The sequence below is a fragment of the Streptomyces prunicolor genome (assembly GCF_045162825.1).
Taxonomy (GTDB): Bacteria; Actinomycetota; Actinomycetes; order Streptomycetales; family Streptomycetaceae; genus Streptomyces; species Streptomyces prunicolor.
Map to the genome: position 1 here is coordinate 3304942 of NZ_CP108676.1, position 56144 is coordinate 3361085.

54 protein-coding genes, 1 tRNA gene and 1 pseudogene (2 of these 56 only partly in view) are annotated in these 56144 nt (G+C 69.0%); 28 read left to right on the forward strand and 28 right to left on the reverse strand.

The window, feature by feature from the left end; translation table 11 throughout:
• Positions 1-369, reverse strand: the 5' portion of a protein-coding gene (locus OG588_RS14745; RefSeq protein WP_405947678.1) for an HAD family hydrolase. It extends 291 nt beyond the left edge of the window; 369 of the gene's 660 nt are visible here — the first part of the coding sequence; the start codon lies at positions 367-369; its stop codon lies off the left edge, out of view.
• 221 nt (positions 370-590) lie between these two features.
• Positions 591-1172 (reverse strand): TMEM165/GDT1 family protein, encoded by a 582-nt coding sequence (locus tag OG588_RS14750; RefSeq protein ID WP_317771168.1) that lies wholly within the window; start codon positions 1170-1172, stop codon positions 591-593.
• A gap of 397 nt (positions 1173-1569) precedes the next feature.
• Between OG588_RS14750 and OG588_RS14755 the strand changes: the two genes are divergently transcribed.
• The 4 genes from OG588_RS14755 (at position 1570) to OG588_RS14770 (ending at position 6526) form a co-directional block, all read left to right on the forward strand.
• Positions 1570-2214, forward strand: a complete 645-nt coding sequence (locus tag OG588_RS14755) for an HNH endonuclease family protein (protein WP_366092351.1) — start codon at positions 1570-1572, stop codon at positions 2212-2214.
• Between the two features lie 94 nt (positions 2215-2308).
• The gene (locus OG588_RS14760; RefSeq protein WP_405947679.1) at positions 2309-3937 is read left to right on the forward strand and encodes an alkaline phosphatase D family protein; all 1629 of its coding nucleotides are present in this window, start codon (positions 2309-2311) and stop codon (positions 3935-3937) included.
• A 98-nt stretch (positions 3938-4035) separates the two neighbouring features.
• On the forward strand, positions 4036-5967 hold the full coding sequence (locus tag OG588_RS14765; RefSeq protein ID WP_405953121.1) for an FAD/NAD(P)-binding protein: 1932 nt from the start codon (positions 4036-4038) through the stop codon (positions 5965-5967).
• 97 nt (positions 5968-6064) lie between these two features.
• On the forward strand, positions 6065-6526 hold the full coding sequence (locus tag OG588_RS14770; protein WP_405953122.1) for a DoxX family protein: 462 nt from the start codon (positions 6065-6067) through the stop codon (positions 6524-6526).
• Between the two features lie 50 nt (positions 6527-6576).
• Here OG588_RS14770 and OG588_RS14775 read toward each other — a convergent pair whose 3' ends face one another.
• A complete protein-coding gene (locus OG588_RS14775) occupies positions 6577-7131 on the reverse strand; it encodes a superoxide dismutase family protein (RefSeq protein ID WP_405947680.1) in 555 nt (184 codons plus the stop codon).
• A gap of 229 nt (positions 7132-7360) precedes the next feature.
• Between OG588_RS14775 and OG588_RS14780 the strand changes: the two genes are divergently transcribed.
• Positions 7361-8002 carry a DedA family protein gene (locus OG588_RS14780; RefSeq protein ID WP_405947681.1) on the forward strand — a complete coding sequence of 214 codons (642 nt, stop codon included), beginning with the start codon at positions 7361-7363 and terminating at the stop codon, positions 8000-8002.
• A 373-nt stretch (positions 8003-8375) separates the two neighbouring features.
• On the opposite strand, the gene OG588_RS14785 is transcribed toward OG588_RS14780, so the two are convergent.
• A complete protein-coding gene (locus OG588_RS14785; protein ID WP_405947682.1) occupies positions 8376-8603 on the reverse strand; it encodes a DUF2277 domain-containing protein in 228 nt (75 codons plus the stop codon).
• A 122-nt stretch (positions 8604-8725) separates the two neighbouring features.
• On the opposite strand from OG588_RS14785, the gene OG588_RS14790 reads away from it, so the two are divergent.
• The gene (locus tag OG588_RS14790; protein WP_405947683.1) at positions 8726-9619 is read left to right on the forward strand and encodes a ketopantoate reductase family protein; all 894 of its coding nucleotides are present in this window, start codon (positions 8726-8728) and stop codon (positions 9617-9619) included.
• 3 nt (positions 9620-9622) lie between these two features.
• Here the strand turns inward: OG588_RS14790 and OG588_RS14795 are convergent, their stop codons facing one another.
• Both OG588_RS14795 and OG588_RS14800 read right to left on the reverse strand, forming a co-directional pair.
• Positions 9623-10342 carry a LuxR C-terminal-related transcriptional regulator gene (locus tag OG588_RS14795; protein WP_405953123.1) on the reverse strand — a complete coding sequence of 240 codons (720 nt, stop codon included), beginning with the start codon at positions 10340-10342 and terminating at the stop codon, positions 9623-9625.
• Entirely contained in the window at positions 10276-10878 is a 603-nt protein-coding gene (locus OG588_RS14800; RefSeq protein WP_405953124.1) for an alcohol dehydrogenase catalytic domain-containing protein, read from the reverse strand. The genes OG588_RS14795 and OG588_RS14800 overlap by 67 nt, the downstream gene beginning before the upstream one ends.
• On the opposite strand from OG588_RS14800, the gene OG588_RS14805 reads away from it, so the two are divergent.
• Together OG588_RS14805 and OG588_RS14810 are read left to right on the forward strand one after the other, a co-directional pair.
• Positions 10823-11002, forward strand: coding sequence for a hypothetical protein (locus OG588_RS14805; protein ID WP_405953414.1), 180 nt, complete (start codon positions 10823-10825; stop codon positions 11000-11002). The two genes, OG588_RS14800 and OG588_RS14805, sit on opposite strands and share 56 nt — an antisense overlap.
• A gap of 217 nt (positions 11003-11219) precedes the next feature.
• Entirely contained in the window at positions 11220-11570 is a 351-nt protein-coding gene (locus tag OG588_RS14810) for a hypothetical protein (protein WP_405947684.1), read from the forward strand.
• Between the two features lie 141 nt (positions 11571-11711).
• Here OG588_RS14810 and OG588_RS14815 read toward each other — a convergent pair whose 3' ends face one another.
• Entirely contained in the window at positions 11712-12056 is a 345-nt protein-coding gene (locus tag OG588_RS14815; RefSeq protein WP_405947685.1) for a hypothetical protein, read from the reverse strand.
• 262 nt (positions 12057-12318) lie between these two features.
• Positions 12319-12393: transfer RNA gene (locus tag OG588_RS14820), tRNA-Val, on the reverse strand.
• A gap of 305 nt (positions 12394-12698) precedes the next feature.
• On the opposite strand from OG588_RS14820, the gene OG588_RS14825 reads away from it, so the two are divergent.
• Positions 12699-13430: a DUF4097 family beta strand repeat-containing protein gene (locus OG588_RS14825; protein ID WP_405953125.1), complete on the forward strand. Its 732-nt coding sequence runs from the start codon at positions 12699-12701 to the stop codon at positions 13428-13430.
• Positions 13431-13501: 71 nt separating this feature from the next.
• Entirely contained in the window at positions 13502-14938 is a 1437-nt protein-coding gene (locus OG588_RS14830) for a hypothetical protein (protein ID WP_405947686.1), read from the forward strand.
• Between the two features lie 73 nt (positions 14939-15011).
• Here OG588_RS14830 and OG588_RS14835 read toward each other — a convergent pair whose 3' ends face one another.
• The 3 genes from OG588_RS14835 to OG588_RS14845 all read right to left on the reverse strand — a co-directional run bounded on the left by OG588_RS14835 (position 15012) and on the right by OG588_RS14845 (position 19808).
• Positions 15012-16181 carry an amidase domain-containing protein gene (locus OG588_RS14835; protein WP_405947687.1) on the reverse strand — a complete coding sequence of 390 codons (1170 nt, stop codon included), beginning with the start codon at positions 16179-16181 and terminating at the stop codon, positions 15012-15014.
• Between the two features lie 109 nt (positions 16182-16290).
• Positions 16291-17571: a hypothetical protein gene (locus tag OG588_RS14840; protein WP_405947688.1), complete on the reverse strand. Its 1281-nt coding sequence runs from the start codon at positions 17569-17571 to the stop codon at positions 16291-16293.
• 53 nt (positions 17572-17624) lie between these two features.
• On the reverse strand, positions 17625-19808 hold the full coding sequence (locus tag OG588_RS14845) for a transglycosylase domain-containing protein (protein WP_405953126.1): 2184 nt from the start codon (positions 19806-19808) through the stop codon (positions 17625-17627).
• 300 nt (positions 19809-20108) lie between these two features.
• On the opposite strand from OG588_RS14845, the gene OG588_RS14850 reads away from it, so the two are divergent.
• Positions 20109-20321 (forward strand): zinc ribbon domain-containing protein, encoded by a 213-nt coding sequence (locus OG588_RS14850; protein ID WP_405947689.1) that lies wholly within the window; start codon positions 20109-20111, stop codon positions 20319-20321.
• A 62-nt stretch (positions 20322-20383) separates the two neighbouring features.
• On the opposite strand, the gene OG588_RS14855 is transcribed toward OG588_RS14850, so the two are convergent.
• From OG588_RS14855 to OG588_RS14865, 3 genes are read right to left on the reverse strand one after another with little or no spacing between them, the layout of a single operon-like run.
• Entirely contained in the window at positions 20384-21208 is an 825-nt protein-coding gene (locus OG588_RS14855) for an HAD family hydrolase (RefSeq protein ID WP_405947690.1), read from the reverse strand.
• A complete protein-coding gene (locus OG588_RS14860; protein ID WP_405947691.1) occupies positions 21208-23829 on the reverse strand; it encodes a phosphoribosyltransferase in 2622 nt (873 codons plus the stop codon). Before OG588_RS14860 ends, OG588_RS14855 begins: the two co-directional genes overlap by 1 nt.
• A 14-nt stretch (positions 23830-23843) precedes the next feature.
• Positions 23844-25010, reverse strand: a complete 1167-nt coding sequence (locus tag OG588_RS14865; protein WP_019060365.1) for an HpcH/HpaI aldolase/citrate lyase family protein — start codon at positions 25008-25010, stop codon at positions 23844-23846.
• A gap of 176 nt (positions 25011-25186) precedes the next feature.
• Here OG588_RS14865 and OG588_RS14870 point away from each other — a divergent pair, with 176 nt between their 5' ends.
• Positions 25187-25981, forward strand: coding sequence for a TerD family protein (locus OG588_RS14870; RefSeq protein WP_405947692.1), 795 nt, complete (start codon positions 25187-25189; stop codon positions 25979-25981).
• A 70-nt stretch (positions 25982-26051) separates the two neighbouring features.
• On the opposite strand, the gene OG588_RS14875 is transcribed toward OG588_RS14870, so the two are convergent.
• The 6 genes from OG588_RS14875 to OG588_RS14900 all read right to left on the reverse strand — a co-directional run bounded on the left by OG588_RS14875 (position 26052) and on the right by OG588_RS14900 (position 30632).
• A complete protein-coding gene (locus OG588_RS14875) occupies positions 26052-26786 on the reverse strand; it encodes a Tellurium resistance (RefSeq protein WP_033286889.1) in 735 nt (244 codons plus the stop codon).
• 116 nt (positions 26787-26902) lie between these two features.
• Entirely contained in the window at positions 26903-28048 is a 1146-nt protein-coding gene (locus tag OG588_RS14880) for a DUF475 domain-containing protein (protein ID WP_019060362.1), read from the reverse strand.
• Positions 28049-28202: 154 nt separating this feature from the next.
• Positions 28203-28778, reverse strand: coding sequence for a TerD family protein (locus OG588_RS14885; RefSeq protein WP_405947693.1), 576 nt, complete (start codon positions 28776-28778; stop codon positions 28203-28205).
• 130 nt (positions 28779-28908) lie between these two features.
• Positions 28909-29484: a TerD family protein gene (locus OG588_RS14890; RefSeq protein WP_019060360.1), complete on the reverse strand. Its 576-nt coding sequence runs from the start codon at positions 29482-29484 to the stop codon at positions 28909-28911.
• A gap of 113 nt (positions 29485-29597) precedes the next feature.
• Entirely contained in the window at positions 29598-30056 is a 459-nt protein-coding gene (locus OG588_RS14895) for a peroxiredoxin (protein ID WP_405947694.1), read from the reverse strand.
• A 138-nt stretch (positions 30057-30194) separates the two neighbouring features.
• Positions 30195-30632, reverse strand: coding sequence for a DUF3052 domain-containing protein (locus OG588_RS14900; RefSeq protein WP_019060358.1), 438 nt, complete (start codon positions 30630-30632; stop codon positions 30195-30197).
• Between the two features lie 418 nt (positions 30633-31050).
• Between OG588_RS14900 and aceE the strand changes: the two genes are divergently transcribed.
• Positions 31051-33798, forward strand: coding sequence for a pyruvate dehydrogenase (acetyl-transferring), homodimeric type (gene aceE / locus OG588_RS14905; protein ID WP_405947695.1), 2748 nt, complete (start codon positions 31051-31053; stop codon positions 33796-33798).
• 112 nt (positions 33799-33910) lie between these two features.
• Positions 33911-34714: a potassium channel family protein gene (locus OG588_RS14910; protein WP_405947696.1), complete on the forward strand. Its 804-nt coding sequence runs from the start codon at positions 33911-33913 to the stop codon at positions 34712-34714.
• Between the two features lie 49 nt (positions 34715-34763).
• Here OG588_RS14910 and OG588_RS14915 read toward each other — a convergent pair whose 3' ends face one another.
• Both OG588_RS14915 and OG588_RS14920 read right to left on the reverse strand, forming a co-directional pair.
• Positions 34764-35036, reverse strand: a complete 273-nt coding sequence (locus tag OG588_RS14915; protein WP_405947697.1) for a hypothetical protein — start codon at positions 35034-35036, stop codon at positions 34764-34766.
• 234 nt (positions 35037-35270) lie between these two features.
• Positions 35271-36890 carry an MFS transporter gene (locus tag OG588_RS14920; RefSeq protein WP_405947698.1) on the reverse strand — a complete coding sequence of 540 codons (1620 nt, stop codon included), beginning with the start codon at positions 36888-36890 and terminating at the stop codon, positions 35271-35273.
• A 47-nt stretch (positions 36891-36937) separates the two neighbouring features.
• On the opposite strand from OG588_RS14920, the gene OG588_RS14925 reads away from it, so the two are divergent.
• The 3 genes from OG588_RS14925 to OG588_RS14935 all read left to right on the forward strand — a co-directional run bounded on the left by OG588_RS14925 (position 36938) and on the right by OG588_RS14935 (position 39838).
• A complete protein-coding gene (locus OG588_RS14925) occupies positions 36938-37609 on the forward strand; it encodes a TetR family transcriptional regulator (protein WP_405947699.1) in 672 nt (223 codons plus the stop codon).
• A 93-nt stretch (positions 37610-37702) separates the two neighbouring features.
• A complete protein-coding gene (locus OG588_RS14930) occupies positions 37703-38917 on the forward strand; it encodes an alpha/beta hydrolase (protein WP_405947700.1) in 1215 nt (404 codons plus the stop codon).
• Between the two features lie 75 nt (positions 38918-38992).
• Complete coding sequence (locus tag OG588_RS14935; protein WP_405947701.1) at positions 38993-39838, forward strand: DUF4429 domain-containing protein; 846 nt, start codon at positions 38993-38995, stop codon at positions 39836-39838.
• Positions 39839-39937: 99 nt separating this feature from the next.
• On the opposite strand, the gene OG588_RS14940 is transcribed toward OG588_RS14935, so the two are convergent.
• Positions 39938-40954 (reverse strand): aldo/keto reductase, encoded by a 1017-nt coding sequence (locus OG588_RS14940; RefSeq protein WP_405947702.1) that lies wholly within the window; start codon positions 40952-40954, stop codon positions 39938-39940.
• Positions 40951-41415: a MerR family transcriptional regulator gene (locus tag OG588_RS14945; RefSeq protein WP_317771187.1), complete on the reverse strand. Its 465-nt coding sequence runs from the start codon at positions 41413-41415 to the stop codon at positions 40951-40953. The genes OG588_RS14940 and OG588_RS14945 overlap by 4 nt, the downstream gene beginning before the upstream one ends.
• A gap of 97 nt (positions 41416-41512) precedes the next feature.
• Between OG588_RS14945 and OG588_RS14950 the strand changes: the two genes are divergently transcribed.
• A complete protein-coding gene (locus tag OG588_RS14950) occupies positions 41513-41980 on the forward strand; it encodes a GNAT family N-acetyltransferase (RefSeq protein ID WP_405947703.1) in 468 nt (155 codons plus the stop codon).
• Positions 41981-41998: 18 nt separating this feature from the next.
• The gene (locus OG588_RS14955) at positions 41999-42820 is read left to right on the forward strand and encodes a serine hydrolase domain-containing protein (protein ID WP_405947704.1); all 822 of its coding nucleotides are present in this window, start codon (positions 41999-42001) and stop codon (positions 42818-42820) included.
• Here OG588_RS14955 and OG588_RS14960 read toward each other — a convergent pair.
• Complete coding sequence (locus tag OG588_RS14960) at positions 42817-43467, reverse strand: pirin family protein (RefSeq protein ID WP_405953127.1); 651 nt, start codon at positions 43465-43467, stop codon at positions 42817-42819. The two genes, OG588_RS14955 and OG588_RS14960, sit on opposite strands and share 4 nt — an antisense overlap.
• 244 nt (positions 43468-43711) lie before the next feature.
• Between OG588_RS14960 and fasR the strand changes: the two genes are divergently transcribed.
• The 6 genes from fasR (at position 43712) to OG588_RS14990 (ending at position 51360) form a co-directional block, all read left to right on the forward strand.
• Positions 43712-44917: a fatty acid biosynthesis transcriptional regulator FasR gene (gene fasR, locus OG588_RS14965; RefSeq protein WP_405947705.1), complete on the forward strand. Its 1206-nt coding sequence runs from the start codon at positions 43712-43714 to the stop codon at positions 44915-44917.
• An 89-nt stretch (positions 44918-45006) separates the two neighbouring features.
• Positions 45007-45924: an ACP S-malonyltransferase gene (locus OG588_RS14970; protein ID WP_405947706.1), complete on the forward strand. Its 918-nt coding sequence runs from the start codon at positions 45007-45009 to the stop codon at positions 45922-45924.
• A gap of 18 nt (positions 45925-45942) precedes the next feature.
• Positions 45943-46941 (forward strand): ketoacyl-ACP synthase III, encoded by a 999-nt coding sequence (locus tag OG588_RS14975; protein WP_019060340.1) that lies wholly within the window; start codon positions 45943-45945, stop codon positions 46939-46941.
• A gap of 105 nt (positions 46942-47046) precedes the next feature.
• A complete protein-coding gene (locus OG588_RS14980; RefSeq protein WP_057583001.1) occupies positions 47047-47295 on the forward strand; it encodes an acyl carrier protein in 249 nt (82 codons plus the stop codon).
• 83 nt (positions 47296-47378) lie between these two features.
• Positions 47379-48650, forward strand: coding sequence for a beta-ketoacyl-ACP synthase II (fabF, locus tag OG588_RS14985; protein ID WP_405947707.1), 1272 nt, complete (start codon positions 47379-47381; stop codon positions 48648-48650).
• Positions 48651-48735: 85 nt separating this feature from the next.
• The gene (locus OG588_RS14990; RefSeq protein ID WP_405947708.1) at positions 48736-51360 is read left to right on the forward strand and encodes a hypothetical protein; all 2625 of its coding nucleotides are present in this window, start codon (positions 48736-48738) and stop codon (positions 51358-51360) included.
• A gap of 7 nt (positions 51361-51367) precedes the next feature.
• On the opposite strand, the gene OG588_RS14995 is transcribed toward OG588_RS14990, so the two are convergent.
• The 3 genes from OG588_RS14995 to OG588_RS15005 form a co-directional block, all read right to left on the reverse strand.
• Positions 51368-52297 carry a hypothetical protein gene (locus OG588_RS14995; protein WP_405947709.1) on the reverse strand — a complete coding sequence of 310 codons (930 nt, stop codon included), beginning with the start codon at positions 52295-52297 and terminating at the stop codon, positions 51368-51370.
• 117 nt (positions 52298-52414) lie between these two features.
• On the reverse strand, positions 52415-52909 hold the full coding sequence (locus tag OG588_RS15000; RefSeq protein WP_405947710.1) for a DUF3145 domain-containing protein: 495 nt from the start codon (positions 52907-52909) through the stop codon (positions 52415-52417).
• A gap of 275 nt (positions 52910-53184) precedes the next feature.
• Positions 53185-54399, reverse strand: a complete 1215-nt coding sequence (locus OG588_RS15005; RefSeq protein WP_405947711.1) for an RNA-guided endonuclease InsQ/TnpB family protein — start codon at positions 54397-54399, stop codon at positions 53185-53187.
• Positions 54400-54449: 50 nt separating this feature from the next.
• Here OG588_RS15005 and OG588_RS15010 point away from each other — a divergent pair.
• From OG588_RS15010 to OG588_RS15020, 3 genes and pseudogenes are all read left to right on the forward strand, one after another.
• Positions 54450-54699, forward strand: a pseudogene (locus OG588_RS15010) (IS200/IS605 family transposase); the annotation flags it as partial.
• A gap of 72 nt (positions 54700-54771) precedes the next feature.
• Positions 54772-55671, forward strand: coding sequence for an SGNH/GDSL hydrolase family protein (locus OG588_RS15015; RefSeq protein WP_405953128.1), 900 nt, complete (start codon positions 54772-54774; stop codon positions 55669-55671).
• A gap of 10 nt (positions 55672-55681) precedes the next feature.
• Positions 55682-56144, forward strand: partial view of an aldose epimerase family protein gene (locus OG588_RS15020; protein ID WP_405947712.1) — the start only. It continues 518 nt past the right edge of the window; the window shows 463 of its 981 coding nt (coding positions 1-463); it begins with the start codon at positions 55682-55684; its stop codon lies beyond the right edge, outside the window.

Below are 56144 nucleotides of genomic sequence, written 5' to 3' on the forward strand. Positions count from 1 at the left end.
CGCGCCCATCCGCGCCGTGGACAGCGCAACGTCCGCCGACGTGACGAGCGCGTGCGGCAGCCCCCGCAAGGACGCCAGAAACTCCGGCGCACCGGGAATCGGGACGACGCCCTCGACGTCCGCGGTCTCCTCGGCGAGCATGCGCGCGTTCTCGGCGTAGTTCTGCTCCATGGGCCGCCCAGGCAGCAGCAGCGCCATCGACGCGTACCCCTGCCGACCGTGCACGACCTTCATGACCTCGTCCGCGTTCAGCCCGTGCCGGTCGGACCAGTTCCGCCAGATCCGCTCGACGACGGCGTGCGAGTCGACGAGGGTGCCGTCCATGTCCAGCAGGAGGGCGCGGGCGGTGAGCACGGTGGTGGCCGTCATCGGCAGGCTCCAAGGAACGGGAGAGGTGTACGTCGGTCAACCTGGTCACCCCGGTCAACCCCCGGAGAGACAAGGTGGCCCCGCCCGCCGGTCAGGGAGAACGGACGGGAGCCACTTTGTTTCCCTACGGTACAAAATCGAACCGGCATCGCGCCACCACCCCCGGAACAGTTCACCCACCGTTCAGCTCACCCCGTCGAACCAAAGCCCCCCTCACCTGCTCAGGCCGTCACGGCCTCCCAGAGACTCCACGCCCCCAGCCCCAGCATCAGCACCGCCGCGATCTGCGTGATCAACTTCAACGGCACCCGCTTCATCAGCGCCTTCCCGCCCACGATGCCCAGCCCGGCCACCGCCCACAACGCCAGCACCGCACCGAGACCGACGGAGAACGGATCGTCGTAGCGAGCCGCGAGGTTGGCCGTCATGATCTGGGTCAGGTCACCGAACTCGGCGACCAGGATGAGCATGAATCCGGCGCCGGACACCTTCCAGAAGGACTGGTCCTTCGGCTTGCGGACCTCCTCCTCGTCATCACCCTTCTTGAAGAGGAGCACCGCGGCCCCGCCCAGGAAGAGCACACCGGTCACCGCGGCCACCAACTGCTGTGGCAGCAGCGTCAGTACGCTGCCCGCCGCCACCGCGAGCACGACATGGAGAAGGAACGCGGCGGCCACACCGGCGAAGACGTACGAGGCGCGATAGCGGGTGCCGAGGACGAGTCCGGCGAGCGCGGTCTTGTCGGGGAGTTCGGCGAGAAAGACGACGCCGAAGACGAGCGCCGTCACGCTGATGCTGATCAAGATTCCTCAATCGGTCGGGGCTGCCCCACCGAGAGTGTGTGTGCTGTCCGCGGACACCTCGGCACGGCAGCGCACACGAAAAACGACTAGTGCACTGCTTTACCGAAGGTCTCGCTGGCCGACCCATCCCCACCTGCGGGATGAACCTGCCTCCGGGCGCCGGCTCAGACGAGCTGAGCAGTATGTCGACGGTCCGGCGAAGAGCTACTCCCCTTCTGCGCCATCCACTGTACGCGAGGACCGGCTCTGCCCACCCGTGAGGAAAGTCTCGTCGCGCCCCTTGTTGTGTCATGAGCACGTCACTAGCTTCTTACCGGACGCACACCTTCCCGCAACACGGCACCGCGAGCATTTCCTCGCTCGCACTCCAACGCCCCCACACCACAAGGGAGTTCGTATGCCGAAGTTCTACGCGCGTCGACGGCTCAGCATACTCGCGGCACTTACCGGGCTCATAGCCTTCGCCGGACTTTTCAACGGCCCGGCCGCCTCCGCTGCCCTCCCCACCCCGGTCAGCGCCGCCACCGCCCGCACCTACCTCGCCTCGCTCACCGTGGCCACCGAGGTCAGGACCGGCTACGAGCGTGACCTGTTCCCCACCTGGATCACGATCAGCGGCACCTGCAACACCCGTGAGTACATCCTCAAGCGGGACGGTACGAACGTCGTCACCACCTCCGCCTGCGTCGCCACCAGCGGCAGCTGGTACTCGGTCTACGACGGCGCCACCTGGACCGCCGCCTCCGACGTCGACATCGACCACCTCGTCCCGCTGGCCGAGGCCTGGGACTCCGGTGCCCGGAACTGGACCACCGCCCAGCGCCAGGCCTTCGCCAACGACGTGACCCGTCCCCAGCTCCTCGCGGTCACGGACAACGTCAACCAGTCCAAGGGCGACCAGGACCCGGCGACCTGGATGCCGTCCCTCACCTCGTACGCCTGCACCTACGTGCGTGCCTGGGTCCAGGTGAAGTACTACTACGACCTCTCGGTCGACACCGCCGAGAAGGCCAAGCTCACCTCGGTCCTCAGCGGCTGCTGATCCCACGGAGATGCCACGGGAGATCCACCTGGAGATCTAGGCGCCGCCCTCCGTCGTTCCGTACCGTACGGGGCGACGGAGGAAGGTGATCACCGTGGCCGGACTGAGTCTTGGACCACTGCTTCGCTACGCCGACGGCTCGTCCGCGACCATCTGGGTCGAGGCGAGCCGTCCGTGCACCGCCGAGGTGCGCTGCGCGGACGGCGCCCGGGGCACCGCCCGGACCTTCCAAGTGGCGGGCCACCACTACGCGTTGGTGCCGGTGGAGGGCCTCACGCCCGGGACGTCGACGCCGTACGAGGTGTTCCTGGACGGCGCGCACGTGTGGCCGCTGCCCGAATCCCCCTTCCCCCCGTCCGTGATCCACACCCCGGACGCCGACGGGACCGTCCGCGTCGCGTTCGGCTCGTGTCGCTGGGCCGCGCCGCCCGCCGACGACCACGACCCGGTGGGTCCGGACGCCCTGGACACCCTGGCCTCGCGCATCGCCCGCGACCCGGAGTCCGAACGGCCGGACGTACTCCTCCTGTTGGGCGACCAGGTCTACGCCGACGAGGTCTCCGACGCGACCCGCCGCTGGCTCTCCGCCCGCCGCGACCTGAGCGAGCCGCCCGGCAGCGAGGTCGCGGACTACGAGGAGTACACGCGCCTCTATTACGAGTCCTGGCTGGACCCGGAGATCCGCTGGCTGCTGTCCACGGTGCCGAGTTGCATGATCTTCGACGATCACGACGTCATCGACGACTGGAACACCAGCGCCGCCTGGCTGGCCGACATGCGGGCCACCCCGTGGTGGCGCGAGCGACTGCTCAGCGGTCTCATGTCGTACTGGGTCCACCAGCACCTCGGGAACCTCTCCCCCGCCGAACTCGCCGCCGATCCCCTCTACTTGGCGGTCCGCAGCGCCCCCGACGGCACCGACGAACTCCGCGCCTTCGCCTCCCGCGCCGACGCCGACCCGGCCACCGTCCGCTGGAGCTACCGGCGCGACTTCGGCCGCGTCCGCCTCCTGATGGTCGACAGCAGGGCGGCCCGCGTCCTCGACGAGCAGAACCGCGCGATGCTCGACCCCGGCGAGGCCGACTGGCTGCGCACGCAGGCCCTCACGGACCCCGGTTCCTACGACCACCTCCTCATCGGCACCTCCCTCCCCTGGCTGTTGCCGCACCTCGTCCACGACGCCGAGTCCTGGGACGCAGCCCTGTGTCGGGGCGAACGGGGCGCCCGCTGGGCCGAGTTCGGCGAGAAACTGCGCCGCGCGGCCGACCTGGAGCACTGGGCGGCCTTCCCGGAGTCCTTCGAGAAGCTGGCTGACCTGATCGCCGAGGTGGGTTCGGGAGACTCGGCGCCGGCGTCGGTGCTCGTGCTGTCGGGGGACGTACACCACGCGTACGTGGCGGAGCCCAAGTGGCAGACGGGCAGCCCGAGTTCCCGTGTCCTCCAGCTCACCTGCTCCCCCGTCCACAACTCCATCCCCCCTTACATCCGCGTCGGCTTCCGCTTCGGCTGGAGCGCGGTCGCGCGCGGACTGGGCCGCCGCCTCGCCCGGCACGGCCGTTGCCCGCATCCTTCGGTCAAGTGGCGTAAGACGGGCGGGCCTTGGTTCGGTAACCAGCTCATGACGCTGACGTTGCACGGCCGTTCGGCCCGGCTGCGACTGGAACAGGCACGGGCGGACGGAACGCTGAAGACCGTGGCCGAGTCCCCACTGACACCCCCGTGACCTCGCTCGGGGCATGATGAGGCGGGCCGTCCGCTTTCCCGGTGGGCGGTCTGCTCCATTGCGCCCCCACACGCCCGGGAGTCACCCCTTTGTCTGCAGTGAACGCCGTGTCCGACGGCGGGTCGGCCCCCGCCCCGGCCTCCGTCTCGGTCGCCGTGGTGGGCGCCGGTCCGCGCGGTACCAGCGTCCTGGAGCGCCTCTGCGCCTCCGCGCCGGACCTTCTCCCGCCCGGCACCCGGCTCACCGTCCACGTCGTCGACCCGGCGCCCCCGGGCCCCGGCCGCGTGTGGCGCTCCGCGCAGTCCCCCGAGCTGCTGATGAACACCGTGGCCTCGCAGGTGACCCTCTTCACCGACGCCAGCGTCGACTGCGCGGGCCCGGTCCGCCCCGGCCCGAGCCTGCACGAGTGGGCGCCCGCCGAACTGGGCCCGGACGACTACCCCACCCGCGCCCACTACGGCCGCTACCTGGAGTGGGTGTTCGCCCGCACCGTCCGCGAGGCCCCCGAATCCGTCCAGGTCGCGACACACAGCGCACGCGCCGTACGCCTCGACGACACGGCGGACGGCCACCAGTGCCTCATCCTCGACAACGGCCGTACCCTGTCCGCCCTTTCGGCCGTGGTCCTGGCCCAGGGCCACCTCCCGACGGCCCCGGACACCAACCGCCGCCGCCTCACCTCCTACGCCGACCGCCACGGACTGCGCCACATCCCGCCCGCCAACCCGGCCGACGTGGACCTGACCGTCGTACGCCCCGGCGAACCAGTGCTGTTGCGCGGCCTGGGCCTCAACTTCTTCGACCACACAGCCCTGTTGACGACGGGCAGGGGCGGCCGTTTCGTCCACACGGAGGGCAAGGGCGAGGGCCTGCGCTATCTCCCCTCCGGCAACGAGCCCCGCCTGTACGCCGGTTCACGCCGAGGCGTCCCGTACCAGGCCCGCGGCGACAACGCGAAGGGCCCCCACGGCCGCCACACCCCTCTCCTCCTCACCCCGGAGACCATCGCCGCCTTCCGCAAACGCGCCGACTCCGGCGAGCCGCCCGAATTCCTCACGGAGATATGGCCGTTGGTGGCGAAGGAGGTCGAGACGACCTACTACACCGCGCTGCTACGGCCCTCCCGGCGCCCGGAGTCGACGGAATTCACCGAGCGCTTCCTCGCCGTCCCGCACCGCGACCCCCAAGAGGCCCTGATACTGGACGAGTTCGGGATCCCGGACGCCGACCGCTGGAGCTGGGACCGGCTGTCCCGGCCGTATACGGAACGCGATCTCGCGCACCCGGCGGCCTGGCGGGACTGGCTGTTGTCGTATCTGCGCGAGGACGCCGAACACGCGGCGCTCGGCAATGTGGACGGCCCGCTCAAGGCGGCCCTGGACGTGCTGCGTGATCTGCGCAACGAACTCCGGCTGGTCGTCGACCACGGCGGTCTCGCGGGCACCTCCCGCCGTGACCACCTGGACCGCTGGTACACGCCGCTCAACGCGTTCCTGTCCATCGGTCCGCCGCGCCGCCGTATCGAGGAACTGGCCGCGCTGGTGGCGGCGGGCGTGGTGGAGGTGCTCGGGCCGCGGCTTGAGGTGCGGGAGGCGGACGGTGCCTGGGTGGCGCGCTCCCCCGGGATACCGGGCTCGGCGGTGCGTGTGACAACCCTCATAGAGGCCCGGCTCCCCGAACCGGACCTGCGCCGCACCGCCGACGAACTGCTCGGCCGGCTGCTGCGTACGGGCCGGTGCCGGCCGCACACGGTGGACGGTTACGAAACGGGAGGACTCGACGTAACGCCACGTCCGTACCGTCTGATCGACCGTCAAGGAGGCGTCCACGCAAGGCGGTTCGCGTTCGGGGTGCCCACGGAGGGCGTGCACTGGGTGACCGCGGCGGGCGCGCGTCCAGGCGTGGATTCGGTCACGCTTTCGGACGCCGACGCGGTGGCGAGAGCGGTTCTACGTGCGGCGACGACCGATCCGGAACCGCAAACGGAAGCTGAACAGTGGCTGAATGTTGAACTTGCAAGCATCGATTAGGTTCACCTAACGTTGATCGCTCACTCGGCTCGTCCCCCAGACCGGTCCCCACCCGGACCGGCCCGACCGAAGGAGCACCCCCCACATGACTCCCTCCCTGTCCGGGCGCCTCAACAGCGCCCAGCCGTACGCCGTCGGCCTGTTCCGGATCGTCGTCGGCCTGCTCTTCGCCTGCCACGGAGCGGCCTCGCTCTTCGGCATCCTCGGCGGCGCCGCCGGCACCGACGGCGGCACCCTGGACGCGGGCACCTGGCCCGGCTGGTACGCGGCCGTGATCCAGCTCGTCGGCGGCACGTTCGTCCTGCTCGGCCTCGGCACCCGGGTGGCCGCGCTGATCACCTCGGGCTCGATGGCGTACGCGTACTTCGACGTCCACCAGCAGGCGGCCCTGTGGCCGATCCAGAACGGCGGCGAGGCCTCGGCGATGTTCTGCTGGGCGTTCCTGCTGCTGGTGTTCACGGGCTCCGGCGCGCTGGGCGTGGACCGGCTGTTCGCGAAGCGGTCCGCTGCGGCGGCCGGTGGGCGGACGTCGGCGGACCAGACACCGGTAGCCGCCTGACCTGCTGAGCGACTGGCCGGTGCCCCTCCCGGGGACACCGGCCAGTCGCGTCAGGGAGCCCAGCCGAACGGCACCGTGAAGCAGGCGGCGCGGGTGTGGCTACCGGGCATGTCGTGGATGACCACGGAGGACGCCTCGCCCTGCCGGAAGCCCCAGTCGTGCCGGGCGCTCGCCTCGGCGGCGCCGTGCTCGTCGGCCGTGAAGTCGAGCCAGACCTCGTTGTCGGCGTTGGTGGCGGCCGGGTCGGTGGACGGCTTGTGCTGGAAGTGCCCGCCCGCGGCGGCCGGGTCGGCGCCGCACGGCTTCTGGTGCACATGGACGCCGTAAGCGTGCCCAGGCACCATCCCATCCACCTTGAGCCGCACAGTCGTAGCACCGCTCACGGCGATGTGCTGACTCACCTGGATCCACGCGGCGGCGGGCACCAGCTTGCTGTCGTACGTCACCGCCGCCGAGGGCACGAGGGCGCCGACCGGAGCGAACCGCGCGTCCGTCCGCATCCAGTACCCGTCAGGGGCACCGGATCCGGAGCCAATGCCGGTGCCACCTCCGCCGCTCGCCAGAAGGGCCGCGACGACGGCGCCCGCACATATACCTGCCACCATGATGTGTACCGTTCCTCACGTTCAGATGCGCTTAGATGCGCTTAGTTCCCCTTTACGTTGCTACGGGATGCGAGCCCGCCTCGCCCCTCGGGACAGGGCAGCCGGGTGAACACGCTGTGCGGATCACACGCGCCCCCCGTGAATCTCCTGTACCCACCCAGGCGTACGCTGTATGGCTGTCACTGGCCGTCTTTGCCGCGGCCCACGGGGGAGTTCACGGGGAGACGCGTTGTTCGAGAGTGTGGGGTCGCTGACCGGCAGCCCATGGATCTACGCCATGGTCGCCCTGTCCGTACTCCTTGATGTGTTCCTGCCGGTCCTGCCGAGCGGTGTCCTGGTCATCGCGGCCGCGACGGCGGCGGCAGCGGGCACCGGCGCGGCGGCGGACGCCGTTCCCGTCCCGCACGAGGTCCCCAGCATCCTGGCGCTGATCGCGTGCGCGGCGACCGCGTCCGTCCTGGGCGACCTGGTCGCGTACCGGCTGGCCTGGCGCGGCGGCGCCCGCCTGGACCGCGCGATCTCCCGCTCCCGCCGCCTCACCACCGCGCAGGAACGTCTCGGCCTGGCCCTCGCCCGCGGCGGCGGCGCCCTGGTCATCCTGGCCCGCTTCGCCCCCGCCGGCCGCTCGGTGGTCTCCCTCGGCGCAGGCGCCGCCCACCGCCGAGCCCGAGACTTCCTCCCCTGGTCGGCCCTGGCGGGCCTGTCCTGGGCGGCGTACAGCGTGGCTCTGGGGTACTACGGGGCGCAGTGGCTGGGAGCGACCTGGCTGGCGACGGGGGTGTCGTTGATCGCGCTGTTCGGGGCGGGGGCGGGGGCGGCGTTCGTGATGCGACGCCAGCCCGGGGTGGCCGCAGAGGTGAGCGCCCCTTAGGGGCGGAGTCGTTACGGGTCGGGCGCGCGGGGTCGTCACAGGTCGGGCGCGCGGCGTCGTTGTTGATCGGGGGCGCGCGTCCGTCTTTCAGGGGCGCGGCTTCGCTACGGATCAGGGGCACGCGTTCGTTTTCAGGGGCGCGGCTTCGCTAAAGATCGGGGGCGCGCGTCCGTTTTTAGGGGCGCGGGGAACTGCGCGACCAGCCCCCACCGGCCCGCAGCTTCGATACGAACCGGAGCCGCACGTTCGTTTCTCAGGAACACGGCTTCGCTACAGATCAAGGGCGCGCGCCCGCTCTTCAGGGGCGCGAAGCTGTATCAATGGGCGGCTCCGCCGCGTGGGCGCGACCAGCCCCCACCGACCCGCGCTTTGATCACCGAGCCTCCCGCGGAGCGCCCCTCACCTCAAGCCCCGCCAGCAACTCAGCCGTGGCCTCGGCGATCACATCCACCGCACGGTCGAAGACCTCGCGATTGTGCGCGGCGGGCGCCCGGAACCCGGAGACTTTCCGCACGTACTGCAACGCGGCGGCGCGAACCTCCTCCTCCGTGGCCTCATCGGGCAGGACAGGCGGTCGAAGCGTCTTGATACTGCGGCACATACCTCCAGTCTCCCGCTCCGGAGCCGATCCCGCCGCCCCTCTCCCGAACACACCTGCGATGATCCCTCCGAGGCGGCCACCGTCACCACGCACGGGGCCGACCGACGAGAGGACACAACAACATGGCGGACAACGAACTCACCGTGGCGATACTGGGCCCCGGCGGCGTAGGCGGCCTGCTCGCGGCCCTGCTCTCCCGGGCCGGCCACCGCGTGATCTGCCTGGCCGGAGAAGAGACGGCCGACACCCTCCGTACGAACGGAATCCGGATCCACAGCGCCCGCTACGGCGACTTCACCGCCCGGGTGGAGGCGGACACGGAACTACGCGAACCGGTCGACGCCTGCCTGATCACGGTCAAAGCGACGACCCTGGACGCGGCCCTCACCCGAGTCCCGGCGAAGACCCTGGGAGACGGCCTCCTCGTCCCGTTCCTGAACGGCGTAGAACATCCAACGCACCTCCGCGCCCACTACAACCCCACCCAGGTCGCCCCCGCGATCATCCGGGTCGAGTCAACTCGCGTCGCCCCCGGGGAGATTGAGCACGGCAGCCCCTTCGCGGAGATCGACCTGACGGGCGACCCGGTCCCCCGCGAACGCCTGGACACACTGGCAACGGCACTGAACGCGGCCGGCCCCAAGACCCAGGTCCTGCCCGACGAGACGGCCGCACTCTGGGCCAAGATGACCTTCCTCGCTCCCCTCGCCCTCCTCACCACCCGCTACGCCCTCCCCCTCGGCGACGTACGCACGCGCCACCGCGAGGAGTTGACAGCCCTGCTGGAGGAAACGGCGGCGGTGAGCCGTTCATACGGCGGCCCCTCGGACGCGGCGGGCGCACTGGCCCGCTACGACACGTTCCCTCCGCAGACCAAGTCGTCGATGCAGCGCGACGCGGAGGCGGGCCGCCCGCTCGAACTGGACGCGATCGGCGGGGCGTTGCTGCGGGCGGCACAGCGACAGGGGATCGCGGTGCCGGTGGCGGCAAGGCTGGTAAGGGAGTTGGCGGCGTGATGGCTACTCCGAGGTCCCGTTGCCCAAGGCGTCGCGGAGGGCCGCTCGGGACGTGATGCCCAGTTTCGGGAAGACCTGGTAGAGGTGGGCGGCCACCGTGCGCGAGGAGAGGAAGAGGCGGGCGGCGATCTCCTTGTTGGTGTGGCCGGCTGCCGCGAGTTGGGCGATCTGGCGTTGTTGCGGGGTCAGGGCGGCCAGGCCCGAGTCGGCGGCGGTGGAGACGGTGATGCCGGTGGCCCGTAGTTCGCGGTCGGCACGGGCCGTCCAGGGGGCGGCGCCCAGGCCGCGGAAGATCTCAGCCGCCTCGGCGAGATGACGGCGGGCGTCGACGATCCGCTTCAGCCGGCGCAGATGGGAGCCGTGGCCAAGGTGAACTCGGGCCAGATCAAAGGGGCATTGGCCGGTTTCGGGGGCCGAGATCGCCGCTTCCAGAGCGGTCTCGGCGGACCCCTCAGATGTACCCGTAGCGGTGCGCGCCTCGCCCACCAGGACGATCAGGCTCAGTCGTGGGGACAGGCTGTCGAGGTGGTGGCCGCGGGCGGCGGCGAGATGAGCCCGCGCCGCCGCGTCCCGGCCGGTGTGCACGGCCGCCTCGACGAGGTCGTGGAACACCGTCAGGGCATCTGGAGCGTACGGGGCGACGGTGCCCGCGGGGCTCACCGCCGAGGCGTCGCGGAAGGCGGTGTCGAACTCGCCGCGTCCCAGCGCCGTGAGCGAACGCACGTGGGACGCGTACGAGTTGACGATCCCGACGCGGCGGGGCGCGGCCCAGGCGTCCATGTCGCGGGCGGTGTCCGCGGCCGCCTCGAAGTCACCGCGCGCCGCCGCCAGCAGGGCACCGGTGAGCCGACCGGACCAGGAGAGGAGGTCGTAGCCATGGGTACGGCACAACTCCAGCCCCTCGTCGGACAGTTGCCGCGCCTCGTCCCAGCGGCCGGTGTGGAAGGCGTCCTGCGCGAGGAGGAACAGCGCCTCGATGGCCGAGGTGCCCGCGCCGCCCTCCCGGCCGTGCCGGACGACCCGCCGGAGGGCCTCGCGGCACGCGGGCAGCCGGTCGAGCGGGGCAACTGCCATGGCCGTACGGACGATTCACGCGGGGCTGACCTCGTGCCGTCCCTGTTCTCCGAGCGCCCGAACACGGCCTGCCCGACGCGCCAGACGTCCACCCCGTCTCCTACGGCGTCGACGACTCCGGACAGTTCCATGCCCAGCCCGGCCGGGTGCGCCAACGGCTCGGACGCGAACCGCCCGCCGCGCAGCTTGGCGTCCCGCGGATCGACGCCGGCCGCCCGTACGGCGACCCGCACCTGCCCCGGTCCGGGCTCGGCCAACGGCACGTCGACGAGCCGCAACACCTCGGGACCGCCGTACTCCGCGCACTGAAGCGCCTGCATGATTTCTCCCTGGCCGATGTCGGAGTGGATGTTCACTCCGTCCACCGTGCCGGGAACGGCGCGCGCCGGAATGTGTCACATGACTGAGGTTCCGCGAGGTGCGGGGGCGGCCGGAGGGAAACGGTCGCCCTGCGGCGGCCCACCCGTTCGTATGAAGTCCCGGAAGGAACTCGCGACCCAAATTCGAACAGGCGTAGCATTAGCGCGTGGCTACGACCTATGACTTCCCGAGTGACCTCCTCGCCGGTCAGGAGGAGCTGCATCAGGTCCGGGCCGAGCTGTCGGCCCTGCTGAAGCGGCTGCCCTGGTCGGTCGAGCCCCTGGACGGGTTCAGTGACGTGGGCGGCTGGCGCAAGGTGGAGCGCCCGGCCTCCCCCGGCTGGACGCCCGACGAGCAGGCCGAGGTGGAGAAGCTCCGGCAGCGCGAGCACGAGCTCGCGGTCTTCGTCAGCGGCCACCGTTTCTGGACGGAGGTCGCGGCGACGGAACGCGTGGAGGGCCGGATGCGGCTGAAGCACGCCCACGAGACGCCTCCGGCGGACGACAAGGAGGATTGAGGGCGGCCAACACGACCGGGGCGACACGAGCTGACGTAAGCCTTGGACCGTCGAAGCAAGCCTCGGATCGTCGAAACGACCGCCCACCGTCAACCGCGAGGCGGCGACCACAGGTACAGGCAGTTCCAGTTCTGCCCTCGACTACGGCTTTCGCAGCGCCCGTTGGGCCACCAACAGGACCGTCACAGCCCCCACGGCACCGACTCCGACAGCCCGGAAGCCGCGCGTCGAACGCCAGGACAGCACCGACCACCGTGACTGCGCGGACAGCACGGACCCCGTACTCAGCCACGACCCGGCCGAGACGAACGACAGGGCCGAGCCGATCGACCCGACCGACAGCGTGCTCCCGATCGACCCGACGGACAGGGCCGACCCGACGGACCCGACGGACAGCACCGACCCCACCGAGCCGATCGACAGCACCGAGTCCTTGGACCACAGGGACAGCACGGAGGCGGAGGGCGTGGTGCCGGGTTCGGTCATGAGTCCATCCTGCCCATCGCTCCGGGAAACCGCGATACCGCCGCACGGGTTGGGCCGAGCCTTCCAACTGCCCTTGCTGGAAAGGGAAGAGAGCGGTCACCGCGTATCAGGCGGCCAGTGACTTGATTCTCCGTAGGCTGCCGCACGTGACCAGAAGCGTCGTGCTGTGGGACTTCGACGGAACCTTGGCGTTCAGGGACGCCAAGAATGAAAGAGACCTCCCGGGGAACTCCCCGGAAGGCCTCTGACCTGCTACTTATCCTGGTGGGCGCGGACGGTTTCGAACCGCCGACATTCGCCTTGTAAGGGCGACGCTCTACCCCTGAGCTACGCGCCCAGGACGAGTCGACAGCCTACATTGCCGGGGGGCCTGTCCTGCAAACCCGTATCGCCACGGAGAAATCCCGGGGCGGTAGCGAGGGGTCCCGGGGGTTTACCCCACCCCCAGTCCGGGAGCGCACCGGATGCCCCCGCGGCGCGCCGCTCCCTACGGTCGAGGGGAGCCGTAGGAGTCACAAGGACTCCGCGTCCGTCCAGGGGGAAATCACCGTGACCCGCACCGGCACCCGCACCCGCACCCACACCCACACCCACAGCCGTGTCCGCACCACCCGCGCCCTCACCGCCACCACCACCCTCGCCCTGCTCCTCCTCACCGCCACCGCCTGCGGCACCGCCTCCGCCGGAGACGACAAGCACCCCGATCACCGCACCTTCGGCCTGGCCGGTCGTACCCTCACCATCGACTCCGACGACTCCGCGCTGGAAGTCGTCGCCGCGGACTCGAATCCGGCCGGGAAGATCGAGGTCACCCGGTGGTGGCAGGGCAGCGTCGCGATCGGGTCGGATCCCAAGGTGACCTGGGCGATGGACGGCGACCGGCTGGTGCTGCGGACGAAGTGTTCCGGGGTGATCGCCGACTGTTCGGTCAAGCACCGGATCGAGGTGCCGCGCGGGGTCGCCGTGACCGTGGAGGACGGGGACGGGAGTGTGCGGGCACGGGGGTTCGCCGATGCGCTGAACATTCGTACACACGACGGGTCTGTCCATGTCACCGACTCCACCGGGCCGCTGACCCTGCGCAGCGGGGACGGGTCCGTGCACGCCGAGGTCGCGTCGCCGAAGGTGCACGTGACCACCGGTGACGGGTCCGTGCATCTCGAACTCGGGGCCGTACCCGACCTGGTGGAGGCCCGCAGTGGCGACGGGTCCGTGACGATCGCGCTGCCCAAGGGTGGCGGCGCCGAGTACCGGGTGACCACCAAGACCGGGGACGGATCGGTGGATGTGTCGGTGCCCCGGGACTCGTCCAGTTCTCATGTGGTGACCGCCCACACCGGCGACGGGAAAGTCACGGTGCGGAACGCGAACTGACCGGCCCGTGTGTTCGTCCTCTACCGGTGGGAGAATGGCAACGGTCAGGACGGACAACACGGGAGAGGGATGTGACGGCGACACCAGCGCAGCCGTATTCGCCGCTCACACGGCTCCGGCGCGGTCCCACCGCCGCCCGTGCCGCACACCCCGACAGCCCCGACAGCCCCGCTCGCGCCACCCGGGCCGCCCTCGACACCCTCACGCTGATGAGTCTGCCGCTGCTGATCGGTGTGCTCACCCTCCCCGCCGCGTTCGCCGGCGGCGGCACCCGGCGCTGGTTCGGCGGGCGGGCGGAGAGTCAGCGGGCCGAGGCGCAGGCGGCGAAGGACGCCGCGGCTGCGGCGTTCTACGAGCTGGACACCGCCCAGCGGGATCTGCGGATCTCGATAGACACCATCACCGCGGTCGACGACTCGCCGGCCGCCCGCCGCGCGGTCACCGACTTCGAGGCCCTCGGGCGGCGCATCGACGAGGCCAGTGGCCGGTACATCAACGCCGTCGACGCGCACGACCTCGACCGCGACGACCTGGAGGCCGCCGCCGCCAACCGCGCCCGTACCGAACTGACCGCCGCCAAGGACCAGTTGGGGCAGGTCAAGCAGGAGCTGGACCGGTTCGAGAGCGGGCTCGGTCCGCTGCTCGGCAAGGCCGAGACCCAGCTCGCCCGGCTGGCGCCCGCCGTCGAGCGCGCCCGGCAGGCACTGCTCGCCGCCTCCAACGCCCTGGACGCCGTACGGGCGTCGGGGTTGCGGGCCGACGCGCTCGCCGCCCGGCTCGCCGCGCTCGGGCCGGAGCTGACGAAGCTGAACCAGGGCGCCGGGCAGCACGGCGTACCGCAGACGCTGGAGCGGGCGACGCAGGTCGCCCGGGAGGCCGAGGCCATCAGGGCCGAGGCGGAGCAACTGCCCGAGCGGGCCGCCGAGATCGACCACCGGCTGGTCTCCCTGCGCACCCGCGCCCAGGCGCTCACCACCCGCGCCGGTCAGGTCGACCCGGTGCTGAGCGAGCTGCGGCGGCGTTTCTCCGCCGCCTGCTGGCAGGACCTCCAGCAGGTGCCGCAGCAGGCCGGCGAGAACGTACGGCAGGCCGAGGCGAAGCTTAAGGAGGCGCAGGCCGCCCGGGACGCGCAGCGCTGGCCGGACGCCACGTCCCTGCTGTCGACCGTACGGGCGCTGCTGAACACCACCGACGAGGCCGTGTCGGCCGCCGGTGACCGGCTGCGCCGGCTGAACGCCGTGCAGAAGGACCCGCAGCAGGAGATCGACCGCACCCGCTTCGCGATCCGCGACGCCCAGCGGCTCGCGATGTCCGGCCGCAGCACGCCCGAACCGCGCCACGCCCGCCCGCTCGACGACGCCGTCGCGCGCCTGGACCGCGCGATCACTACGCTGGAGGGCCGCCACCCCGACTACTGGCACTTCCTGACGGAGACGGAGGCCGTACGGCAGTCCGTGGCCCGGGTGGTCGGCCAGATCCGCGAGGAGCGCGGGACCCCCGGACACTGAGCGCGAGACGGCCCCCGGCCGCGTGCCGAAGCATGCGACCGGGGGCCGGTGGGACTACGCCGAGCTGTGGAACTCAGGTGCGGTAGGCGTAGTAGTACGCGTTCGGGTACGACGCGATGAGGCTCGCGACCGACCTGCGCAGGGTGTTGTTCGAGTGGTACGTGACGTACGGGACGCCGTTGCTCTTGGCCGTCACGATCATCGTGTGGTCCTTGGCGCCGTCACGGTCGAAGTCCATCTGGAGGACGTCGCCGACCTCCAGCTGGTAGACGTTGGCGAGCGGGGTGGTGCGCTTGGAGTTCTGCGCGAACCAGGACCACTCGTTGACGCCGACGAAGGAGTCCGACTGGATGTCGGCGGTGCCGAACCACTTCGTGTAGTCGTACACATAGCCCGGGACGTGCTTCCAGCCGCCGGCCTTCAGGGACTGGCTGACGAAGTTGGTGCAGTCGCCGCCGTCCGCGTGGCCGTTGAAGTCCGGGTAGGCGGTGTTGTAGACGTTCCAGTACTTCTCGGCGTACGCCGCCATCGCCTTGTAGTCGTACGTCGTGCTCGTCTTCGGGACCGCCACCGGGTTGCGGGTGGTGGCCGCGCGCGGCGCGTCCGGCGTGGTGTTGCCGTCGTCGGCCGGGGCGGGCGACGCCTTGACCGCGGGCTTGGCCACCGTGTTGACGGCGAGGCCGCCGGTGTCCGTGTCCTGGATGTTCGAGAGCTGCCAGGTGCCCTGCTGGTCGGCCTTGAAGGTCAGTTCGTGGTGGGCCTGGAAGCCGGTGGTCTTCGGCTCGTTCCCCGTGGCCTTCGCGTACGTCAGCGTGGTCGTCTCGGTGACGTCGGCCTTGGCGGTCCGGCCGGTCACCCGCGTCGCGTCCAGCGTCACCTTGGTGGTGCCCGTGCGGTACGTCTCGCCGAGCTTCGCGATGCTGCTCTGGCGGCCGCGCAGCTGGCTCAGCGCCGACTTCTCGTCGCGCGACTGGGTGCTGGAGAGGCGGACGTCGCCGGAGAAGCGCGAGGTGCTCTGCTTCGTCGTGGCCCCGTGGACGAGCGCCTGGGTGCGGTCGGTGAAGACCGCGTCGGCCAGCTTCTGGAAGGTCGCCTTGGTCGCGGCGTTCACGGTCGGGTCGTCGACGACGGCAGCGCCCGCGCTCCAGTTGGGCACGAGGGCGACGCCGGCGACGACCGAGGCGGCGGCCGCCGAGATTATGGCCGTACGGCTCCGCTTACGGCTCAGTTTTCTGGATTTCAATGGTGTTCCCCTCTACGCCGGTACGCCTACCGGGCGAGGGCATCTTCGCACGCCATGTGTGGCTCTTGTGAAGGGGGATGCACTTGGTCAGTTCACCAGTCCCCAGAGGTCACTTGACCACCGTGGACCAGTCCGGCGACTGAGCGGGGTCCAGGCTGCGCAACTGCTGCAAAGTCTGGGGCGACTGAACGTCCATCCAGTCCGAAAGCTCCCTGAAGGACACGCACTTGACGCCCTTCTTCGTGCAGATCCTCGGGATGATCTGGTCGATGGCCTTCATGTAGATGCTGCCGTTCCAGTTCTCGAAGTGGTTCCCGATGAACAGCGGCGCCCGGCTGCCGTAGTAGACGCGGTTGAAGCCGGCCATGTACGAGTCGACGGTCTTCTTCTCCCAGTCGGCGAACTTCGCGGGGTCGCCCTGGGTGGCGCCGCCCGACTGGTTGTAGAGGAAGTTGAAGTCCATCGACAGGGCCTGGATGTTGTCCCCGTAGGGGAGCAGTTCGAGCGGGAAGTCCCAGAGGCCGTCCTTCTTGGCGGGCCATATCTGGAAGTCGCCCGGGGAGCTGGCGTCGTAGCGCCAGCCGTAACCCTTCAGCGCCTTCAGGAGGTTGGGCTGGCCCTCCAGACACGGAGCGCGGCCACCGACGACCTCCTTCTTGAAGTCGAAGGGCAGCGCCGGGATGTCGGTGTAGCCGGTGTTGGTCTTCCAGTTCTCGACGAACGAGAAGAACTGGTCGATCTCGCTCTTCCACTGCGCGACGCTCCACTCACCGCCGCCCTTGGCCTCGCAGAAGTGGCCGTTGAAGTGGGTGCCGATGTCGTTGCCCTGCTCGTAGGCCAGGCGGAGTTGCTCCAGGGTGTCGCGGATGTGCTGGTCGGTGGGGAAGTCGATCGCCGCCGAGCCCACCGAGTGCATCGGCGGGTGGTACAGGTCCCTCTTGCTCTTGGGCAGCAGATAGATGCCCGTGAGGAAGAAGGTCATGTGGGCGTTGTACTCCTTCGCCATCTCCCGGTAGTGCGAGAAGAGTTTGTCGTCCCCCTGCAGCGCCCCGTCCCAGGAGAAGACCACGAACTGGGGTGGTTTCTCACCGGGCTTGAGCGGCACCGCCTTCAACTGGTCCTGCTGCGGCCCCGTGTACGAGGTCGAGCCGTCCCCCAGCACCTGCGTCTTGCCGTCCCAGGCGGGTTCCTTGGTCGACTTGGGCTCGGCGTTCTTGCCCGCCGACGCGGTGGGCGCCGTGTTGTCCCGGTTCAACGCCAGGTACCCGGTCACCAGTGAGGCGACGACAAGGAACACGGCCAGGGTGAGGAATCCCGGCTTCGGGGTACGACGGCGCGGTTCGGGGGCTCTGCGGCGGCGGCCGGACGGTGCCTTCGTCCGAGGCTTCATGGGCGGCTCATTCTGCGAGGAGGTGGCGGTTGCGCTGCGGTGGTCAGCCGAGCTCAGCCGAGCGGGGTCATGGCTCTCGACCAGATGCCGTAGGGGACGTCGGTGACTGGGGTGCCGGAGATTCCTTTCAGGGGCAGGGGTTCCAGGCTCTTGCTCAGGTCGATGCGGTAGACGACGACCGCGGTCGACACGGACTTGGCCGTGCCGACGTACCAGGCCGCGGTGTCGTCCTGGGTGGTGCCGGTCTTGCCCGCCACCTCGGTCCCGGCGGTCTTGGCGGCGGTGGGGTGCGCGGTGCCGAAGGAGTCCGTGAGCGCCTCCGTCACCTCACGCGCGGTCTCCTTGCTGATCGCCCGGGTCGGCTCCGGCCGCTCCAGGGCGACCGCGGCGCCGTTACGGGTGATACGGCGGACCGAGTACGGCTCGGTGTGGACGCCCCCGGCGTCGAACGTGCCGTACGCGCTCGCCATGCGCAAGGCGCTGGGCGTGGCATTGCCCAGCGACAGCGCGGGTACCTGTGCGCCGAAGCTGGAGGAGAGCAGCCCGGCGTCCTCGGCGGTCTTCCGTACGGTCGTCAGGCCGGTGTCCATGCCGAGCTGCATGAACGGGGTGTTCACGGACTGGGCGAGGGCCTGGCGCAGACTGATCTGCCCGTAGGACTTCTTGCCGTCGTTGTGCGCGGCGACCTTCTTGCCGCTGCGGTCCCAGTACGGCCCCTCCGGTGTGGTGACCGGCACGCCGTCGTCCCCGTCGTACAGCGTGTCCGGGGTGACCGAAGTCGGCGGTCTGCCACGGGTCTTGGTGACCCCGTGCTCCAGGGCGGCGGCGTAGACGAACGGCTCGAAGGCCGAACCCGCGGGCACCGTGGTCGAGTTGGAGTCGTTGTAGCCCTGCGTACGGTGGTCGGGGCCGCCGTAGACGGCGAGGATCCGGCCGTCGGAGGCCACCGATGAGGCGCCGTAGTGCGCGGTCTTCGCCGTGTCGGCGTTCTTCTTCTGCGCGTCCTTGCGGGCCTTGTTCACGGCGTCCGTCAGCTCGGTCTCCCGCTTGCGGTCGAAGGTCGTGTAGATCTGGTAGCCGCCGAGGTCGAAGTCCTTGTCCGAGATGTGCACGGTCTTCTTCGCGTACTGGGTGGCCAGTTCGACCAGGTAGTCGCTCTGCTTTCCGGTGTCGTAGGTCTTCGACTGCTTGAGCGGCTCGGGGAAGGTCTTGTACTTGGCGCGCTCGGCCGGCGACAGCTTGCCGATCTTCACCATGCGGTCCAGGATCCACGTCCAACGGGCCACCGCCCGGGCGTGGTTGGCCTTGCTGAGCGTCGGGTCGTAGAGACCCGCGCCCTTCAACAGCGAGGCCAGGAAGGCCCCTTGGCTCGCGTTGAGCTGGCTGACGTCCTTGCCGTAGTACGCCTGCGAGGCGCGCTGCAGGCCGTAGGTGCCGCGGCCGAACCAGCTGGTGTTGAGATAGCCCTCGAGGATCTTGTCCTTGCTCATCTTGTTGTCGAGCTTGAGGGAGATCATCGCCTCGGTGAACTTGCGGCTCACCGTCTGGTTCTGGGTCAGGTAGACGTTCTTCACGTACTGCTGGGTGATCGTCGAGCCGCCCTCGGTGTCTCCCTGGCCGACCGTGCGGTAGAGGGCGCGGGCGATGCCCTTCACGGAGATGCCGGGGTCGCTGTAGAAGCTCTGGTTCTCCGCGGCGAGCACGGCCCAGCGGACGTCGGTCGGGATGTCCTTCAGCGGCATCGCCTGCCGCTGCACCCAGCCGGTCCGGGCCATGGGCGTCCCGTCGGACCAGAAGTACACGTTGTCCTGCTGGGTGGCGTACGTGTTGAGGTTCGAGGGGATGTCGGTGGTCGCGTAGGCCACGACCAGGAACATTCCGCTGAGACCTACGGCGGCCAGGACACCCCCGACCGACTGCCGCCAGGAGGGTATCCAGCGGCGCCAGTCCGTACGGCCCGGGCGCGGGTACATCGGGCGCAGCTTGCGGACGTACGGGGTGAGGAAGGTCACCACCGGGGCGAGGCGGGCGGCGACGGGAGCGAGGCGGGTGCGGAGGATCGCGGCGAGGCGGGAGAGACGGCTGCGGAGGGACGCGCGGTGGGCTTTGCGCCCCCGGTGCCGGACCGGTTTCGTCTCCCCCGCGGGTATCTCGGACGCCTCCGGTATCTCCAGATCGGACAACCGCAGCTGCATGGTCTCGTCCGGACGGAACCCGGCGGGGAGCTTCAACTGCATGGTCTCGTCCGGTGCCTGGCGCTCCTCGCCGTCCCCCTCGTCGGTCACGACGCGACTCCCCTCCGCACTCCTATTGCTCGCACAGGCAGACGCATTGACGTACGAGGGTCTGAAATGGTTGCCATGAACACGACTGCAAATCCCGGTTCCCCCCGGCCTCACAGATCACGCGGCGCCCTCAAATTACCAGTGGTCTTCGCAAGTTCTCCATATAAGAAAACGACAGAACAGGACACAGCCGAAACCTTCATGAAAAAACAAGGTGCCGTACTCATGTGAGGTGGGGGTTAGCCTGAGGCCATGCCTCGCTACGAGTACCGCTGCCGCACATGCGGATCTACGTTCGAACTGAGTCGGCCCATGGCGGAGTCGTCCGCGCCGGCCGATTGCCCCGCGGGGCACGGCGACACCGTGAAGCTGCTGTCGGCTGTGGCGGTGGGCGGGACTGCGTCCGCCCCCGCAGGTGGAGCTGGTGGCGGGGGCGGTTGTTGTGGTGGCGGGTGCTGCGGCTAGGTACGGCCTGTGCGTTGTCGACTGCGGGTGCGTGGGGGCTGGGCGCGCAGTTCCCCGCGCCCCTAAAGGGCGACTGTGCGGGACTGGGTCAAGAACTCCCGCAAGATGCGCTCGCCCGCCAGTACTCCCCGCTCCGGTAGGGCTGTGACGTTGGGAGCCGTCCAGGACTCGTCTGCCAGCTCTCCGTGGCCCGGGCGCCAAGCCCTGTCTGCTGCCAGTAGGAGGTCGGCGTCCAGCAAGGAGTCGCCGGCGGCCAGGGTCAGGGTGGCATTGGTGCGGCGGGCCACCTCTCGCATCGCTGCGCTCTTGGTGAGGGGCTTCGGGACGGCGTAGATCTTGCGGCCCTGCAACGACACCGTCCAGCCTCGGTTCTCCGCCCAGACCGCGAGTTCCTTCACCCACTCCTCGGGGAGGAGTTCGCGCTCGACCACGAGGTAGGCGAAGAGGTCCTCGGCGACGCGGTGCTTGCGTACCCACGCCGGGTCGGCGGTGTCCGCGAGGTACTGCCGGACCTCCTCCAGTGGGGCGCACTCGGCGGCCAGCTTCGCCTGCACCTGGGTGTGCCAGTTCTCGTCGGTCACGCCGTCGACGAGGAGGTGGCCGCCGTTGGCGCAGATCGCGAACTTCGGTTCCGGGCCTGGCAGGTTGATGCGCTGGTACTGCTTGCGGGTGCGGGTGGTGGTCGGTACGAAGACCGCCGCGTCACCGAGTTCGCCGAGTTCGGTGAGGAGTCCGGCCGCCGTCTCCGTCATGAAGGACAGCGGCTTGCTCTCGTGCACCTCGACGCAGAGCAGCCGGGGCGCCTGCGCGTCCGGCATGGTCAGGGCGAGGGCGGCCGAGGAGTAGATGAGCGTACGGTCGAGGTCGCTCGCGACGAGTACCGGCATCAGACCGCCACCGCCTTGCCGTCGGCACCGGTCGCACCGCGCGTGTACTTGGGGTGGATCAACCCCACGCAGGTGTACGGCAGTTCGGCCACCTCCTCGACGGGCACGCCTCTCTGCTCGGCGAGCAGTCTGACGTGGTCGAGGTCGGCGCCCGCACCGGCCCGCGCGAGGATCTTCCAGGGCACCCGGCGCAGCAGCACCCGGGTCGTCTCGCCGACGCCGGGCTTGACGAGGTTCACGTCGTGGATGCCGTACTCCTCACTGATCCGCTCAACTGCCGCCCAGCCCTCCCAGGTTGGGGTGCGGTCGGCGGCGAGCAGCTCCTTGGCGAGGACGGTCACCGCGTCCGATACCTCCGGGAAGCGTGCGGCCACGGCGTCCAGGAAGTCCACGGAGACGTCGACTCCGGCGAGTTCGCGATAGAACTTGGCGCCGTGGAAGTCGTGCGGGCCAACCAGGTCGGACCGCAGGACGGTACGCGAAATCAGCCCGGATACCGTCGAGTTGAGGCAGGCGGAGGGGATGAGGAAGTCCTCGCGGGTGCCGTACGTCCGCACGCAGGAACCGGGGTCGGCGAGCACCGCGATCTCCGGGTCGAAGCCGGTGATGCCGTCGGACTCCTCGAACTCCCTCACCGCGTCGGTGAGTTCGCGGGTGATGGCGCCCTTGCCGGTCCAGCCGTCGACGAACACGACATCGGCGGGGTCGTGGTGGGCGGCGAGATAGCGCAGCGCGTTGGCGTCGATGCCTCGGCCGCGCACGATCGACACGGCGTAGTGCGGGAGGTCGAGACCGTGCCGGTGCTGGGCCCAGCGGCGCATCAGGACGCCTACGGGGGTGCCGGCGCGGGCGAGGGAGACGAGCACGGGGTGCGGTGAGCGCTCGGCGAGGACGAGTTCGGTGACGGCGCCCACGGCGAGCGCGAGTCGGTCGGCGGCCTCGTCCAGGGCGGTGTGGAACAGCTGTTGGTACTGCTCGCTCGGCTGGTACTCCACCGGCAGCGACTCCGCGTAGTGCGCGCCGCCGCTCTGGATGGCTTCCTCGCGCTCCTCGGTCGGCGCCTCCAGCGTCACGTCCGAGAGGTCCTGGAGCAGCCAGCCGACCTCTTCGGGCGCGTACGAGGAGAAAGCGGGGCCGCGGAGGGGCTCGGGGAGCATGGGGGGCCTTTCGGGGACGTACGAGGGCACTACCGCGAGGATGACGTGCGGGGTGTGTGCGGCCAACTGAGCGAGCAGGCCGTGCAGTTCGGGGGTGTCAGCGCGGGAGTCGATGACCGCGACCACCGCGTCGAAGCCGGCGCCGGCGATGTTGTAGGCGTAGCGCTCGCCGGGGCCGTCCGCCGGGTTGTCGTGGGCCGGGAAGGAGATACGGGTGCGGATCGCGTAGCCCGGGTCGTCCACGGCGAGGACGGGTGAGCGGGTGGTGGTGGAGTAGGTGACGCCGGCGTCGACGACCTGCTCCAGTTCGCGGGCCAGTCTCAACGGGGCGTACATCAGCTCTTCGAAGCCGAGGATGTGCACGCGGTGCGCGCCCTCCGGGAGGGCGTCTGCGAGGCGGGCGGCCATTGCGGGGAGGGCGCGTTCGAGGCGTATTCGGTGCTGGGGGGTGAAGCCGTGTCGTCCACCGTCGGGGAGGTTTCTGGGCCAGCGGAGTTCGACTCGGGTAGTTCGGTTGGGGGTCGAGTGCGGGCCGGTGGGGGCCGGTCGCGCAGTTCCCCGCGCCCCTAGGGGGTTGGGGTTGGGGACGGTTTCAAGGCTCGGCCCAACCTCAGTGCTCAAGTCGGGTTCTGCGGCGTCGCCCTCGTCCTTTAGGGGCGCGGGGAACGGCGCGACCAGCCCAGACGGTGCCGCAGACGACAGACCACCCGCCCCGGCACCCCCCGACTCGTACCGCGCCACCAACTCCTGCCCCTTCTCCAGCACCCCCGCCGGCAGCCGAACCGTGCCCGATGCCGCCGCCACCAGGTCCACCCTCGCGCCGATCTCCGCCGCGAACTCGTCCAACCGCCCCGCGTCCGCCGCCGAACGCATGTCGACCAGGGCAACGACCACATACCGGTCCCGCGGATAACGCGCGTGCAGGTCACGGATGGTGTTCAGGACCGTGTTGCCGGTGGAGAACTCGTCGTCCACCAGGACCAACGGCCCCTCGCCGGCCAGCAGCGCCGGGTTCTCGGGCAGCAGGAGGTGGGACGTCGCGTGGGAGTGGGACTCCTCGAAGCCGCCCGCCGTGGCCACGCCGGCGACCGGGCGGCGGGTGGAGTGGAGGTAGGGGGCGACCGCGATGCCGTCCGCCACCGCGTGGCCCAGCCCCGTCGCGGTTTCGGCATAACCGAGGACCACCGCCCGGCGGGACTCCTCCGTGCCCAGGAGTTCGCGCACCCGACGGCCCAGGGTGAAGCCGTAGCCGTAGACCACGGACGGGGACTGCGGGACGTGCTTGCCGAGTACGTTCGACACGAGCAGGTGGGCCCGCTTGGGGTTGCGCCGGAGCGCCAGGCCCAGGAGGTCCGTCAGCTCGGGGTCGCCGAGCAGTTCGACCCCGAGCCGCTCCGCGACCCAACTGCCCGACCAGACCTCGTTATTGCCCGGCCGGACCCCGTCGTTCACTGCCTTGTTCATACGTCCCTTGCGATTCAGCCGGGGATTCCGGCGGCGAGCAGCTCCACGAAGCCGACGTCCTCGCGTGCGACCCCGAAGATCTCGGCGCGCAGCATCGTCCGCTCGGCCCAGGCGCGGTGCGGCTTCACCTCGTTCATCTTGTTCGTGTACGCCGAGCGCAGCACGCCCCCGCCGCCCCGCTCCGGCCGCAGGATGTCCTGCGCGTCGCAGAACTCCTCGTGGCTGACCACGGACAGCGCGTGCACGGGCAGCACGTGCGAGGGGTGGATGCAGGTCTTGCCCATCAGCCCGTTGGCCTGGTCGAGGGAGATCTCGCGCAGCAGGCCGTCCATGGCGTGCTCGATCAGCGCCTCGCGCAGCTCCTCCGCCTGGCCCTCCAGGAAAGGGCTGCGGCGCAGCTGCGGCTTGAACATGCGCTCCTGGACCCGGAAGTACTCCCACACCGGGCCGGTCACCGTGAACCCGGTGCCGTCGGCGCGGCCCAGCATGTTCACCACGTCACCGATCACGTTGGCGACGATCTGGACGTCGTAGGCCGTCATGTCGGAGGCGCGGCGCAGGCCGTAGGAGGAGCAGAAGTCCGTCACGCCCAGACGCAGGGCGAGGACGCGGTCGCGGTACTTGTCGACCGCGCGGGAGATGCCCTCCAGGGTCTCGACACGCGACTCGCGGTACAGCAGCTCGGGCGACTCCAGGACCGGCATGCCGAACAGCCGGTGGCCGCTCGCCGCCTCCGCGGCGGCCAGCGCCTCCAGGAAGGGGGTGCCGCTCTCCTCGGTGAACTTCGGCATCACGAAGCCGGAGAGCAGTTCTACGGCCGGGCCCATGCGGCGTACGAGATCGGGGATCTGCTCGGGCACGCGGACCCGGATGAACAGCAGCGGAAGCTCGGTGTCCGGGCGTGCGGCCAGCTCGGTGAACTGCTGGACCAGGTTCTCCTCGGCGGCCGGGACGTCCTCGTCGCCGATCGAGTCCTCCAGGCACAGCACCATCGAGACGACACCGCGTCCCGCCAGCTTGACGATGTCGTCGGCGAGGTGGGGTCGGGTGGCCGGGCTGTAGAGCGTGGCGCCCAGGGCCGCAGCGAGCAGCCTGGCCGGGGAGTCCGCGTCGAACTCGCACGGCTCCTGGAAGAAGAGACGCTGCCGTACCTCAGGGGCAATGTGCCCGAAATGACGCATAAAGCTCCCCCGTGGTGCCGTTGTGGTTCGTGATTGTTTTCGATAGGTGGCCGGTAATAGTACGTACAAACCCATGTCGAGGGTTCCCACCGGGCATGAACTTCAGGTAACTCGGCCGTGTCGGTGTCCGAACCCCCACGTTGTCGTGACCAGGACCGAGAGGGCAGGATGACCGCATGACGCACGCGATGCTGAAGGGGTCGAACGTCCCGCTGGAAGCCACCACGGTACGTGCCGTGCTGCGCTGGACCCCCGGGGCGGAGGTCCCGGACGTGGATGCCTCGGCGCTGCTCCTCGGCCCCGCCGGTCAGGTGCGTTCCGACGAGGACTTCGTCTTCTACAACCAGCCCCGGCACCCCTCCGGGAAGGTCTGGTGGCTCGGCAAGAAGCGTGTCGCGGAGGGCCCCACCGACACGATCCAGACAGATCTCGCCGGTGTCGAGCCCGAAGTCAGCCGGATTCTGGTGGTCGCTTCGGCGGACGAGGTCACCTTCGACCACGTACAGGGGCTGCGCATCCTGCTGTACGACGCGGCCGTCGCCGAGGGTGAACCGCTGCTGTATTTCGACATCAAGCCGGAGACCGGTGAGGAGACCGCGCTGATCTGCGGGGAGCTGTACCGGCGGGGTGACGGGTGGAAGTTCCGGGCGCTCGGCGAGGGGTACGCCAACGGGTTGCGCGGGCTGGCGATGGACTTCGGGATCACGGTGGACGAGTCGGAGGGGGTGGGGGTGGGGGTTGCTGAGGCGGGGGTCTCCCAGCCGTTGCCTCCGGCGGTTCCGGTGCAGGTGCCTCCGGCGGTTCCGGTGCAGTCCGGGTACGGGTATCCGCAGGAGCCGGTGACTCAGCCTGCGTATGGGTATCCGCAGACGGCGCCCGCGGGGACGTATGGGTATCCGCAGCCTGTGCCTGTTGCTACTGCGCCGGATCCGGACTTTCGGATGCCTCCGCAGGGGCCGCAGTTCATCTGAGGGTGGGTGCGTTGTTTTTTGGCTACCGGCCGGTGGGGGCTGGTCGCGCAGTTCCCCGCGCCCCTAAAAACTAGCGCTCGACCTTCGTCTTGTAGCCCCGCCCCCACTGCAGTCCCCACCCATACAAGCGGTCCAGCTCAGCCTGGAAGCCGTAGACGAACTTCACTTCCCGGCGGACGACCAACTCCCCCTTGACGTTCTCGATCATGACGACCGCGCAGGAGCGGGCCTGGGGGTGGCGTTCGTCGAGGCCTATCTCGATGCGGGGGCCGTTGCTGGGGTACAGCGTGACGATCGCGTGGGTGCGGTCGAAGGCCGGGGTCTGGTCGTAGATGTAGACGAAGACCAGGAGGCGCTTGATCTGGTCGCGGTGGTCGAGGTTGACGTACATCGTCTCGCCGGACGCGGAGCCGAAGCGGTCGTCGCCGCTGAGCTTCACGTAGGGGGGTGAGTTGACGTCGCCGAGGAGGCCGCCGAGGGGCTGGACCACGCCCTTGGTGCCGTCCATCAGCTCGTAGAGGCAGCCCAGGTCCAGGTCCACGTTGACCATGCTCTGGCTGTGGCCCATGACCTCCGGGGGCTTGAGCGCCTTGAAGGGGTGCCGGAGCAGGCTGTCCCGCTGGAGGCCGCCGATGTCGGAGGTCCGCATCCGCCAGGTGAGGTTGACGCGGAGGTTGCCGGTGGCCGCGCCCTGTTTGGTGAGCGAGACCTGGTGGTGCCGTTTGGTCAGTTCTATCGCGTTGCTGGCCGCGCTGCCCGAGTCGAAGTCGGCCTCGCGCCGCCAGATTCCGTCGAAGAAGCCCATTCCCGCCCCCACGTCCACATCAACGTCCCGCATGACAAAGCCGTCGGGGCGGCCGGACAGAGGACATGTCCTCGACGGCCGCCCCGAACAGAAGCGTTCCCTTACCAGGGAGCTTGTCACACCCCGGACGAGACCTCAGTCTTCTCGTCCGCGCCCGCTTTTCCCTCGGCTTCCGCGAGGGCCTTGTTCCTGCGGACCGAGGACCAGAAGGACCAGCCGATCAGGATGACGCCGACCAGGCCGGTGATGACCTCGTTGATCTGGTACTGGATGGTGACCATGAGGATCACGGCCAGGGCGCCGATCGCGTAGTGGGCGCCGTGCTCCAGGTAGACGTAGTCGTCCAGGGTGCCCTGGCGGACCAGGTAGACCGTCAGGGAGCGGACGTACATCGCTCCGATGCCGAGGCCCAGGGCCATCAGGACGATGTCGTTGGTGATGGCGAACGCGCCGATCACGCCGTCGAAGGAGAAGGAGGCGTCGAGCACTTCCAGGTACAGGAACATGAAGAACGCTGCCTGGCCGGCGAGGACGACCGCCGAGCGCTGCTTGCCGGTGCGCGCTGCCTCTTCCTCCTCCTCGTGCTCCCGCTCCTCCTCTTCTTCGAGCTTGTCCTCGAAGTAACCGGAGAGTCCGCCGACGATCATGTACGTGATCAGACCGGAGATACCGGCGATCAGGACCGTCTGCGCCTTGTCCGCGTGCGCGCCGCCGTGCTGGTGGGCGTGGGCCGCGAAGGTGAACGAGGTGATCAGCAGGACGATCAGGGCGATGCAGACCGACAGCATGTCGACCTTGCCGAGCTTGGCCAGCGGGCGCTCGATCCAGCGCAGCCACTGGATGTCCCGGTCCTCGAAGATGAAGTCCAGGAAGATCATCAGCAGGAACATGCCGCCGAAGGCCGCGATCGCCGGGTGGGCGTCGGTGACCAGCTGCTGGTAGTGGTCCTTGTTGTTGAGCGCGAGGTCGACCGCGTCGATCGGGCCGATCTTGGCGGTGACCGCGACGATGACGACGGGGAACACCAGCCGCATGCCGAAGACGGCGATCAGGACACCGATGGTGAGGAAGATCTTCTGCCAGAAGGCGGACATCTTCTTCAGGATCCCGGCGTTGACCACCGCGTTGTCGAAGGACAGCGAGATCTCCAGGACGGCCAGGATCGCCACGATGCCGAAGGCTTCCCACCCCCCGTAGAACGCCGCTGCGACAAGGCCGAGCGCGGTGACCGCGAACGACCAGCCGAAGGTTTTCAGAAGCACTGGCTACCCAATCGTGTGTTGGGGGTTCCCCCAGACGGAGTCTGGGGGAGGGTCTCCCCCCGCGCCGCACTCGGCTTTACTTAAAATTTGACGTCGAGCACTGAGTCTAGAGGGAGACTCCGCCGACCGGGACAGCCGGTGTGGATAACGCCCTTTACGAGACGTTGACCCCGAAGTCCATGGCGATGCCCCGCAGTCCCGACGCATACCCCTGTCCGACCGCCCTGAACTTCCACTCGCCCTGGTAGCGGTAGAGCTCGCCGAAGATCATGGCCGTCTCGGTGGAGGCGTCCTCGGAGAGGTCGTAGCGGGCCAGCTCCAGGCCGTCGGCCTGGTTGACGACGCGGATGAAGGCGTTGCTGACCTGGCCGAAGGTCTGGCCGCGGACATCGGCGTCGTGGATGGAGACCGGGAAGACGATCTTGTCGACGTCGGCCGGGACCGCCGCGAGGTTCACCTTGATCGCCTCGTCGTCGCCCTCGCCCTCACCGGTGAGGTTGTCACCGGTGTGCTCCACCGAACCGTCCGGGCTCGTGAGCTGGTTGTAGAAGATGAACCACTCGTCCCCGAGCACCCGGCCGCCGTTGCACAGCAGCGCGCTGGCGTCCAGGTCGAAGTCGGCTCCGGTGGTGGAGCGCGCGTCCCAGCCGAGGCCGATCAGGACGTTCGTGAGGTTCGGTGCGGCCTTGGACAGGGAGACATTGCCCCCCTTGGCGAGCGTGACGCCCATAGTGCTGGTCCTCCCCGAGGTGATGCTTCTTTGGTTGTCCTGCACTCCCCCGGAGGGGAGACCCTCCGGCGCCGCACGCGAACCGCGCGGCGCCGGACGGTGAAGCCTCCGTACATCGGACGCTCGTACGTCAGACGTTGACGCCGAAGTCCTGGGCGATGCCGCGCAGGCCCGAGGCGTAGCCCTGGCCGATGGCGCGGAACTTCCACTCCGCGCCGTTGCGGTACAGCTCGCCGAAGACCATGGCCGTCTCGGTGGAGGCGTCCTCGGAGAGGTCGTAGCGGGCGATCTCGGCGCCGCCGGCCTGGTTCACCACGCGGATGAAGGCGTTGCGGACCTGGCCGAAGGACTGCTGGCGGTTCTCGGCGTCGTAGATCGAGACCGGGAAGGTGATCTTGTCGACGTCGGCCGGGACCGCCGCGAGGTTCACCTTGATCGCCTCGTCGTCGCCCTCGCCCTCACCGGTGGTGTTGTCACCGGTGTGCTCGACGGAGCCGTCTGGGCTCTTGAGGTTGTTGAAGAAGACGAAGTTCGCGTCACTGGCGACCTTGCCCGCGCTGTTCAGCAGCAGGGCGCTGGCGTCGAGGTCGAAGTCGGTGCCGGTGGTGGTACGGACGTCCCACCCCAGACCGACGATGACCGCGGTCAGGCCCGGGGCCTCCTTGGTCAGTGAAACGTTGCCGCCCTTGCTGAGGCTGACTCCCACGAGTCCTCCATTGGTGTCCAGGGGCGGGGATGCCCCGTAGTGCGTCGGTATCGGATCAACGTCTCGATCCTAGTGACGGGTTCCCGACCCTCGCAGGCTCTGGAACCTAACAATCACAGGCTGTCGAGCGCCTTCACGTACTCGTTGAGGTCGCGCGCGTCCGGGAGGCCGTTGACGACCGTCCAGCGCACGACGCCCTCCTTGTCGATGACGAAGGTCCCGCGCACGGCGCAGCCCTTGTCCTCGTCGAAGACGCCGTAGGCGCGCGAACTGTTGCCGTGCGGCCAGAAGTCGGAGAGCAGCGGGTACTCCAGGCCCTCTTGCTCGGCGAAGACGCGCAGGGTGTGGATGGAGTCGTTCGAGACCGCGAGGAGCTGGGTGTCGCGGTCGGTGAACTGCGGCAGGTTGTCGCGCAGGGAGCACAGTTCGCCGGTGCAGACGCCGGTGAAGGCGAAGGGGTAGAAGAGCAGCACCACGTTCTTGTCGCCGCGGAAGTCGGAGAGCTTCACGGTGGCGCCGTGGTTGTCCTTGAGCTCGAAATCGGGGGCCTTGTCGCCGACCTGGATCGCCATCTCGTCCTGCATCCCTTCGGTGGGGCTGTTCGGGTGAGTCCACCCTGCGACCACCCTACGCAGCGATCACCGCATGCGGACGGACGGGCTGGCGTGGCCAGCCCGTCCGGGGTTCAACGATCGAGGTACCTCCGGGGTCTACCTCTTGGACTTGGCTGCCTTGGGCGTCACCAGCCGGCTGCCACTCCAGTCCTTGCCCACGCTGACGCTCTTGGCCGCGGAAAGGCCCGCGGTCGTGGCGGCTTCCGAGATGTCGCTGGGCTCGACGTAGCCGTCACGGCCGGTCTTCGGCGTCAGCAGCAGGATCGAGCCGCCCTCCTCGACGTACGAGATGGCGTCCACCAGCACGTCGGTCAGGTCGCCGTCCTCGTCGCGGAACCACAGCACCACGGCATCGGCGACGTCGTCGTAGTCCTCGTCCACCAGGTCGCTGCCGATGACTTCTTCAATGGCCTCGCGGAGTTCCTGGTCTACGTCGTCGTCGTAGCCGATCTCCTGGACCACCTGCTCGGGCTGGAACCCCAGCCTGACGGCAGGGTTCGTCCGCTCCTCCGCGTGGTCCGCGGTCGCGCTCACGGGTTGCCTCCTGATCATGTCTTGATGAATGTCCAGCATCGCGCGTGCGCGAAGCATTGGCCGTAGTCCACACGGACGGGCCGGATCGCGCAAGTACCCGGCGATTCGGAACGCCGAAACGGTGACGATCCTGGCCGTGTCGCCGCAACTCCAGGCACGCTATCGCGGCCGCTGGTGACGTACACCACAGCGTTCTGCCCGGTTTGCACGTTTGAGAACCCTCCGAGGGTACGCGACTCGAATGACTTTGCTAAACGAGTCACGGTTACCTCACGGTAGAGATGACGATTGCCATCCTGCGGTAGACCATGGGGAACGGTGCAGAACCATGGAAATCCAGCACCGATAAGCCTCATTAAGCCCTCATAGGCCCACCCCATCAGCCTCAGACAGTCCCCTCTGACAGGTAAGGAACAGCGTGGCTTCCGGATCCGATCGCAATCCGATCATCATTGGCGGCCTTCCGAGTCAGGTTCCTGACTTCGATCCCGAAGAGACCCAGGAGTGGCTCGACTCGCTCGACGCCGCCGTGGACCAGCGCGGCCGTGAGCGGGCCCGCTATCTGATGCTCCGGCTGATCGAGCGGGCCCGCGAGAAGCGCGTGGCCGTGCCCGAGATGCGCAGCACGGACTACGTCAACACCATCGCCACCAAGGACGAGCCGTTCTTCCCCGGCAACGAGGACATCGAGCGCCGCATCCTGAACGCGACCCGCTGGAACGCCGCGGTGATGGTGTCCAGGGCCCAGCGTCCCGGCATCGGCGTCGGCGGCCACATCGCCACGTTCGCCTCCTCCGCCTCGCTCTACGACGTGGGCTTCAACCACTTCTTCCGGGGCAAGGACCAGGGCGACGGCGGCGACCAGATCTTCTTCCAGGGGCACGCCTCACCGGGCATCTACGCCCGCGCGTTCCTCCTGGACCGGCTCAGCGAGCAGCAGCTGGACGCGTTCCGCCAGGAGAAGTCGAAGGCGCCGTACGGACTGTCCTCGTACCCGCACCCGCGGTCGATGCCGGACTTCTGGGAGTTCCCGACCGTGTCGATGGGCCTGGGCCCGCTCGGCGCGATCTTCCAGGCGCGGATGAACCGCTACATGGAGGCGCGCGGGATCGCGGACACGTCGCGGTCGCACGTGTGGGCGTTCCTCGGCGACGGCGAGATGGACGAGCCGGAGTCGCTCGGCCAGCTCTCGATCGCGGCGCGCGAGGGCCTCGACAACCTGACCTTCGTCGTCAACTGCAACCTCCAGCGGCTCGACGGGCCGGTGCGCGGCAACGGCAAGATCATCCAGGAGCTGGAGTCGCAGTTCCGGGGCGCCGGCTGGAACGTCATCAAGCTGGTCTGGGACCGCACCTGGGACCCGCTGCTGGCCCAGGACCGGGACGGCGTGCTGGTCAACCAGCTGAACACCACGCCGGACGGCCAGTTCCAGACGTACGCCACGGAGACCGGCGCGTACATCCGCGAGCACTTCTTCGGGCACGACCACCGGCTGCGCGCGATGGTCGAGAACATGACCGACGACCAGATCCTGCACCTGGGGCGCGGCGGGCACGACCACCAGAAGGTGTACGCGGCCTTCGAGGCGGCCAAGCAGCACCAGGGCCAGCCGACCGTCGTCCTCGCCCAGACGGTCAAGGGCTGGACGCTGGGCCCCAACTTCGAGGGCCGCAACGCCACGCACCAGATGAAGAAGCTGACGGTCGCCGACCTCAAGGGCTTCCGCGACCGGCTGCACCTGCCGATCACCGACCAGGAACTGGAGTCCGGCGCGCCGCCGTACTTCCACCCGGGCCGGAACTCGGAGGAGATCCAGTACATGCACGACCGGCGCAACGCGCTGGGCGGCTACGTCCCGACCCGTGTAGTCCGCTCGAAGCCGCTGACGCTGCCCGAGGACAAGACGTACGCGAGTGTGAAGAAGGGTTCGGGCCAGCAGTCGATCGCCACCACCATGGCGTTCGTACGGCTGCTCAAGGACCTCATGCGGGACAAGGAGATCGGCCGGCGTTTCGTGCTGATCGCGCCGGACGAGTACCGCACGTTCGGCATGGACTCGTTCTTCCCGAGCGCGAAGATCTACAACCCGCTGGGGCAGCAGTACGAGTCGGTGGACCGTGAACTCCTGCTCGCCTACAAGGAGTCGCCGACCGGTCAGATGCTGCACGACGGCATCTCGGAGGCGGGCTGCACCGCTTCGCTGATCGCGGCGGGTTCGGCGTACGCGACACACGGCGAGCCGCTCATCCCGGTCTACGTCTTCTACTCGATGTTCGGTTTCCAGCGCACCGGTGACCAGTTCTGGCAGATGGCCGACCAGTTGGCGCGCGGTTTCGTGCTGGGCGCGACCGCGGGTCGTACGACTCTGACCGGCGAGGGTCTCCAACACGCGGACGGGCACTCGCAGTTGCTCGCGTCGACCAACCCGGGATGTGTCGCCTACGACCCGGCGTATTCGTACGAGATCGCGTACATCGTGCAGGACGGGCTGCGGCGGATGTACGGCTCGGACGCGGAACACCCGCACGGCGAGGACGTCTTCTACTACCTCACCATCTACAACGAGCCGATCCAGCACCCGGCCGAGCCCGCGGACGTCGACGTGGAGGGCATCCTCAAGGGCGTCCACCGGATCAGTCGGGGCGCCTCGGGGACGGTTCCGGCGCAGATCATGGCGTCGGGCGTGGCGGTGCCGTGGGCTGTCGAGGCCCAGCGGATTCTCGCCGAGGACTGGAACGTGCGGGCCGATGTGTGGTCCGCGACCTCCTGGAACGAGCTGCGGCGCGAGGCGGTCGACGTGGAGCGGCACAATCTGCTGCATCCCGAGGAAGAGCAGCAGGTTCCTTATGTCACGCGGAAGTTGAGCGGGGCGGAGGGGCCATTCGTGGCTGTTTCCGACTGGATGCGGTCGGTTCCTGACCAGATTTCTCGGTGGGTGCCGGGGACTTATCAGTCGCTGGGTGCTGATGGGTTCGGGTTCGCTGACACGCGCGGGGCGGCTCGGCGGTTCTTCCACATTGACGCCGAGTCGATTGTGGTGGCTGTGCTGACGGAGTTGGCGCGTGAGGGGAAGGTTGATCGGTCTGTGTTGAAGCAGGCGATCGATCGGTATCAGTTGCTGGATGTTGCCTCGGCTGACCCGGGTGCGGCGGGCGGGGACGCGTAGTCGTTTTTCGTCTGCGGGTGCGTGGGGGCTGGTCGCGCAGTTCCCCGCGCCCCTAATCGGCGGCCCCTTCGGGGCGCCGATAAGGGGCCGCCCGCCCCCCTAACATGCCGTCATGAACGAACCCTCGGCACAAGCTCGTTGGGAGCAACGCACTCAGCGGCCTCTGCTGGCGCTCGCGGTGGGGTTTGCCGTCGCCTATGCCGTGCCGATCGTGGACACCACCGCCGGTCATTCGCTGACGGCGGTGTGTACGGGGGTCGAGTGGGTGGTCTGGGCGGCGTTCGCCGTCGACTATCTGATGCGGCTCGCGATGTCGCGGGACCGGCGGCGGTTCGTGCGGACGCACTGGATGGATCTGTGCGCGGTCGTGCTGCCGATACTGCAGCCGCTACGGCTGTTGCGCATGGTGTCGACGCTGATACTCGTCGGGCGCCGGGCCCGGATGGCCTCGCAGATCCAGCTCACGACGTATGTCGCCGGCGCGGTGATCGGGCTGCTGATGTTCGGTTCGCTCGCGGTGCTGTCCGTGGAACGGGACTCGCCCCACGGGAACATCCGGACGCTGGGTGACGCCGTCTGGTGGTCGTTCACCACGATGACGACAGTGGGCTACGGCGACCACGCGCCGACCACCGGGCTCGGGAGGATGATCGCCGTCGGGCTGATGCTCTCCGGGATCGCGCTGCTCGGTGTCGTCACCGCGAACATCGCCACGTGGTTCATCGCCCGGTTCGAGAAGGACGACGTGGAGGAACGGCGCCAGACGGAGGCGATCGAGGCGCTGACGGCGGAGGTGCGGGCGCTGCGGGCGGAGGTGGCGGCGCTGTCGGGGGCGCCGGTGGTGGGTGTCTCCGGGGCGGGGGCGGCTGCTCTGTCCGGAGCGGAGGCGGCGGCCCTCTCCGGGGCAGAGCAGTAGCCCTTTCAAAGGCCGATACAGCCCGGAAGAACGTCCGCTCGGCCTCGGCTCAGAAGAACGTCCACAGGACCGCCGCCACCGTGTCGATCGCGCCCAGGATGAGGGCCACCAGCGCCATCGCCCGGCGGGAGCCCGTCCACTTGCGGCCCATGGCCAGCCAGCCGCAGATCACCGCGATCGGGCCGAGGACGATTCCCAGGGTGAAGAAGCCCGCTACCGCGCAGACCAGTCCGATGATGCCGAGCGTCGCGCGGTCCGGCCCGCTCCCTGACCTCATGCGGCCACGCGAGCGGGGGGTCTTGCGCGTTCCGAAGCCCGTCATCGTCAACTCCCTGGGCGTCCATGCCAGTTCGGCCAGTTCCCTACGATGACCGGATACCCGCGTACACACAAAAAAAGCCTGCTTGCGCGCTGCCCCCCTCCGGCAGCGCGCCGCAGACCAACCCGTCCCCCCTGCCCTGCGGAGGACTTGACTTACTGTGACCTGCGGCGCGTACCGGACGCCAGGAATCTTTAGGGGAGTCACCCTGATAGGCGAAATCGGCCTGAATCAGGGTTAGATGTGCGCCGCGCCCGCGCCCGCCTCCGCGTTCTCGCCGCGCTTGGTCAGCAGGGCCACGAACACCGCGACCACCGCTACGCCGGCCGCGACGAGGCAGGCCAGGCTCATGCCGGAGATGAAGGTGTCGTGGGCGACCTGCGTGATCTTCGCGGCGATCGCCTCCGGGGTGTTCGGGGCGATCGGGGCGACGCCGACCTGTACCGCTTCGGCGGTGGCGTCCAGTTGGGGCTGGGTGAGCTTGGGCAGGCCCGCGTCCGCCCAGTTGCCGGCCAGGTCGTTGTCGACGCGGGAGGCCATCACGGCGCCGAGGACGGCCGTACCGAGGCTGCCGCCGATCTGCATCGCGGCCTGCTGGAGACCGCCGGCGACACCGGAGAGCTCCATGGGCGCGTTGCCCACGATGACCTCGGTCGCGCCGACCATCACCGGGGCGAGGCCGAAGCCCAGCAGGGCGAACCAGATCGACATGACGGCGCTGCCGGTGTCCGAGGTGAGGGTGGACATGCCGTACATGGCGATCGCGGTGGCCGCCATGCCGCCGGCCAGCGGGATACGCGGGCCGAGCTTGGTGATCGCGGCGCCGGCGAGCGGGGAGCCGACGATCATCATGCCGGTGAGCGGGAGGAGGTGGAGACCGGCGTCGATGGGGCTCATGCCGTGCACGTTCTGGAGATAGAACGTCACGAAGAACAGGCCGCCCATGAAGGCGATCGCCATCAGGACCATGAGGACGACGCCCGCGGACAGCGGGACGGAGCGGAACAGGCCCAGGGGGATGAGGGGTTCCGCGACCTTCTGCTCCCAGAACGCGAACAGCGCGAAGCCCAGCACCGAGACGGCGAGGAACGTCCAGGTCGTGCCGGAACCCCAGCCCCAGGTGGGCGCCTTGATGAGGGCCCAGACGAGGCAGAACATCGCGCCGGAGAGCAGCACGATGCCGAGGATGTCGAAGGAGCGCGGCGCGTTCTCCGCTCGGTGGTCGCGGAGGATCAGCACGCCGAGGACCAGCGCGATGGCGCCGACCGGCACGTTGATGAAGAACACCGACTGCCAGTTGACGTGCTCGACGAGTACGCCGCCGAGGATCGGGCCGCCCGCGGTGGAGGCGCCGATGACCATGCCCCACAGGCCGATGGCCATGTTGAGCTTCTCGGCCGGGAAGGTCGCCCGCAGCAGGCCGAGCGCGGCCGGCATCAGCAGCGCGCCGAACAGACCCTGGAGCACGCGGAACGTGACCACGAACGCGATGCTGTGCGAGAGCCCGATGGCGCCGGACGCGAGGGCGAAGCCGCTCACGCCGATCAGGAAGGTCTGGCGGTGGCCGAAGCGGTCACCGAGCTTGCCGGCGGTGATGAGGGAGACCGCCAGGGCGAGGAAGTAGCCATTGGTGATCCACTGGACGTCGGCGAAACTGGCGCCGAGGTCCTTCTGGATGGCCGGGTTGGCGATGGCGACGATGGTGCCGTCGAGGGCCACCATCATGACGCCGACGGCGACGGTTATGAGGGTGAACCACGGGTGGCCGCGCAGCCCCGTGGAGGGCGTCGGGTCGGACGGGGCAGCTGGTGCCTTGTCCCCCGGCCCCGTCGCGCTGATGGTGGTCTGACTAGTCATGCGTTCGAGGCTAATGTCAGCCGCTGACAGTTGACAAACAGGTTCAGATGTCGGCGACTGTCAACAACGGCGAGGAGAACGGCATGGAGACGTTGCGCGAGCGCAAGAAGGCCCGCACGCGGGACGCGCTGCTGCACGCCGCCCTGGAGCTGTTCACGACCAAGGGCTACGAACAGACCACGGTCGACGAGATCACCGAGGCCGTCGACGTCTCGCAGCGCACCTTCTTCCGCTACTTCGCGAGCAAGGAGGAGGCCGCCTTCTTCGTGCCCCGGCTCACCGAGACGCACTTCGTGACGGCCGTCCGCGCCCGCCCGCCGCACGAGGCCCCGCTGGAGGCGCTGCGCCGGGCCGTGCTGGAGAGCTGGGACACCATCAACGAGGCGATCCAGCAGGTCGTACCGCTGGACCTGCACATACGCACCTACCGGACGATCGAGTCGACGCCGGCGCTGCTCGCCGCACATCTGCGGCGCCAGCAGGAGCTGGAGGAGGAGCTGGCGCGGATCGTCGCCGAACGCGAGGGACTGGCGGTGGACACGGACCCCCGGCCGCGGCTGGTGGTGGCCGTGTTCGGCGGGGTGATGCGGGTGGTGGAGCGGATGTGGATCGCGGGCGACGACCTCAGCATCGAGGCGATGCGGGAGCTGACCGCCGACTACCTCGACGGGGTGGGACCGGCGCTCGCCGGGAACTGGCGCACGAGTCACACAAAGTGAGTCGTACTGAGTTTCTCGTCACGTACCGCTGAAACGTGATCCCCGTCACTCGGTTAACGCGAGACCCTCTCGTTCTCCTAGTGTGTCCTCCCAGTGACTTCCTTCGACTCCTCCCCCACGCTGAACGCCTGGCGCGCACTGGCCGCGCTGGCCGTGGTGTTCGTGATGCTGGCGACCACCGGTTGGACCGCGGTCCGCAGCCACCCCGGGAAAACGGCGCTCCAGTCCTCGCTCTCCGCGTGGGAGCACGGCCGGATCGACGGGCGCGAGCTGCCCGACCCGGACGCGTCCCCGACCCGGCTGGCCCGCTTCTTCGCCTCGCTCACCGCGCAGCAGCGCACGCGCCTCGCGCACCGCTACCCGCTCGCGGTCGGCAACATGAACGGCGCCCCGGTCTCGCTGCGCTACCGCGCCAACCGCGTCGCCCTCGACCAGCAGCGCGAGGTCGAGCGGAAGCGCATGCACGACAACCGTCTGACGCCGCTGGGCCAGCAGGAGGCGGGCCGCCTCATGCACCGCTTCGAGGCGCTGATGACGAAGGACCGCCACATCCTCGCCTTCGACCCCGAGGGCGCGGGCCGGATCGCCGAGGTCTTCGGCGACCTGAACACCGCGCAGCGTGTGTCGGTGATCGTCCCCGGCGTCGACACCGACCTGCTGACCTTCCAGAAGACCAACAAGGAGTACTCGGCACCGGTCGGCATGGCGCAGAACCTGTACGCGGCCGAGAACACGGCGAAGTCCAGGGCGGACAAAGGCGGCACGCGTACGGCGGTCATCGCCTGGGCCGACTACACCTCCCCCGGCGGCCTCGGCATCGACTCGGCCACCGCGGGACGCGCCGAGGCCGGCGCCGTACGGCTGAACGCGCTGGTGCGGGCGCTGCCCGGCAAGTCGCAGGTCGCCCTGTTCTGCCACAGCTACGGCTCCGTGGTGTGCGGGGTCGCCGCGCACGAGCTGCCGACCCGGGTGACCGACATCGCGGTGGCGGGCAGCCCGGGGATGCGGACCTCGAAGGCCTCCCACCTGCACACGCTCGCGCGGGTGTGGGCGATGCGGGACGCCGACGACTGGATCCAGGACGTGCCGTACATGGAGCTCGGCGGTCTCGGGCACGGCGAGGACCCGGTGTCGAACGCGTTCGGGGCGCGGGTGCTGGCCGCGAAGGACGCCGAGGGCCACACCGGTTACTTCGCGGCGGGCACCGACAGCCTCGCCAACTTCGCCGACATCGGTGTTGGCGCGTACCGCTCGGTGACGTGCGCGCACGAAGGTGACACCTGCCGAGAGGGTTTGTCCGGCGCCTAGGCGTCGGACGCGCGTAGAAACAGCAGGAAGTGCGGTCTGCGCGGGGATGGGACGGAGGAGTGTGTGCCGCCTACGATGAGCCGCATGGGTGACGTACTGGCCGGATTTCATGCCGCCTGGGAGTTCGAGTCCGACTCCGTGCTCATCCGCTACGAACGCGGCATTCGAACACCCAAGCTATTCCAGGCGCTCGGTGAACGCCGGATCCCCTTCGAGGCGATCGAGACGGTGACGCTCGCGCCCGGCAGGCGCGGCACGGTCGTGCTCCGCGTGGAGCCGCGGGCCGGGGCCGACCCGCTGATGGAGGCGGCTGCGGGTCAGCTGAAGGAGAGCTGCGATCCCTACCGCCTTGTCCTGCCGGCCGAGCGCGAGACGCTCGCGGAGTACTACGCCGACGAGTTGCGTGCGCAGCTGAAGCGGGAGGGGCCTGCCGAGCGGTTCCTGGTGGCCGCGCCTGCGGTGCCGTTGCGGTTCAAGGCGTACGACGGGAAGGCGACCTTCGACGGGAAGACCGTGGCGTTCCGGTGGTTCTGGACGGGGGCGTCGTCCGCGAAGTGGAAAGCCGGCGACCAGAGCTTCGCGATCGCCGACCTGAACGGGGTCGAGTGGCGGTCACCCGAGGTCTTTGAGGGGCATCTACGGCTGTTGCGTGGCGCCGAGTCGCTGCTGCCTGTCGATCAGGATCCGGCGGCTGTGGTGTTCGGGCTGGGGTATGGGCCTGTGCACGAGTCTCTGCCGTTCGCGGCGGCGGTCCTCTCCGCCGTCCGCACCGCGCGGCCTACGGCCGTGGTTCCGGCCATGCGGCGCGACCCTGCGGATATTGCTGAGCGGATTCGTCACCTCGGGGAGTTGCATCAGGCGGGGCTGGTGACCGATGAGGAATTCGCCGTGAAGAAGGCTGAGTTGTTGGCCGAGTTGTAGCGGGGACGACTTGTTGTTTTTCGGCCGCGGGTCCGTTGTGGCCGGTCGCGCAGTTCCCCGCGCCCCTTTCGGGGCGCTCCAGTTAAGGGCGCTACTTACTTACTCCCTGCTGGAAGAAGCGAACGACATGTCCGTGTAGCGGTCGCCTGCCACCTTCCCCGCGATCGGCTCCAGTAGGGACAGTTCCTCATCCGTGAGGATGATCCTGGTCGCCGCCGTGTTCTCCTCCACCCGGCCGGGCTTGGTCGTGCCCGGGATCGGGATGACCGGGAGGCCGTGGACCTGTGCCCGCTGCTGCACCCAGGCCAGGGCGATCTGGCCCAGGGAGGCTTCGTGCGCCTTGGCGACCGTGCGGACCGGGTCCAGGAGCGCGCCGTTGGCGGCCGCGTTCTCGCCGGTGAAGCGGGGTTGCGTGCGGCGGTAGTCGCTCTCGGTGAGGTCCTGTTCGGCGTTCGCGAACGAACCCGTGAGGAAGCCTCGGCCGAGCGGTGAGTACGGTACGACCGCCACGCCCAGGTCGGCGGCGGCGCCCACCAGGCTGATCTCGACGTCGCGGCTGAAGAGCGACCACTCCGACTGGACGGCGGCGATCGGGTGGACGGCGTGGGCGGCCCGCAGTTCCGCGCCCGTGATCTCGCTCAGGCCGAGATGCTTCACCTTGCCCTCGGCGACCAGTTCCGCCATCGCGCCGACGGTGTCCTCGATGGGGACGGCCGGGTCGCGGCGGTGCATGTAGTAGAGGTCGATGGTGTCGATGTCGAGGCGTCGCAGGCTGGCCTCGACCGCCTGGCGGATGTACGGGCGGTCGTTGCGGATGACGCGCCGGGTGGGCTCGCCGGGCGGGATCGACAGGGCGAACTTCGTGGCGATGACGACCCGGTCGCGGTGGGCCTTGAAGAAGGGCGACAGGAACCGCTCGTTCTCTCCCTGACCGTACGCGTCCGCCGTGTCGTACAGGGTCACGCCCAGGTCGAACGCGCGGTCCAGCGCGGCCTGTGACTGCTTCGCGTCCGAGGGGCCGTAGGCGAAGCTCATGCCCATGCAGCCGAGGCCCTGGACGCCGACCTCGGGGCCGGCCGCGCCGAGTCGTGCGGTCGGGATCGAGGTGTCGGTCATCCTGCCTTCTCCTGTTCGTAGGCGCGGCCGGCCGTGGCGTAGAAGTTGATCTTCCGGTCGAGGACGGCCAGGGTGTCCTGCAGTTCGGCGATCCTGGCGATGACGTCCCGGCGGGTCGCCTCCAGGAGTTCGAAGCGGTCGCCGTAGGTGTGCTCGCCCTCGCGCATCAGCTCGGCGTAGCGGACCATGTCGGCGACCGGCATCCCGGTCAGGCGGAGCTTGCCGACGAGGTCGAGCCAGTCGAGGTCGCGGTTGCTGTAGCGGCGCTGGTTGGTGTGCGAGCGGTCGATGTGCGGCATCAGGCCGATGCGCTCGTACCAGCGCAGGGTGTGTGCCGTCAGGCCGGTGAAGGCGACGACCTCGCTGATCGTGTAGCTGTCCTCGCCGTCCGGACGCCGGTCGGCCTGCGGCGGGCCCGCGCAGCTGTCGGTACTGGTACCCGTGGTCTCCATCACCGTCATGGCCACCACGCTAGGGCCTTGGAGTGCACTCGAAGCAAGCGGAACCGGTAAGAAATCCGCAGGACGGGTCGGGGGTGCGGTGGATAGCGTGCGGGACATGAGTCTCGTACGACGGGCCGCCCCCGACGATGCCGCCGAACTACTGCGACTGCGCCAGGTGATGATCGACTCGATGGCGGGTTCGGACCCCGGCACGGACTGGCACGCGGAGTCCCTGCCGACGCTACGGGGGCGGCTCGCGTCGGACGAGGACTTCGGAGCGTTCGTCGTCGATCACCCCGAGCGGCCGGGAGCGCTGGCGGCCCTCGTGGTCGGGACCATCGAGTACCGGATCGGGAAGGCCGGCAACCCGCACGGCAAGGTCGGGTACGTCTTCAGCGTGGCCACCGACCCGGACGCGCGGCGTCGCGGGTACGCGCGCGCGTCCATGGACGAGCTGCTGGCGTGGTTCCGCGAGCGTGGCGCCCGGCGCGTCCACCTCACCGCGTCCACGGAGGCCGAGCCGCTCTACGCCTCGCTCGGTTTCGTGCCCAAGCCGGACCCTTTGATGGAGCTGAAGCTCTGACCACTTAGGCTCGACGACATGTCCTTGCAGAGCCTCGCGCTGATCGAGAACTGGCCGGTGCCGACCGCCGCGGCGGCCGTCGTACGAGCCGACGGGACCGTCCTCGGCACCCACGGCCCGACCGACCACCGCTTCCCGCTCGCCTCGGTCACCAAGCCGCTCGCGGCGTACGCGGCCCTCGTCGCGTACGAGGAGGGCGCGATCGAGCTGGACGAACCGGCGGGCCCGCCCGGCGCCACGGTCCGCCATCTCCTCGCCCACACCTCGGGGTTGGCCTTCGACGAACACCGGGTGACCGCCCCGCCCGGCCAGCGCCGCCTGTACTCGAACGCGGGCTTCGAGCAACTCGGCGACCACCTCGCGAAGGCGACGGAGATCCCGTTCGCGGAGTATCTGCGGCAGGCGGTGCTGGACCCCCTGGGCATGACGTCGACCACGCTGGAAGGCGCCGACTCCCCGGCGAAGGACGGCGTTTCGACGGTCGAGGATCTCGCGCGGTTCGCCGCCGAGGTCCAATCCCCCCGCCTCCTCGACCCCCGCACGGTCGCCGAGGCGATGACGGTCCAGTACCCCGGCACCAAGGGTGTCCTCCCCGGCTACGGCCACCAGAACCCCAACGACTGGGGCCTCGGCTTCGAGATCCGCGACTCCAAGTCCCCGCACTGGACGGGGAGTTCGTCCTCGCCGCACACATTCGGCCACTTCGGGCAGTCGGGTACGTTCCTGTGGATCGACCCGGTGGCCGGGGTGGGATGCGTGGCGCTGACGGACCGGGCGTTCGGGCCGTGGGCGGTCGAGGCGTGGCCGCCGTTCACGGACGCGGTCCTCGCGGAGCTCTAGAGCATCTCCCACATCAACACCTCGGCCCCGGTGGCCGCCTCCACCACCAGATCCCGCGCGTCCGTGATGCGCGCGGCATCCCCCGGCCCCAACTTCTCCCCACCCAGGCTCACTTCACCCCGCACCACATGCACATACACATGCACCGCGTCCGGTACGGCCGTACGCTCCCCCGGCACGAGCCGCCGCACGTGCAGCATCGCGCCCGCCTCCGGCACCGCGTACGGCGTGGAGTCGGCGATGCCATGGACTATCTCGTACGACGGTTCGCCACCCGGTTCCAGCGGGGCGAGCCACATCTGTACGAAGGTCAGGGGTGCGTCGCTGTCGTTGCGCTCGACGTGCCGGACTCCGGCCGCCGAGCTGAGGCGCTGGACGTCTCCGGGGCGGACGCGGGTGAGGTGGCCGGTGGAGTCGCGGTGGCTCAACTCCCCTTCCACGACCCAGGTGACGATCTCCGTGTGGCTGTGCGGGTGTTCGTCGAAACCGGCGCCGGGGGCGAGTCGCTCCTCGTTGCAGGCGATGAGCGCGCCGAACCGCAGGTTGTCGGGGTCGTAGTGCGGCCCGAAGGAGAAGGCATGCCAGGACTGGATCCCGGCCTGCGGGTCACCCCCTGGGTAGCGCTCGGCGGAGCGCCGTACGTCCATCACGCCCTCAACGGTAGCCCTGCGGACACCGGCCCGATCCCCACGGCGTCCAGCCCGACGCCGGGTGCGGGCCCACCAAGTCCAACTGTCCCCACGTGGACGGCCGAGAGGGAGCCGTAGGGGCGCGCCGGTGTCGAGAGCCCCAGCGCGCGCAGGCGCGCAGCGCCGAGCACGGTGGGGCTCTCGACACCGGCTTAGAGCGCCCCGAAGGCGACCGAACCAAAAGATGGTGCAGTCTTGTCCCGTGCCCGAACCCGAAACCAGCAGACCCGTAGGCCCCCTGCCCCGTGCCCACTCGCACCCGGCGACTCTGAAGCGGCTGGAGCAGTCGTCCGGGAGTCTCGCCGCCCAGGCCATCGCGCGCATGGACGAGACGCTGCCGTGGTACCGGGCGATGCCACCGGAGAACCGTTCCTGGATCGGGCTGGTCGCGCAGGCCGGTATCGCCGCGTTCACCGAATGGTTCCGGCACCCGGACGCGCCGCAGGCCATCTCCACCGACGTGTTCGGGACCGCTCCGCGTGAACTGACCCGCGCCATCACCCTCCGGCAGACCGTCGAGATGGTGCGGACCACCATCGAGGTCATGGAGTCCGCCATCGACGAAGTCGCCGCGCCCGGCGACGAGTCCGTGCTGCGCGAGGCGCTCCTCGTGTACGCCCGGGAGATCGCCTTCGCAACCGCCCAGGTCTACGCGCAGGCCGCCGAGGCGCGCGGCGCGTGGGACGCCCGGCTGGAGTCCCTCGTCGTGAACGCCGTGCTCAGTGGCGAGGCCGACGAGGGGGCCGTATCCCGGGCCGCCGCGCTCGGGTGGAACTCGCCCGAGCATGTCTGCGTCGTCCTCGGCACCGCACCCGACGGCGACAGTGAACTGACCGTCGAGGCGATTCGGCGGGCCGCTCGCCACGCCAAGCTCCAAGTCCTCACCGGCGTGCTCGGCGACCGGCTCGTCGTCATCGCGGGTGGCAGTGACAATCCGCTCGCCGTCGCCAAGTCGCTGATCGGGCCGTACGCGGCCGGACCCGTCGTGGCGGGCCCCATCGTGCCCGATCTGCTCGCCGCCACCCGGTCCGCGCAGGCCGCCGCCGCCGGGCTCAAGGCGTGCTCCGCCTGGCAGGACGCCCCGCGCCCGGTACTGGCGGACGACCTGCTTCCGGAACGCGCGATGGCCGGCGACCCCGGCGCCCGGGACCAGTTGGTGGAGGAGATCTACAGACCGCTGGAGGAGGCCGGGTCCGCGCTCCTGGAGACGCTCAGTGTCTATCTGGAGCAGGCGAGCAGCCTCGAAGGTGCCGCGCGGATGCTGTTCGTGCATCCCAACACCGTGCGCTACCGGCTCCGACGTGTGACTGACGTCACCGGCTGGTCGCCGTCGGATGTACGGTCGGCGTTCACGCTGCGGATCGCGCTGATCCTGGGACGTCTGGCCGATGGAGATCCCCAGAACTAGCCTTTTGTCGGGGCTCCACAAATCCCCTTCCCGTTCTTCGTCCCTGTCCCCACGGGCGGCCGTGCCCGTCTCCAAGAGAGAGTGTGAGAGTGCTCGTACTCGTCGCTCCCGGCCAGGGCGCCCAGACGCCCGGCTTCCTGACTCCCTGGCTCGACCTCCCCGGTGTCGAGGACCGTCTGCGTGCCCTCTCGGCCGCCGCCGACCTCGATCTGGTGCACTACGGCACGAACGCCGACGCGGACGAGATCCGTGACACCGCCGTCGCCCAGCCGCTGCTCGTCGCCGCCGGACTGGTCTCCGCCGCGGCACTCGGTGACGTGTCGCCCGGTGCGGTCGCCGGTCACAGCGTCGGCGAGATCACCGCCGCCGTCCTCGCGGGCGTCCTGGACGACACCGCCGCTCTGACCCTCGTACGCAAGCGTGGTCTGGCGATGGCCGAGGCCGCCGCGATCACCGCGACCGGGATGTCCGCGCTGCTCGGCGGCGACCCGGACACGACGGTCGCGCACCTGGAGAAGCTGGGCCTGACCCCGGCGAACGTGAACGGCGCGGGCCAGATCGTGGCCGCCGGCACACTGGAGCAGCTCGCCGCCCTGGAGGCCGACAAGCCCGAGGGCGTGCGACGGGTCGTAGCGCTCAAGGTGGCCGGCGCGTTCCACACGCGGCACATGGGCCCGGCGGTCGACACGCTCGCCAAGGCCGCGCAGGAACTGACGCCCGGCGACCCGAAGATCACGTACGTCTCGAACAAGGACGGCCAGGCCGTCGCCACCGGTGCCGAGGTTCTGGAGCGGCTGGTCGGCCAGGTCGCCAACCCGGTCCGCTGGGACCTGTGCATGGAGACCTTCAAGGAGCTGGGCGTCACCGCGCTCCTGGAGGTGTGCCCCGGCGGCACCCTGACCGGCCTCGCCAAGCGCGCCCTGCCCGGCGTGAAGACGCTGGCCCTGAAGACCCCGGACGACCTCGACGCGGCCCGCGAGCTCATCTCCGAGCACGCCAACGCCTGAAGAAGGAGCCGTAGGAACATGTCGACGAAGATCAAGCCGAGCAAGGGCGCACCGTACGCGCGCATCCTCGGCGTGGGCGGCTACCGTCCGGTCCGGGTCGTCCCGAACGAGGTGATCCTGGAGACGATCGACTCGTCGGACGAGTGGATCCGCTCCCGTTCGGGCATCGAGACCCGGCACTGGGCGAACGACGAGGAGACCGTCGCCGCGATGTCCATCGAGGCGTCCGGCAAGGCGATCGCGGACGCGGGCATCACCGCCGAGCAGATCGGCGGCGTGATCGTGTCCACGGTCTCGCACTTCAAGCAGACCCCGGCCGTGGCGACGGAGATCGCCGACAAGCTGGGCACGAACAAGGCCGCCGCGTTCGACATCTCGGCGGGCTGCGCGGGCTTCGGCTACGGCCTGACCCTCGCCAAGGGCATGGTCGTCGAGGGCAGCGCGGAGTACGTGCTGGTCATCGGCGTGGAGCGGCTGTCCGACCTGACCGACCTGGAGGACCGCGCGACGGCCTTCCTGTTCGGTGACGGCGCGGGAGCGGTGGTGGTCGGCCCCGCCAAGGAGCCGATGATCGGCCCGACCGTGTGGGGCTCGGAGGGCGACAAGTCCGACACCATCAAGCAGACCGTGCCGTGGACCGAGTACGACAGCACGGGCAAGTTCCCTGCGATCACGCAGGAGGGCCAGGCGGTGTTCCGCTGGGCCGTGTTCGAGATGGCGAAGGTCGCCCAGCAGGCGCTGGACGCGGCCGGGATCACCCCGGACGACCTGGATGTCTTCATTCCCCACCAGGCCAACGAGCGGATCATCGACTCGATGGTGAAGACGCTGAAACTGCCGGAGCACGTCACGGTCGCGCGTGACGTACGCACCACCGGCAACACCTCGGCCGCCTCGATTCCGCTCGCTATGGAGCGGCTTCTGGCGACCGGCGAGGCCAAGAGCGGCGACACCGCGCTCGTCATCGGCTTCGGGGCGGGTCTCGTGTACGCCGCGACGGTCGTTACCCTCCCCTAGGCACTCCGTGCCGGATCATCATCGGATCCGGCACGGCTGTACTCACCCGCCGCTGCCGCGGCGGGAACGCCACACCCTCTGGATCACAAAGAAGGAGCGCCTGACATGGCCGCCACTCAGGAAGAGATCGTCGCCGGTCTCGCCGACATCGTGAACGAGATCGCCGGCATCCCGGTTGAGGACGTCCAGCTGGACAAGTCCTTCACCGACGACCTGGACGTCGACTCGCTGTCCATGGTCGAGGTCGTCGTCGCCGCTGAAGAGCGCTTCGACGTCAAGATCCCCGACGAGGATGTCAAGAACCTCAAGACGGTCGGCGACGCGACCAGCTACATCCTCAAGCACCAGGCCTGAGCCACCTCATAGGCCCGGCTGCATGGCCCCGCCACCCGGCGGTGGCGCCGCTTAATCCTCGTACCGTTGGAGAGAGAATTCCCGTGAGCCCGACCAATCGCACCGTGGTCGTCACCGGTATCGGCGCAACCACACCGCTGGGTGGCGACGTAGCCTCGACCTGGGAGGGTCTGATCGCCGGCAAGTCCGGTGTGAAGCCCCTGGAGCAGGAGTGGGCCGCCGAGCAGGCAGTCCGTATCGCCGCGACCATCGCCGTGGAACCTTCCGAGGTCATCCCGCGTCCGCAGGCCCGCCGTCTGGACCGCTCGGCTCAGTTCGCGCTGATCGCGGCCAAGGAGGCCTGGGCGGACGCCGGTTTCACCGACAAGGCCGGCGAGGACCCGGCGGTCGACCCCGACCGGCTGGGCACCGTCATCGCCTCCGGCATCGGCGGTGTGACGACCCTGCTCGACCAGTACGACGTGCTGAAGGAGAAGGGCGTCCGCCGCGTCTCCCCGCACACCGTCCCCATGCTGATGCCGAACGGCCCGTCCGCCAACGTGGGTCTGCTCGTGGGCGCCCGCGCGGGCGTGCACACGCCGGTCTCCGCCTGCGCCTCCGGCGCCGAGGCCATCGGCTACGCCATCGAGATGATCCGCACCGGCCGCGCCGACGTCGTCGTCGCGGGTGGCACGGAGGCGGCCATTCACCCCCTCCCCATCGCCGCGTTCGGCAACATGATGGCGATGTCCAAGAACAACGACGACCCGCAGGGCGCCTCGCGTCCCTACGACACCGGCCGCGACGGCTTCGTCCTCGGCGAGGGCGCGGGCGTCCTCGTCCTGGAGTCCGCCGAGCACGCCGCGAAGCGTGGTGCCCGGGTGTACGCCGAGGCGGTCGGGCAGGGCATCTCCGCCGACGGCCACGACATCGTGCAGCCGGAGCCGGAGGGGCGTGGCATCTCGCAGGCCCTGCGGAACCTGATGGACAACACGGATCTCGACGCGGCGGAGATCGTGCACGTGAACGCGCACGCGACGTCGACGCCGGCGGGTGACGTGGCCGAACTCAAGGCGTTGCGCAAGGTGTTCGGTGACGACGCGGACCACATGGCTGTCTCGGCCACGAAGTCCATGACCGGGCATCTGCTGGGCGGCGCGGGTGGCGTCGAGTCGGTCGCCACCGTCCTCGCGCTGTACAACCGGATCGCGCCGCCGACCATCAATGTCGAGAACCTTGACCCTGAGGCCGAGGCCAACGCGGATGTCGTCCGCGGTGAGGCTCGTAAGTTGCCGGTCGAGGGACGTATCGCCGCGCTGAACGACTCGTTCGGGTTTGGTGGGCACAACGTGGTGTTGGCGTTCCGGACGGTCTGAACTCCCTTGCCCGCATGAGGATTTAGGCGGCCTGTCTCTCTCTTTCACCACGTTGAGAGGCAGGCCGCCTCCTATGCTGGAACGCATGGGAAAGGGGGGACGGCTCTCGCTGGTCATCGGGTCGCAGTGCGAGAGCCTGGGCTCTGGGAAACACCTGGAATCCCTGGAGACGGCGGCCGGCGAGCTGGACGAGGTGGTGCGTCGGCCTGCCGTCGGTGGCTGCTCCCACGCTCTGCCAGAGCTCGATGGCCCCTTACTCGATCCGAGCCGGGACAAGCTCGACGAGGCTCTGGTCGACGCGTTCGATCGGGCCGACGCCGAGCGAGCGGTCCTGGTCCTCGCCTACATCGGTCATGGACTGCGTACCGATCACGAGTACTACGTACTGCCGAACAACGCGCAGGAAGACCTCGGGGCTCGGGTTCGCCCCTATCCGCTGGTCACCGAGATAGGACGCTTCCTGTCCGCGCGTCCGCGGCTCCAGGGGCTGATTCTGCTGCTGGACACCTGCGACGCGGGGCAGGGTGCGGTGACCGCGGCGAAGCGGTGGCTCGTACTCAACGAGACGGACATGGACCGCCGCTTTCACCTGCTCACCTCGTCCAGCCTGGAGCCGTCGTACGAGTGCGCGTTCTCCCGGGAGACCGCGCACATTCTGCGCCACGGCACCGTTCGTGGCGAACCACTGCTGTACTGCCGCGACATCCACGCGAGCGTCGTGGAACGGGACGTCCTGGAGCACCAGTCGGTCGGACTGGACTACAACGGCAGCTCCGGATCCTCCGAACTGTGGCTCGCGCGAAACCAGGCGCCTCGCCCGCTTGCCCGGGAGCTGCGGAACTTCCAGGCGACGCCGGACGTCGGCCGGGTGGTGGCTGCCACGACAGCGCAGACCGTGACCATGGTGCAAGCGTCGGCAGGCTCCGGAAAGACCACTCTGCTGACCGCGCTGACCCGGCCCGAACTCAGCAAGGACATTCCCGAGGGGTTCATTCACGCACTGTATGGATTACGGCCGGCGGATGACGTCAACAGCGTGGCAAGGTCGTTGGCCCACCAACTCCGGGCAAGCGTGCCGGGTTTCGCCAATGTCTATGTCGATGGGCCGGACGGAGGCAACAAGCAGTCGTTGCTGAACGCGTTGGACCAGCTTCATGAAAAGGTGCCGATCGAGCAGCTTTCGATTCGTATCGCCCTCGACGGCCTCGACCAGTTGCGGCAGTCGGTGCTGCCCGAAATCCGCGACCTGGTCACCGAATTGATCTACCGTCAGGGCTATCAGCAGACCCGGTCCATACTCGGCATGCGTGTCCTGCTCTCCGGTCGGCCGGAGGCCGCACCGACGTGGTGGGAGTTCACGTCCGTAGAGCTGACAGCCGCTCACGAGAACCAGATCACGGCTTATCTGACGAGACGCGGAATCGGAGATCACGTACACCGGCACGTGGTCGAACGGAGCGGGGGCAACTGGCTGGTGGTCACCCTGCTCGCCGACTGGCTGGAGGACTACGGTCTCGACACGCTCCCGGACGACACCGACGACACGTACACCCAGCGGCTGCACAAGATCCTGGGTGACGAACCCTGGGAGGACTCGGTCGTCGATGCCGTCCTGACCGTTCTGACCTCCGCCGCGTCCGCCACCGGAGCCGTCGCCGTCCCGGAGCCCTTGCTCCTCCAGGCTGTGGCCCATCTCCGCCGCTCCGCCACTCCGAAACTCGTAAAGAGCACCCTGCAACGCCTCAGACGGCTCGTCATCACTCGCCCGCTGGATGGTGAGACGCAGGCCTACGCTTTGTTCCACCCCACGCTGTCCCAGTATCTGGCCTCCGGGAAAACGCGTCCCGGGGCGGAGTTCGCCGTAGTCGTCGCAGCCGGCCACGAAGCCCTGGGCCAAGCGCTGCGCGAACTCGCTCCCCGAGGCAAGCAGATCGACGGAGACCCTCTCTACGACTATGCCGCCGAGGCGGAAGCCACCCACTTCTGGGAGCAGGACGACCCCAACGGAGTGGTGCAGTCTCTGGTCGACCGGCCTTCCCCCGTGCCCGAGACCAATCTCCTGCGCTGGTCGAACTGGCTCAGCCGGTTCAAGAAAGCGCTGGGCACTTACAACCTCGCTGTCCTGAACGCACAGGGAGGCGTCGCCCACTGGACCGACATGTGTGGCAATCACTCCGCCGCACGGAAGCTCTACGAGGAACTCGCTGCCGACTGCCAGGACGCTCTGGACCCCGCGCGTCCGGACGCCCCTCACCATCCTGACGCCGAGGAAATCCTCCAAGTCGGTGCGCTTGCCGCGGACTGGTTGGGCGTTGACGATCCCGCCATGGCAGTTCTCCTCTACCTCAAGCTGGAGACCGACTGCGGGCGCGCCCTGGGCCCGGAGCACTTCGTCACACTGACCACCCGGAACAACGCCGCCTCCTGGATGCGCCAGGCCGGCGATCCGACCCGAGCCCTGTTGCGGTTTCGCACGCTCGTGACGGACATCGAACGAATCCCGGGCTTGTTGGGCAGCCGCCTCCACCTCACAGCGCGCAACGGCGTCGCAATTTGTCTGCACGCAACCGAAAGGGTCACCGAGGCCATCGCGAGCTGGGGCACACTGCTCGTGGAGATCGAACGGCACCAGGGGGAGGACGCCGCCCTGGCAAGGGACGTTCGTCAGAGCATGTTCAAAGCGCTCCGTGCCCTGATGACGGCCGACTGACATCTTCCTACCGGGGCTCCAGAGCCTCTCGGACTGCCCGTCCCGTCTGCAGCTTCGTCAGGTACGCCTGGGCGCTGTGCGGGTCGTCCTCGCCGTTGTTCAGTGTCCAGTCCGACTCAAGAACGCCACGAGGATCGGCGAAGCGTTTGGCAAGGTCCGGCTCCGCCGCGATCACATCGTCCTTGTCGGCAAGGTTGACCCAACGCCCCACCAGCTCAGGGACCTGATGCTCACCGTCCAGCCGGTCATGGACGAATGTGCGCAGTCCGAGCGGGGAACCGAGAGTCAGCAGCAGCGGAAGCTCTCCCTCCAAGCGGAGAGCAGCCTCGTACGCGGCAACCGACCCGAGGGAGTGCCCCACCAGGATCCTCGTCTCGGGACCGATCAGGTCAGCGATCCGCTGCTGCACTTCCTCGTACACGGAAGGTTCGGTCATGTAGCGCGTGACCTGGACCAAGGACTTGTTGACGAAGCGCTGCGCGAACCCCATGCCCAGCCGACTGAACCACTTGAGCCGGGCGAGCCCGTTCACCGCGGCCCGTCCCGCCGACCTGCGGCCCTGCCGCCCTTCGTCTCCGCCCTCGATGTCGTAGAGGACCGTCCGAGCGATACGCCGGTCACCAGGCTCGGGAGCTCGGTCGCGCGCATTGCGAAGCCATTCGAGAGCCAGGGCGTCGGTGAGTTCCTGCTGGGTGCCGGTGAGTTCGGCCGGATCCTCGGCGGCTCCTTGAGCCCCCTTCTTCAAAAAGACATCGCCGTAGAACGCCATACGGGATTCCAGCCGACCCGGTCGGGCACTGCGCCACAATTCGTCAGCAAGCCTGGCACCGCCGGCAGTTCGCACCCCGCCGGCCAAGTCGGGCAGCCATTCCTTTTCCAGGGTGTCGGCCGACTTCTGCTCCTGGGCGATTCCGTGCACCAGGACGATCTCCGCCATCCCGCCCCCTCATCCCGTCGACCCGCCGCGATCGGCGGACTACGAGGGTGTCACGTCGCCGACATCCTGTCCCCGATTCGCGTGCACCCCCCACGCTCGACCGGGACGGCAAAGCCCCTAAACCACCTGATGCAACCAGCGCACCGGGGCTCCCTCGCCCGCGTACCTGAACGGCTCCAACTCGTCGTCCCACGGCTTGCCGAGGAGCTTGGCGATCTCTGATTCCAAGTTGGTCTCGCCCTGCTGAGACCTCGTCAGGGCTGCGCGGAGTCGGTCCTCGGGGATGAGGATGTCGCCGTGGATGCCAGTGACGGCATGGTAGATGCCAAGCTCGGGGGTGCAGCTGTAGCGCTCGCCCTCGGCCGTGGGGCAGGGCTCTGCGGTGACCTCGAAGCGGAGCAGGTGCCAGCCGCGTAGGGCCGACGCCAGCTTGGAGGCCGTTCCGACCTCTGCCTGCCAGGAGAATTCGGAGCGCCAGGTTCCGGGGGCGGCGGGCTGTCGGATCCAGTCGAGGCTGACGCGTGTGCCGAGCACCCCGGCCACGGCCCACTCGACGTGCGGGCACAGCGCGCGCGGCGCGGAGTGCACGTACAGAACTCCACGTGTCGTCACCGGGACCTCCGGACAGAGCGGGGCATCTTGCTGACTGGCGAACGGCGGCGGCAGGGCAGCCACGTTGAGGGCGAGGCTACCGTGCGGCGGCGCGCGGAGTGTGACGTACCGTCCCTCCAGGTACCAGGAAACGCCGCCATTCACCCATGGGGACGCTTGTACGGGGGTGTGCCGTTGCATCGGGTGGGTGCGGGAACTCTGGCGCGTTGTCAGTTGTGTGGTGATGGGTTGAGACCGTTGTGACTCCTCCACCCCGTGGACGGGGTGGCTTCTCGCTATGCCTGGTTGGCGTCGCGGCGGACCAGCCCGGCCCGTAAAACGTTGGTTGCTCCGACGACGTCGGCGTGTGCCCGGTGGCCGCACGAGAGACAGTGGAACTTTTCCTGGGTGCGCCGGTTCTCTTTGGCGGTGTACCCGCATTCGGGGCATGTGCGGGACGTGTTACGGGGGTCCACGGCCATCACTTCCCGCCCGGCGCTTTCAGCCTTTGCGTTCAGGATCGCGAGGAACAACCCCCAACCGGCGTCAGCGATCGAACGGTTCAGTCCGGCTTTGCTCGCGGCCCCGTTCGGTAGGAAGCTGCCCTGCTTCTCGAGGTCCGGCTTCGGCGCGGGAGCCTTGCTCATGTTGCGGATCTTAAGGTCTTCGTGCGCGATGAAGTCGTGCTCACGAACCAGGCTGAGCGCGGTCTTGTGCGCGTGGTCGAGCCGCTGGCGGCGTACCTTGCCGTGGATCTGGGCGACGTTGTCCACAGCGCGCTGATGGTTGCGGGTGCGGTCCTTGGCCCTGCGGCGCGGGAACCGACTCAGGGCCTGCTGCGCGACTTCGAGCTTTGCGGCGGCCTTGCGTGCGTGGCGCGGGTTGGCGATGTGCACGCCGTTGGAATCGGTGAGGAACGAGGCGATACCGAGGTCGATGCCGACCACTGAGCCGGTCGCGGGCTGCGGCTCGGGCCGGGACTGCTCGGCGGTCAGCACGACAAACCACTTACGGCCCTCGCGCTTGACCGACACGGTCTTGATCTTGCCGATCACCACACGGTGCTGGTTGATCTTGACGTGCCCAACGCCCTGGAAGCGGGCCCGGGTTACGGGGTCGTGCGGGGTGGAGTCCCACCGGCAGCCGTCCCCGTCCTTCGGGAAGTCCACCGTGTCGAACCAGTTCGCCCCACGGAAGCGCGGGAACCCGGGCTTGTCCCCGACTTTGATCCGACGGAAGAACGCGGCGAACGCTTTGTCCAACCGTCGTAACGTCGCCTGCTGCGAGGAGAAGGACCAGCGCCCCTGCCACTCGGGGTCGAAAGCCCGGATGTCCTTGAGCTGTCCGGACTGCTGCCCGTACCTCACGCTCGTCTTCGAGGCGTGCTGGTAGGCGTCGCGACGTTCTTGCAAGGCCCCGTTGTAGAGGGAGCAGTGATCGCGCAGCATCTCGCTCAGCGCGACTTGCTGGCCCACTGTGGGCCGCATGAGGAATTTGTACGCACGGATCATCCAGCCCACCCCCCTCCGGTCGAACTCCTTGATCCTATTACCCTTGGTGCATGTCACCAGGTTGGGAGCCAAACACCAATATTCGCCCAGTGGGTCACGTGGTTCACCGCCTGCACGCGCACTTGGTGTTTGGTGCCAAGTACCGGCGTGAAGTCTTCAACGACGACATGCTGACGCGCTGCGAAGAGGATCAGGTGCACCCACTCAAGAGGGTGTCATCGCGCTACCTGCAGCAGGAGTTCACCGGGCGCGCCACTGACGATCGTCAAGCAGTACATCGAGCAACAGAAACGTCCGTCGCGGTCTGCGGGTCAGCGCAATCCTGAGATGGGATTCCCTCCAAAGAGAGGGGTGGAGGGGATGTGTCTCAACATGCGAATCCGACGTCACCGTTCACGGGCCGTGCTCGCCGTCGTGGTGGCGAGTGTCCTGGGGGCCGCCGGCTGCGACGGGAGCGGGGGTACGTCCTCCGGCGCGCACAGCAAGAGTGGTACGGCGGCCAAGGCGAAGCCCGCTCCGTTGTGGGACCGCAGTCCGTCGTCGGTCGCGGCGGTCGGGGACTCCATCACCCGTGGTTTCGACGCCTGTACGGTGCTGTCGGACTGCCCCGAGGTGTCCTGGGCGACCGGCAGCGAGGCCTCGGTCGACAGTCTTGCCGTGCGGCTGCTGGGGAAGACAGGTGCGGCGCAGCGGAGTTGGAACTACGCGGAGACCGGGGCGCGGATGGCCGACCTGGCCGCGCAGATCGGTCAAGCGGTGGCCCGTAAGCCGCAGTTGGTCACCGTGATGGTGGGGGCCAATGACGCCTGCACGGCCTCGACCTCGGCGATGACCTCCGTGGCCGACTTCCGTGCCGAGTTCGAGGAGTCGTTGAAGTCGCTGCGCCGGGCGCTGCCGAAGACGCAGGTCTACGTCGCGAGCGTGCCGAATCTCAAGCGGCTCTGGGCGCAGGGGCGGACGAACCCGATGGGCAAGGCGGTGTGGAAGCTGGGGATCTGCCCGTCGATGCTGGCCGACGCGGACGCCCTGGACTCGGCGGCGAGCGAGCGGCGCGACACGGTGCTGGACCGGGTGGAGGCGTACAACAAGGTCCTTGAGCAGGTGTGCGCGACGGACAAGCGGTGCCGGTTCGACGGGGGCGCGGTCTACGACTACCGGTTCGGGACGGACCAGTTGAGCCACTGGGACTGGTTCCACCCGAGTACGGACGGTCAGGCGCGGCTCGCCGAGATCGCCTACCGGCACGTCACCGCGCGCGAACCCGTGACCTAGGGTTTCCCTCATGAGCGAACTTTTCGGCACCCTTCCCGACGGCACGCCCGTGCACCGCTGGACGTTGGAGCGGGCCGGTGTGCGGGTGCGGGTGCTGTCGTACGGCGGGATCGTGCAGTCGGTGGAGGTGCCGGACCGGGACGGGCACACGGCGGACGTGGCGCTCGGGTTCGCCGATCTGGACGGGTATCTCGCCCATCCCGAGCCGTATCTCGGGGCGTTGGTGGGGCGGTACGCGAACCGGATCGCGGGCGGCCGTTTCCCGCTGGAGGGTGTCACGTACTCGCTGGCGCAGAACAACGCGCCCAACTCCCTGCACGGCGGCGAGCGCGGCTTCGACAAGCGGGTGTGGGACGTCGATCCGGTCGAGCACGGGGTGCGGTTGAGCCGGGTCAGCGCGCACGGCGAGGAGGGCTTTCCGGGGCGCCTCGTCGTCTCGGCGACGTACACGCTGGACGAGTCGGGCGCGCTGC

Excerpts from the sequence above, each read along its gene's own strand:
- OG588_RS15015 (WP_405953128.1), top strand. The coding sequence starts at position 54,772 with ATGCGAATCCGACGTCACCGTTCACGGGCCGTGCTCGCCGTCGTGGTG.
- OG588_RS14910 (WP_405947696.1), top strand. The coding sequence starts at position 33,911 with ATGAACGAACCCTCGGCACAAGCTCGTTGGGAGCAACGCACTCAGCGG.
- OG588_RS14785 (WP_405947682.1), bottom strand. The coding sequence starts at position 8,603 with ATGTGCCGCAGTATCAAGACGCTTCGACCGCCTGTCCTGCCCGATGAG.
- OG588_RS14935 (WP_405947701.1), top strand. The coding sequence starts at position 38,993 with ATGAGCCGCATGGGTGACGTACTGGCCGGATTTCATGCCGCCTGGGAG.
- OG588_RS14815 (WP_405947685.1), bottom strand. The coding sequence starts at position 12,056 with ATGACCGAACCCGGCACCACGCCCTCCGCCTCCGTGCTGTCCCTGTGG.
- OG588_RS14870 (WP_405947692.1), top strand. The coding sequence starts at position 25,187 with ATGACGCACGCGATGCTGAAGGGGTCGAACGTCCCGCTGGAAGCCACC.
- OG588_RS14940 (WP_405947702.1), bottom strand. The coding sequence starts at position 40,954 with ATGACCGACACCTCGATCCCGACCGCACGACTCGGCGCGGCCGGCCCC.
- OG588_RS14775 (WP_405947680.1), bottom strand. The coding sequence starts at position 7,131 with ATGGTGGCAGGTATATGTGCGGGCGCCGTCGTCGCGGCCCTTCTGGCG.
- OG588_RS14865 (WP_019060365.1), bottom strand. The coding sequence starts at position 25,010 with ATGCGTCATTTCGGGCACATTGCCCCTGAGGTACGGCAGCGTCTCTTC.
- OG588_RS14875 (WP_033286889.1), bottom strand. The coding sequence starts at position 26,786 with ATGGGCTTCTTCGACGGAATCTGGCGGCGCGAGGCCGACTTCGACTCG.
- OG588_RS14790 (WP_405947683.1), top strand. The coding sequence starts at position 8,726 with ATGGCGGACAACGAACTCACCGTGGCGATACTGGGCCCCGGCGGCGTA.
- OG588_RS14895 (WP_405947694.1), bottom strand. The coding sequence starts at position 30,056 with ATGGCGATCCAGGTCGGCGACAAGGCCCCCGATTTCGAGCTCAAGGAC.
- OG588_RS14995 (WP_405947709.1), bottom strand. The coding sequence starts at position 52,297 with ATGGCGGAGATCGTCCTGGTGCACGGAATCGCCCAGGAGCAGAAGTCG.
- OG588_RS14980 (WP_057583001.1), top strand. The coding sequence starts at position 47,047 with ATGGCCGCCACTCAGGAAGAGATCGTCGCCGGTCTCGCCGACATCGTG.
- OG588_RS14945 (WP_317771187.1), bottom strand. The coding sequence starts at position 41,415 with ATGACGGTGATGGAGACCACGGGTACCAGTACCGACAGCTGCGCGGGC.
- OG588_RS14805 (WP_405953414.1), top strand. The coding sequence starts at position 10,823 with ATGCCCAGCCCGGCCGGGTGCGCCAACGGCTCGGACGCGAACCGCCCG.
- OG588_RS14925 (WP_405947699.1), top strand. The coding sequence starts at position 36,938 with ATGTCGGCGACTGTCAACAACGGCGAGGAGAACGGCATGGAGACGTTG.
- OG588_RS14975 (WP_019060340.1), top strand. The coding sequence starts at position 45,943 with ATGTCGACGAAGATCAAGCCGAGCAAGGGCGCACCGTACGCGCGCATC.
- OG588_RS14990 (WP_405947708.1), top strand. The coding sequence starts at position 48,736 with ATGGGAAAGGGGGGACGGCTCTCGCTGGTCATCGGGTCGCAGTGCGAG.
- OG588_RS14960 (WP_405953127.1), bottom strand. The coding sequence starts at position 43,467 with ATGGACGTACGGCGCTCCGCCGAGCGCTACCCAGGGGGTGACCCGCAG.
- OG588_RS14845 (WP_405953126.1), bottom strand. The coding sequence starts at position 19,808 with ATGCAGTTGAAGCTCCCCGCCGGGTTCCGTCCGGACGAGACCATGCAG.
- OG588_RS14955 (WP_405947704.1), top strand. The coding sequence starts at position 41,999 with ATGTCCTTGCAGAGCCTCGCGCTGATCGAGAACTGGCCGGTGCCGACC.
- OG588_RS14860 (WP_405947691.1), bottom strand. The coding sequence starts at position 23,829 with ATGAACAAGGCAGTGAACGACGGGGTCCGGCCGGGCAATAACGAGGTC.
- OG588_RS14840 (WP_405947688.1), bottom strand. The coding sequence starts at position 17,571 with ATGAAGCCTCGGACGAAGGCACCGTCCGGCCGCCGCCGCAGAGCCCCC.
- OG588_RS14855 (WP_405947690.1), bottom strand. The coding sequence starts at position 21,208 with ATGCCGGTACTCGTCGCGAGCGACCTCGACCGTACGCTCATCTACTCC.
- OG588_RS14950 (WP_405947703.1), top strand. The coding sequence starts at position 41,513 with ATGAGTCTCGTACGACGGGCCGCCCCCGACGATGCCGCCGAACTACTG.
- OG588_RS14915 (WP_405947697.1), bottom strand. The coding sequence starts at position 35,036 with ATGACGGGCTTCGGAACGCGCAAGACCCCCCGCTCGCGTGGCCGCATG.
- OG588_RS14755 (WP_366092351.1), top strand. The coding sequence starts at position 1,570 with ATGCCGAAGTTCTACGCGCGTCGACGGCTCAGCATACTCGCGGCACTT.
- OG588_RS15005 (WP_405947711.1), bottom strand. The coding sequence starts at position 54,399 with ATGATCCGTGCGTACAAATTCCTCATGCGGCCCACAGTGGGCCAGCAA.
- OG588_RS14920 (WP_405947698.1), bottom strand. The coding sequence starts at position 36,890 with ATGACTAGTCAGACCACCATCAGCGCGACGGGGCCGGGGGACAAGGCA.
- OG588_RS14885 (WP_405947693.1), bottom strand. The coding sequence starts at position 28,778 with ATGGGCGTCACGCTCGCCAAGGGGGGCAATGTCTCCCTGTCCAAGGCC.
- OG588_RS14850 (WP_405947689.1), top strand. The coding sequence starts at position 20,109 with ATGCCTCGCTACGAGTACCGCTGCCGCACATGCGGATCTACGTTCGAA.